This window comes from Pseudonocardia sp. MH-G8, from assembly GCF_002262885.1.
Taxonomy (GTDB): domain Bacteria; phylum Actinomycetota; class Actinomycetes; order Mycobacteriales; family Pseudonocardiaceae; genus Pseudonocardia.
Genome location: NZ_NKYF01000004.1, coordinates 710 through 56,566, shown reverse-complemented (window position 1 = coordinate 56,566; position 55,857 = coordinate 710). Strand labels below are relative to the sequence as shown.

The window sequence follows — 55,857 nt, the reverse complement described above, 5'->3', positions numbered from 1 at the left end:
CTCGCGGATGCGCAGCATCTCCCCGCGCGCGACCCGGTTGAACGAGGGCACGACGAGCAGGCTGAGCGCGATCACCGTGTTGCGGATGCTCGGGCCGAGCAGCGCCGCCACGAACAGCAGCAGCACGATCCCGGGGATCGCCATGAGGGTGTCCATGATCCGCTGCAGCAGGGTGTCGATCCAGCCGCCGGCGAAGTAGCCCGACACCACGCCGAGCGCGACGCCGAGCGCCCCGCCGACGGCGAGCGTGCACACCGCCACCAGCAGCGACGTGCGGGCGCCGTAGAGCACCCGGCTGAAGATGTCGCGGCCCAGGTCGTCGGTGCCCATGAGGAACTGCCCGCCGGGCAGCTGCAGGAAGTCCTCGCGCTGCTGGGCGGTGGGGTCGAAGGGTGCGATGACGGGCGCGAGCACCGCCGCCACCACGAGCAGGACCACGACGGCGCCGGCGACGACGCCGAGCGGCTGGCGGCGCAGCAGGCGCAGCGCGCGGCGGGTGCCGCCGGCCGGTGCGTGGGTGGTGACAGCGCTCATCGAAGGCTCCTCACGCGTACCGGATCCGGGGGTCGATCACGCCGTACAGCACGTCGACCGCGAGGTTGACCAGCACGAACACCGCGCCGTACACGACGACGCAGCCGAGCACCACGGGGTAGTCGCGCACCTGCACCGACTCGAAGATCAGCATGCCCATGCCGGGGATCGCGAAGATCGATTCCAGGATCACGGTGCCGCCCAGGATGTGGCCGATCTGCAGGCCCAGCAGGCTGAAGACGGGCACCAGCGAGTTGCGCATCGCGTGGGTGAACAGCACCGTGCGCTCCGGCGCGCCCTTGGCCCGCACCGTGCGCACGAACGGTGAGCGCAGTACCTCCAGCAGCGACGAGCGCAGCATCCGGGCGATGGCCGCCATGCCCGCCACGCCCAGCGCGATCGCGGGCAGCGCCATGTGCACGAGGTTGGAGCCCAGGTCCTCCGCCGGCGTGCGGTACACCAGCGGCGGCGACCAGCTGAACCACAGCGCCAGGTAGGTGACCAGCAGCAGGCCGAGCCAGAAGTTGGGGATCGACAGCCCCGCCACGGACACGGCGCGCAGGCTCTGGTCGAGCCAGCTGTTCTGGCGCACGGCCGACAGCAGGCCCAGCGGCACCCCCAGCACGACGGTCACCAGCACCGCCATCACCCCGAGCTGCAGGGTGGTGGGCAGCCGCTCGGCGATCAGCGCGGTGACCGGCTCGCCGCTCTGGAACGAGGTGCCGAAGTCGCCGCGCACGGCGTCGGTGACGAAGACCCAGAGCTGGGTGAGCAGCGGCTGGTCCAGGCCGAGCTGCGCGGCGCGCTCCGCGAGCTGCTCGGGGGTGACGTTCGGGGCGTCGGCGAGCTGCAGGCGCACGACGTCGCCGGGGATCAGGCGCAGCGTGAGGAACACGAAGACGGTGACGAGCGCGACGACCAGGACGCCGTAGAGCCCGCGGCGGACGACGTACTCAAGCACGGTCGGCCTCCCCGAGCAGGTGGCACGACGCGGTGCGGCCCGGGCCCGCGGCCACGGCCTGCGGCGCGACGCTGCGGCAGGGGTCGAACGCGTGCGGGCAGCGGGGGTGGAAGTGGCAGCCGCTGGGCGGGTCGCTCGGGCTGGGCGTCTCCCCGCGGACGACGCCGCGGCGGCGGCGCACCGGGTTGCGCGGGTCGGCCGCGATCGCGGCCGCCAGGCTCTGCGTGTACGGGTGGCGCGGGTCGGCCAGCAGCGCCTCGGCAGGCCCCTGCTCGACGATCCGGCCCAGGTACATGACGCAGACGCGGTCGGACACGTAGCGCACGACGTTGAGGTCGTGGGCGATGAACAGGTAGGACAGCCCGAGCTCGGCCTGCAGCCTGCGCAGCAGGTTGAGCACCTGGGCCTGCACCGAGACGTCCAGCGCGCTGACGGCCTCGTCGCACACCAGCAGCCGCGGGTCGGTGGCCAGCGCGCGGGCGATGCCGATGCGCTGGGCCTGCCCGCCGGAGAACTGGTGCGGGTAGCGGTCGAGGTCGCTCGCGGAGAGCCCGACGAGCTCGAGCAGTTCGCCCGCGCGCTGCCGGGCCGCGCGCCCGGAGGAGATGCCCTGTGCCTCGAGCGGCTCGGTGATCACCGAACACACCGTCATGCGCGGGTCGAACGAGCTCACCGGGTCCTGGAAGACGATCTGCATCTGCCGGCGCAGCGGGGCCAGCTCGCGGGCGGACATCCCGGCGATCTCGCGGCCGCCGAAGCGGATGCTGCCGCTCGTGGGGTCGAGCAGACGCAGCACCAGCCGGGCCACCGTCGACTTCCCGGAGCCGGACTCGCCGACCAGTCCCACGGTCTCGCCCGGACCGATCCGGAACGACACCCCGTCGACGGCCTTGACCTGCCCGACCGTGCGGCGCAGCAGGCCGCGGGTGATGGGGAAGTGCTTGACGAGGTCGGTGACCTCCAGCAGGTCACCGGCTGCGGAGGCGTCGGCGGGCACCGGGCGTACCGCGGGCGAGGACGACATCAGGCCCCCTTCGTGGTGACCGCGGCCCGCAGCGGGCGCTCCTGGCCGGGCCGGTGCAGCAGGCATCGGGCCCCGCGGTCACCGGGCAGCTCGTGCAGGACGGGCTCCTCGCGCCCGCACTCGTCCCAGGCCAGGGTGCAGCGGGTGTGGAAGCGACATCCCGACGGCATCGCGCGCAGCGGCGGCACGGAGCCCGGGATCGCGGCGAGCGGCTGCGCGCGGTCGGTGCCCGGCGTGGGCATCGCGTCCAGCAGCGCCGCCGTGTACGGGTGCTGCGGGTCGCGCAGGACGTCGGCGGTGGCGCCCTGCTCGACGACCTGGCCCGCGTAGAACACGACCACCCGGTCCGCGGTCTCGGCGACCACGCCCATGTCGTGGGTGACCAGCAGCATCGCGCTGCGGTACTCGCGTTGCAGATCACCGAGCAGCTCGAGGATCTGGGCCTCGATCGTGACGTCGAGCGCGGTGGTGGGCTCGTCGGCGATCAGCAGCCGGGGCGAGCACGCCAGCGCGATCGCGATCATCACGCGCTGCCGCTGCCCTCCGGAGAGTTGGTGGGGGAAGCTCGCGAGCCGCCGGCGCGGGTCCGGCATGCCGACCTGCTCCAGCAGCTCGGCCGCGCGCTCGCGGGCCTCGCGCTTGGAGATGCGGCGGTGCAGCCGCAACGCCTCGACGATCTGGTGCCCGACGCTGTAGAGCGGGTCCAGCGACGACATCGGGTCCTGGAAGATCATCGCGATCTCGTTGCCGCGCACCCGGCGCAGCGCGCGGCGGTCGAGCGCGGCGAGGTCCTCGCCGTCCCAGAGCACCCGGCCCCCGCTGATCCGGCCGCCGTCGAGCAGCTGCAGCACGGCGAGCGCGGTGACGGTCTTGCCGGAGCCGGACTCGCCGACCACCGCGACGGTCTCCTGGGCGCCGACCGAGAAGCTCACCCCCGACACCGCCTCGACCGTGCCGTCAGGGGTGTCGAACGCGACGCGGAGGTCCTCGACCTGCAACAGGGGCGGGGTGGGCACGGTGGTGGGCACGCAGCCTCCTCGTTGGGGCGCGGGTGCGCTCGCAGCGCTGCGAGCGGCCAGAACCGTTAGAATCCAGCTCTAGAACGCGTCTCGATCGTGCGGCACGTCACGTCCGCTGTCAAGGCTCGGGTAGCGCAGCGCATGGGGTCGCAGCTCCCCGGCCACGCGGCCGCGGCCCAGCGCGTCGAGGAAGTCCGCAGGTCCGTCGAAGTCGGGCATCTCGACGTACGCGGCGCCGATCCCGGGCCCGTCGTGCGCGTCCGAGCCCGCCGACGCCGGCAGGCTGTGCCGGGCGGCCAACCCGGCGGCCGCGACGTTGTGCGCGGCGTCCCCGACCTTGGCGTTGAACGCCTCCACGAAGTCGACGGCGCCGGCCGCGCACAGCCCGTCGGCCACCGCGCCGGTGCCCGAGCGCACCGGGTCGTAGGGGTGCGGGAGCCCGACGAGCCCGCCCTGCGCGCGGATCCGCGCCACCACTTCCGGCAGCGGCAGCACGTACGGGATCCGCTCGCTGAGGAACAGGCCGAGCACCTCGCCGTCGGGCGTGCGGATCTCCTCGCCGACCTCGATCCGCACGCCGAGGTCCCGCTTCCGCGCCGCCACGGCCGCAGCGACCTCGTGGTGGTCGGTCACGAAGACGACGTCGATGCCCGCGGCGACGGCGCGTTCGGCCAGTTCCTCGATCCCGAGCACGGAGTCCCCGGAGGCGACGGTGTGGACGTGGCAGTCCACGCGCACCCGTCCCGCGGGCAGGGGGTGGCGGCCGGGCCGGCTCACGGCGCCGCGGCTCTGCGTGCGGCGGCGTTCTTGGCTCGCCGGCGCTCGACGAACGCGCGCTGCTTGGCCGCGGCGCCGCACGCGCTCATCGAGCACCACACGCCCGAGTTGTTGCGCGAGGTGTCGTAGAACGCCGCTCGGCACCGCGGCTCGCGGCACACCTTCAGCCGCTGCCAGGTGCGGTCGCGGTCGGCGAGGACCGCGGTGCCCAGGAGCGTCGCCATCAGGCGTCGCACCGGTGTGGAATCGTGTGGCTCCAGTCGGGGCCCGCTCCCGCCGCCGTCGAAGGCGGTGTGCAGCTGCAGGCCTGCAGCGACCTGGTCGAGCCGGTCCAGGGCGGCGACGTCGGCCGGCTGCTCGGCGTCGTTGTGGCGGGCCAGGGCGGCGCGGATCCCTTCACGGACGGCCCGTGCGACCTCGAGGTCCGGGCCTGCGACCTCGCGGTCGGCGATGTCGGTGCCGCGCTCGCGGCACCACCGGGCGAGGTCGGCGGGCGACTGCAGGCCCTCGTCCCCCTCGCCGGTGGTGACCCGGCCGAACCAGGTGTTGACCAGGCTCTGCAGGGCGTCGAGCGGGGGTGGGGCGGGTGCGCGGGCGTCGGACGGGGGTGCAGCCATGTCCAAGATGTTACCAATAAAACCCATTGACTGGTCACCTGTTGCCTTCTAACTTGAAACGGCGGTCACAGCGTGGCCGTCCGGCATCCGACCCCAGGGAGAACCGATGTTCCGCGGATTCGCGACCATGAACCTCTACGCCGACGACCTCGCCGCCGCCCGTGACTGGTACGCGGAGCTGTTCGGTGTCGAGGCCTACTACGCCTACCCGGACGCCCCGGCGAGCCCGGCCTACGTCGAGTTCCGCATCGGCGACGACGGTGACGAGATCGGGCTCATCGATCGCCGCTACGCCCCGCCCGGGGCCGCGAACGCACCCGGCGGAGCGGTGATGTACTGGCACGTCGACGACCTCGGGAGCGCCGTCGACCGGTTGCTCGCGCTGGGGGCGCGGGAGTACCAGCCGATCACCGAACACGGCGACGGCTCCGGTTTCGTGACCGCGTCCGTGGTCGACCCCTTCGGCAACCTGTTCGGCGTCATGAACAATCCGCACTACATCGAGGTCGTGGCCGGGAGGGCACAGACGTCGGCGACGCCGGTCTGAGCGGTGCCGTCCCGGGGCCCGCGCGGCAGCGGGCCTCACCGGGGCGGCCCGGGCGCGGCGCCCAGCTCGGCGAGCAGGTCCTGGGAGTAGGCCACCCGGCCGGTGAGCAGTGGCCCACCGGGGCGGCACAGCGCCAGCGCGGCCTCGGCCATCACCTCCGGCGACTCGGCGTCGGGGTCGTCCTCGCTGGTGAGGTGGTGGTGCAGGGTGCCGGGAGTGGGCACGACGCGGTTGGGCGAGAGCGCGTTGACCGCGACGCCGTCGGCGTACACCTCGGCGGCCAGGCCGGTGCTGAACCGCTCGATCGCGGCCTTGCACATCCCGTAGACGGTGCCGCCGCGCCCGGCCCGCTCGAGCGGCGGGTGGATCGCGGCCCGCGAGGAGATGTTGAGGATCGCGCCGCGGCCCCGCTCCCGCATGCCCGGCAGGACGCGCCGGGCCAGGTCGAACGGGGCGGTCACCTGCACCTCGAACATCAGCGCGAAGCGCTTGTCGGAGAACTCGGTGACCGGGGTGAACCAGGTGACGGCCGCGTTGTTCACCAGCACGTCGATCGGGCCGAGCCCGGCTTCCACCTGCTGCACGAGCGCCACGCGGTCGGTGGGCCGGGAGAGGTCGGCCCGCACCGCGAGCCCCTTCCCGCCGGCCGCCTCGATCGCCGCGACGGTCTCCACGAGCGTCCCCGCGAACCGCGACTCGCCTTCCGCCGCGGTGCGCGCCGCCACCGCCACCGCGGCGCCCTCGGCCGCGAGCCTGCGCGCGATCGCCGCGCCGATGCCCCGGCTGGCGCCGGTGACGAGCGCGACCCGTCCGTCGAGCTGTCCCATGACTCATCCCTCCACATCGGTCACCGCGGCACGCGAGCCGGGGACGTCCCGACCCACCTGCCGTCCCACCAGCGACGCCAGCACGCACAGCACCGACATCACCGCCATCAGTCCGAACGTCCACCGGAAGCCCGCGATCAGGCCGTCGAGGGCATCGGGGGAGACCCGCGAGAGCGAGCCCTCGAGCACGTGCGCGCGCAGGTCGGGCGGCAGCGGCAGGCCGATCAGCATCAGGGAGACGGCGGTGCTGATCGTCACGCCGCAGCTCTGCGCCATCAGCCGGACCGCGTTGGTGATGCCCAGCCGGTCGGGGCGCACGTCCTGCAGCATCGCGGTGCTGTTGGCAGGCACGAACGCTCCGGATCCCAGCCCGATCACCACGACGGCGGTGATGAGCAGCGGGTAGGGCGTGTCGACGTCGATCACGACCAGCAGCAGCACCAGCCCGGCGAGCGAGACGGTGGACGCCACCGCCGCGACCGTGCGCGCCCGAACCCACCGCAGCACCAGCCCCGCGCCGGGCGCGGAGATGATCGAGGCGACCGCGATGGGCAGCACCTTCAGCCCGGCCTCGCCCGGGGTGTCGCCCTGCACGGCCTGGAAGTACAGGCCCATCAGCAGCACCACGGCGAAGCGCGACATCGTGCCGAGGAACCCGGCGAGCACCCCGATCCCGACGACCGGTTCCCGGAACAGCGCCAGGTCCACGACGGGCGCCGACACCCGCTTCTCCACCAGCAGGAACACCGGAACCGCCACGAGGAACGCCACGGCGCCGCCGACGACCAGCGGGTGCAACCAGTCGCCCGAGCCGCCCTGGGACAGCGCGACGAGCAGCCCGCCGAGGCCGAGCACCACCAGCAGGTTGCCCGCCGGGTCCAGCCGCAGCGGCGCGCCCGAGCGCGGCACCCGCTCCATCACCCGCAGGCCCCACAGCAGGCAGACGATGCCGACGGGCACGTTGAGCAGCAGGGTCGCGCGCCAGCCCCACTCCGTGGTGACGACGCCGCCGACCGTCGGCCCGAGCATCTGGGCCAGCGAGAACGACGCCATGTAGATGCCCAGGCCCTGCCCGAGCATCCGGCGCGGGAACGCGGCCGTCACCAGCGCGGCGCTGTTGGTCATCAGCATGGCCGCGCCTGCGGCCTGCAGCACCCGGCACGCGATGAGCGTCCCGGCGTCGGGGGCCGCCCCGGCCAGCAGGCTGGCCGCGGTGAACAGCCCGACGCCGGTGAGGTACATCGTGCGCCGGCCGAACACGTCCGCCAGCCGGCCGAAGAAGATCAGCAGCGTGACGTGGGTGAGCTGGAACGACAGCAGGATCCAGCTCGCGGCCACCGGCCCGGCGTCGAGCCCGGAGACGATCGCCGGCAGCGCGATGTTGAGCGAGCTGTTGTTGATCCCGCTCATCAAGGAGGCGAGGCAGACCACGGACAGCAACCGCCAGGCATACCGGGTTGAATTGCCTCCGCTCCGCTCCGGCGGGCTTGCGGGCCCTTGATGACGCCGGCCCGCTCCTCCGGTGCTCGGTCGCTCGTTCCTCGCTCCCTGCGCTCCTCCCCCGCGGGCCGGCGTCGGCCCGCAAGCTGTTGCCTGCGTGCCTTCCGGGCAACTCTTCGTCGGCCGCCTTGCGTTCCCGGCTGCCCCGGTCACACCCCGATCGCGTCGGCCAGCCTTGCGCGGTGCCAGGACGGGTCGCCCAACCACAGCCGCGTGGCCTCGGCGCGCTTGAGGTGCAGGTGCGCGTCGTGCTCCCAGGTGAAGCCGATGCCGCCGTGGATCTGGATGTTCTCGGCGGCGGCGTGGAAGTACGCGTCGGAGCAGTAGGCCTTGGCCAGGCTCGCGACGGCCGGCACCTCGTCGGAGTCGGCGGCCACCGCCCAGGCGCCGTAGTACGCGGCCGCGCGGGCCGATTCGACCTTGGCCATCATGTCCGCGGCCTTGTGCTTGATCGCCTGGAACGAGCCGATCACCCGCCCGAACTGGACGCGCTGCTTCGCGTACGCCACGGCCATGTCCAGCGCCGCCTGCGCGCCGCCGACCTGCTCCAGCGCGAGCGCCACCGCGGCCTTGTGCAGCGTGTGCTGCACGGTCCGGCCGGCCGCGCCGTCGGCGCCGACGAGCCGGGCCGCCGCGCCGTCGAGCTCGAGGTGGGCGAGCGGGCGGGTCTGGTCCAGCGTGGGGACGGCCGTGCGGGTGAGGCCCGCCGCTCCGGCGTCCACGGCGAAGAGCGAGAGCCCGGCGTCGGTGCGCGCCACCACCAGCAGGAGGTCGGCGAGCGCCCCGTCGGGCACGTAGCTCTTGGCCCCGTGCAGGGTCCAGGTCGGGCCGGACGCCCGCGCGGTGGCGGCCGTCGCCTCCAGCTCCCACGCCCCGCCGGCCTCGGTGACGGCGAGCGTGGCGATCGTGGTGCCGTCGGCGATGCCGGGCAGCAGGTCCTTGGCCGCCTCGTCGTCGGCGGCGTCGAGGATGGCGGACACGGCGAGCACGGCCGTCGCGAAGAACGGGCCCGGCAGCACCGCGCGGCCCATCTCCTCGGCCACCACCGCGAGCTCGACGAAGCCCGCGCCGCTGCCGCCGTGCTCCTCGGGCACCATCAGCCCCTGCAGACCCAGCTCCTCGGCCATCCGGCGCCACAGCGCCGGGTCGTGCGCGTCGGGCGTGTCCATCAGCGTGCGGACCGTCGCGAGCGGCACCTCGTTCTCCAGGAACCGGCGCACGGAGCGGCGCAGGTCCTCCTGCTCGGTGTCGAACACCAGCTGCATGGCTGCCTCCTGCTAACTGACGGCGGGCTTGAAGACGCGTTCGACCAGGTCGGCGAGCCGATCGGGCTCCCACGGGCCGTTCGAGACGACGTGCCGGATCGGCTCGGGCTTGTTCATCAGGTGCACCTCGTAGCCGCGGGCGCCGATGACCTGGCCGGTGAGCCAGTCCGACGCCGTGCTCGCCAGGTACGCGACGATCGGGGCGATGTTGTCGGGCGAGCGCTCGTCGTCGGACGGGAGCGTGCCGCGCTGCCGTTCGGTGGGGATGGACGCGATCATCCGGGTGGCGGCGCCGGGGGAGATCGCGTTGGCGGTGACGCCGTACTTGGCCAGCGCGTTCGCGCACGAATACGTGAGCCCGACGATGCCCATCTTCGCCGCGGCGTAGTTGGGCTGGCCGGGCGCGCCGTACAGCCCCGACACCGACGTGAAGTTGATCAGCCGGTAGTGCCCCTCGGCGTTGCGCTGCTCGCGCCAGTACGCCGATGCCGGCTTCGTGGTGGAGAAGTGCCCCTTGAGGTGGACGCGGATGACGTCGTCCCACTCCTGCTCGGCCAGGTTGAAGATCATCCGGTCGCGCAGGATGCCGGCCACGTTGACCAGGACGTCGAGCGCGCCGAACTTGTCGACGGCCGTGCGGACGAGCCGCTCGCCGACCTCCGGGTCGGACACGTCGCCGCCGTCGGACACCGCGGTACCGCCCGCATCGGTGATCTCCTGCGCGACGATCGCCGCGGGCCCGGTGTCGGCGCCACTGCCGTCCACCTCGGCGCCGAGGTCGTTGACGACGACCGCGGCCCCCTCGGCCGCGAGCAGCCGAGCGATCCCGGCCCCGATCCCCCGCCCGGCCCCGGTGACGACGGCAACCCGCCCGTCAAGCCGCCCACTCATCGCACACCCTCCCCGCCGCTTCGAAGTTCAGGAAAGCCACTTTGCTGCCCTGGCGGTTCATGAATGTGGCTTTCCTGAACCGTCCCTGAGGTCCGCTCGCTCACTTGACCCCTCCTGCCACCGGCTCGCGGGGCAGGCCCAGCGCCCGCTCCGCGATGATGTTGCGCTGGATCTCGCTGGTGCCGGAGAAGATCGTTCCGGCTCGGCTGGCCAGGAACACGCCCTGCCAGTGGCTCGTGCGGTAGCCCTCGCCCTCGGGGCGCACGAGCGCCTCCGCGCCGAGCAGCTCCGCGGCGATCTCGCCGACGCGCCGCTCGTACTCGCTCCAGAACAGCTTCGCGATCGACGCCTCCGGCCCCGGCTCGCGGCCCTCGGCCAGCTGCGCCATCAGCCGCATGCCCTGGTAGCGCATGATCTCGACGTGCGTGTGGCACCACGCGAGCTCGTCGCGGATCGCGGGGTCGCGGTCGCGGCCCTGCTTGCGGGCCAGGTCGACCAACGCCTCGAACTGGCGGCGGTAGCGCAGGTGGGCGGTGGTGGCGCTGCCCCCGCGCTCGTGCCCGAGGGTGGTCATCGCGACGCGCCAGCCGTTGTTCAGCCCGCCGATGACGTTGAACAGCGGCGCGCGGGCGCCGTCGATGAACTCCTCGCCGAACTCGGCGGAGCCGGTGAGCTGCTTGAGCGGGCGCGCGTCGATGTTGTTGTCCCGCATCGGCAGCAGCACGTAGGACAGGCCCTTGTGCTTGGGCGCCTCGGGGTCCGTCCGGCACAGGACGAAGATCATGTTGGCCCGGTAGAACCCGGACGTCCACACCTTCTGCCCGGTGACCACGACCTCGTCGCCGACGATCTGCCCGCGCGTCTGCACGCCGCCCAGGTCGGAGCCCTGCTCGGGCTCGGAGAAGCCCTGGCAGTACACGTCCTCGGCGCTGATGATCCGCGGCAGGAAGTGCTTCTGCTGCTCCTCGGTGCCGTGCACCATGATCGACGGTCCGACCATGTTCTCGCCGAACCCGCGCCGGATCCGCGGGAGGCCTGCGCGCACCAGCTCCTCGCTGTAGATCGCGTTCTGGACGGGCCCGAGACCGCGGCCGCCGAAGCGCTCGGGCCACTGCGCGCAGATCCACCCGTCGTCGAGCAGGGCCTGCGTCCACTCCGCGTAGCGCGGGTCGTCCTCCGCGCGCTCGAACGCCGCGCGGTCCCCGCCGGTCATCGGCGGCGAGTTCCAGTCCACCAGCTCCGCGAGGCCCTTCGGCGCGTTCCGGGCGATCCACTCCCGGATCTCGCGCCGGAAGGCCTCCGCCTCCGGTCCGAGGTCGAGTTCCATTCAGTTCCCTCCCGATTCCCGCGGGCCAGTCACCACGAGCACGTCGAGCGCCTCGACGTCGCCGCCGTCGACGCGCAAGGGGTTGATCTCCAGCGTCTGCAGTGCGGGCCCGAGCCCGGCCGCCGCGGTGGCGACGCCCGCGACCACCTCGGCCACGCGGTCCAGGTCGGCGGGCCGGGTGCCGCGGGCCCCGCCGAGCACGGCCGCGCCACGCAGCTCGCCGAGCATGCGGCGCACCTGCGCGGGATCCACCGGCAGCAGCCGCAGCGCGACGTCGTGCAGGACCTCGATGAACACGCCGCCGAGCCCGACCGCGAGCACCGGACCGAACGACGGGTCCACCGTGACGCCCACGAAGAGCTCCGTCGCGGGCGCGCGCATGGGGCTGACGAGCACGCCGTCGATCGCGGACGTCGCTGCCCGCCCTGCCGCCAGCACCCGCCCGAAGGCCTCGCGCACCTCGTCGGCGCCGGACACCCCGAGCGCGACGCCGCCGATGTCGCTCTTGTGCGTGATCTCGGCCGAGCAGATCTTGAGCGCGACCGGCCCGCCGAACGCCAGCGCGGCGGCGACGGCCGAGTCGGCGTCGGTGACCAGCTCGGCGGGCACGAGAGGCACCCCGGCAGACGCGAGGAACTCGCGCCCAAGCGCCTCGGCCCAAGGCCCGTCCCGCATGTCAGCAAAGCCACTTTCCTGACGTGTGGTGGCAGGAAAGTGGCTTTGCTGACATCCCTGGGCCTTCGTCTCGTGCCAGGTCAGCGCGTGGCCTATCGCCGTCAAGCCGAACTCGATCCCTCCCAGCGCGTGCAGCCCGTGGCGGTCCAGCAACGACTGCGCGTAGGGCGAGAGGTCGGTGCAGGCGGCGGTGAAGTTGACGACCGGCACGCGGGAGCGCTCGCTCGTGGCGGCGATCGCGGCCACCCGCTGATCCACGATCGACGGGTCCGGAGGCTCGGCCTGGGGCAGGGCGAGCATGTTGAACACGAAGTCGACGCCCGGGTCGTCCACCACGGCGTTGAGCGCGACGTCGCCGAGGGTCGACTGCGCGGACCCGCGGTCGGCGAGGATGACACCGGTGACGTCGAGCGGGTTCTGCGCCGCCGCGAACGGCGGGAGCACCTCGCGCAGTGCGGCCGTCGTGGCCGGTGCGAACTCGACGATCTCCACACCCTCGTCGGTGCTGCGGTCGGCGATGATGTCGCAGGCCCCGCCGGACGCGGTGACCACGCCGACCCGGCGCCCGCGCGGTACCTGCCCCGAGCCCATGAGCCCGCACGTGACCAGTAGTTCCTCGAGGCTGCGGACCCGGATCACCCCGTACTGGCGGAACGCGGCGTCGACCACGGCGTCGTCGCCGGCCAGCGCACCGGTGTGGGCCAGCGCGGTGCGCTGCCCGGCCTCGGTGCGCCCGACCTTGAGCGCGACGATCGGCTTGCCCGCGGCCATCGCGGCCGCCGCCAGCTCGATGAAGCGCGGCGCGTCGCGCACCGACTCCAGGAACAGGCCGATGACCTGGCAGTCGTCGTCGGCGATGAGGTGCTCGACGACGTCGGCGGTGGTGATCACGGCCTCGTTGCCCATCGAGGTGAGCAGGCTGATGCCCACCTGGTGGACGCGCGCGAACGCGAGCACGTTGCTGGTGAGCGCGCCGCTCTGCAGCACGATGCCGACCGGCCCGCGGCGCAGCGGCGGCACGATGCCCAGGCCGAACGGCGCCACCGAGCCCGCCGCGTTCACGAAGCCGAGGCAGTTGGGGCCCAGCAACGTGATGTCCAGGGCCACGGCCTGCTCGACGAGCCGGCGTTCGAGCTCGCGGCCCTGCGCGTCGCCGCCGTCGCCGTAGCCGGAGGCGAGCACCACCGCGTTGCGGACGCCGGCGGCCGCCGCGTCCTCGAGCACGCTCTCCACCGCGTGCGTGGGGGCGAAGACGTAGGCGAGGTCGACGGGCTCGTCGAGCGCGCGCAGGCTCGGCACGGTGGGCAGGTCGAAGGCCGTGGGGCGCTTCGGGTGGACGGGGCGCAGGGCCCCGGTGAAGCCCGCGGTGCGCAGGCTGTCGACCACGAAGCGGCCCCAGCCCGAGCTGTCCGACGCCCCGACGAGCGCGATGCTGCGGGGCGCGTAGAACTCCCGGAGCCGCTCGGGGGTGGCCAGTCGCCTGCGTGCCGTGGCGAGGTCGAGCGGGTCTGGCGGGGCTTGCGGCCCCGCGGCGTCGAGCGTCACTGATCGAGTCGGCTGCGCCATCGGATCCTCCCCGGGCGTCGACTGAATCGACGTCCTAGAACCGGATTCGACTATGAGCGCAAGGGTCGCGCCGTGTCAACGGCTTGACATGGCCGTGCTGCGGGGCCAACTCTGTCCTAGAACCGCATTCCAAATCACGGGATGGGAGAGCAGCGATGGCGCTGGACCACGACCTCGTGGGAGTGGCCTCCGAACCCGTCGAGCGCAGCTGGCGCGCCGACGACGTGATCCTCTACGCGCTCGGCGTCGGGGCCGGGTCGCAGGACCCCACCGATGAGCTCGCCTTCACCACCGAGAACACGGCCGGTGTCGAGCTGCGGGTGCTGCCGACGTTCGCGGTGCTGGCGGCGCAGGCCCGCACCGGGCGCAAGCTCGGCGACTTCGACCCGGCCAAGCTCGTGCACGCCGAGCAGGCGTTCGAGCTGCACGCGCCGCTGCCCGTCGACGGTCGGGTGCAGGTGGTCTCCACCGTCACCGGCATCGCCGACAAGGGCAGCGGTGCGCTCGTCACCACCGAGAACACCGCGGCCGACGCCGAGACCGGAAAACCGCTGGTCACCGCGCGCAGCGGGGCGTTCATCCGCGGCGAGGGCGGGTTCGGGCGCTCCGGTTCGGGCAGCGATCCCTGGACGCTGCCCGAGCGCGAGCCCGACGCGCAGGTGCGCTACCCGACGCGCCCGGAGCAGGCGCTGGTCTACCGCCTGTCCGGCGACCGCAACCCGCTGCACGCCGATCCCGCGTTCGCCGCCCGCGGCGGGTTCGACCGGCCGATCCTGCACGGGCTGTGCACCTACGGCTTCACCGGCCGCGCCCTGCTGCACGCGCTGTGCGGCTCGGACCCGGACCGCTTCGACGCGATGTCGGGGCGGTTCAGCCGGCCCGTCCTGCCCGGGGACGAGCTCGTCGTCTCGATCTGGCGCGACGAGCCGGGCACCGCGCTCTTCCGCACCGCCACCGCCGACGGCCGGGTCGTGATCGACCGCGGTCGCGTCCGGTTCCACTAGAAGCAGGAGGCAGGAGATGGCAGCGCGCGCCGCCGCGATCGTCGGGATCCACGAGCTCGCCTCGCGGCGGGTCGACGGCATGAGCAAGTGGCAGATCAAAGCCGAGTGCGCCGCCCGCGCGCTCGCGGACGCCGGGCTGACGTTCGCCGACGTCGACGCCGTCTACGACGCGGGGGAGACCGGCCCGATGGCCGGCATCGCGGTGCCGGAGTACCTCGGGATCTCCCCGCGGCTGGTCGACACCACCGGTGTGGGCGGCAGCTCCTACGAGTTCCACGCCGCGCACGCCGCCCGCGACATCGCCGCCGGGCGGGCGCGCGTGGCGCTGCTGACCTACGGGTCCACGGCGAAGAGCGAGTCGCGCGCCATCGGCACCGGCGCGCGCCCACCGGGTGACCCGGCACCGGCGAGCAACATGGAGACGCCCTACGGGCTGCCGCTGATCGGCAACTACGCCCTGGTGGCGCAGCGGCACATGCACGAGTACGGCACCACGCCCGAGCAGCTCGCCGAGGTCGCGGTCACCACGCGCGCGCACGCCGTGCGCAACCCCGAGGCCGTCGCCGGGCTCGCCGCCCTGGGCATCAGGAACAGCGGCGAGATCACCGTGGAGGACGTGCTCGGCTCGCGGATGGTGGCCGACCCGCTGCACCTGCTGGACTGCTGCCTCGTCTCCGACGGCGGCGGCGCGGTCGTGATCGCTGCGGCCGACGTGGCGGCGGACTGCCGCACGTCGCCGGTGTGGATCCTCGGCTCCGGCGAGGCCGTCGGCTACCCGGGCAACACCCGCGACATCACCACGAGCGCGGCCGCCCGGTCCGGACCGCCCGCATTCGCCGAGGCCGGCATTCGGCCCGAGGACGTCGACATCGCGATGATCTACGACTCGTTCACGATCACCGTGCTCACGCTGCTGGAGGACCTCGGGTTCGCGAAGAAGGGCGAGGGCGGCCCGTACGTCGAGGGCGGGCGGCTGCGGTTCGACCGGCCGGGCGCGCCCGCGCTCAACACCGACGGCGGCGGGCTCTCGTCCAACCACCCCGGCATGCGCGGCATCTTCCTGCTGACCGAGGCGGCGCGGCAGCTGCGCGGGGAGTCGACCTCGCAGGTGGACGGGGCCCGCACCGCCGTCGCCCACGGCAACGGCGGCCTGCTCGGCACCCGCCACGCCGCCGCGACCGTCGTACTGGGGAGGGACTGACATGACCGACACCCGACCGCTGCCGGTGCTCACCGAGCCCGACACCGCGGAGTTCTGGACGGCGTGCGGCGAGCACCGCCTCACCTACGGCACAGGTCCGGACGGGGAGGTCGTCTTCTTCCCGCGCCGGGTGGAGGGCGGGCAGACGCGCGAGTCGGCGGGCCGCGGCGTCGTCTACACGTTCACCGTGGTGCGCCGGCACGGGCACCCGTTCTTCCGCGCGCACGCTCCTTACGTGGTGGCCTACGTGGACCTCGACGAGGGGTTCCGGATGCTCGCCGAGGTCGACGCCGACCCGGACGCCGTGCGCGTCGGGATGCGGGTCGAGATCGGCTGGGAGGACCACGGGGAGACCGCCGTCCCGGTCTTCCGACCCGCCGATACCGTGGCTACGTAGGCTTGCGCGACCGGCGTCCGAGATGGGGTCCGGATGTCGAGTGATCGAGGAGGCGCCGTGACAGCGCGCAGCGGCGGCCGCAGCGCCGGCCGGCAGTGGAGCACCACCGAGCAGACCCGCATCCAGTTCCTGGACGCGGCCCGGGCCGTGTTCGCGCGGCGCGGCTTCGCGGAGGCGAGCGTCTCCGAGGTGGTCGAGCGCGCCGGGTCGAGCGTCGGGAGCCTCTACCACCACTTCGGCGGCAAGGCCGAGCTGTTCACCGCGCTGTGGGAGCGCTACCGCGACGAGCAGCACGCCGTGGCCGCCGCCGCGGTGGCCACGGCGCGGGCCGACGGCGTCACCGACCCGTTCGCGCTGTTCGAGGCCGGGGCCCGCGCCTACCTGCAGGCCACGTGGAGCAACCGCGACCTGGTCAAGCTCGTCTACGACGGCGACACCCCGCCCGGGTTCCAGAAGCTGCTGCGCCAGAGCGGCAAGGAGTGGGTGAAGGACAACTTCCGGCTGCTCCGGGCGAGCAACAGCCCGGTGAACCGGGTGCTCGTCGCGCTGCTCACGAGCTTCATGGGCGACGCCCGCCGCGAGATCGCCTCGGCCCGCTCGGCCAAGGACGCCCAGCAGCTGGTGGACACGATGATGGACGTGCTCGTCCGCATGCGCGCCGTGATCGAGAGCGAGCTGCTCGCCGACCTGCCCGGCTGACGCGCGGAGCGCGGCACCGGTGTGTCGCCCCCTTATCACACGTGCGTAACCCGCTGCCGCTATGGTCGAATCAGCGCAGGGAGGTGGTCGCGTGAAGCATCGACAACCAGGCCCCAACGGTGCCCACCCCGATCCAGGGGAGGTGCCGGGGATCGCGCCGCACCCGAGCGTGGTCCCGACGGGGTCCCGGGTCCTGCTTCTCAACGCCACTTTCGAACCGCTCGCGGTCGTCACCGCGAAGCGCGCCGTGGTCCTGATGCTCACCGGTAAGGCCGAGTGCGTCGAGGCCGGTCTCGACGGCGCCGCCTTCCACTCGGAGAGCCTCACCCTCCCCGCGCCGTCGGTGATGCGCCTGTCCCGCTACGTGCGCGTGCCCTACCGCCGCAGCGTTCCGATGACACGCGCAGGTGTGCTCCGGCGCGACGGGCGCCGCTGCGCCTACTGCAGCAAGCGCGCCGACACCATCGACCACGTGGTGCCCCGCAGCCGCGGCGGCGCGCACACCTGGGACAACTGCGTGGCCGCCTGCCGCACCTGCAACTCCCGCAAGGCCGATCGCATGATCGAGGAGATCGGCTGGACGCTCTCCGTCGTCCCCCGCGCCCCGGACCGTGCCGCGGGCGGCATCCTCGTGCTGGCGGTGGAGCCCCTGCCGTCGTGGGAGCCGTGGCTGGGGGCCACCAGCGCGGCCTGACCGCGGCCGCGTGAATTGGCCCGCATTCCCGCGCTGTCGAGCAGCGGAACCGGCGTGCGGCGTGGTTAGTTGTCCGGGTGAGTTCCGAGGAGTTGCTGAGACGGTACGAGGCCGGGGGCGGGAAGCTCGCGGCGGCGAGCGCCGAAGGCCTCGCGGTGCCGCCCTCGCTGCGTACGGCCGTGGTGACCTGCATGGATTCGCGGATCGATACCTTCGCCCTGTTCGGCATGAACATCGGCGAGACGCACGTGCTGCGCAACGCAGGGGGCGTCGTCACCGACGACATCATCCGTTCGCTGACGATCAGCCAGCGGAAGCTGGGCACGCGCGACGTGATCCTGGTCCAGCACGCCGGCTGCGGTCTCACCATGTTCACCGACGAGGAGTTCTCCGAGGAGCTCGCCACGGAGACCGGCATGCGGCCGTCCTGGCGCACCCACGCGTTCCGGGAGCCGGCCGAGAGCGTCCGCCGTGACATCGTCCAGCTGCGTCACGACCCCTTCCTGCACCCGGACACCCGCGTGCGCGGGTTCGTGCTCGACATCGAGACGTTCGCGCTCGACGAGGTGCTCGTCGACGACGATCCGCGGACGCTGCGCTGAGCCTGCGGTTCAGAGGTCGTTGCCTGCGTAGGAGAGGTTGAAGCTCTTGTTGACCAACGGGAAGTCGGGGACGATCGCGTCGGTGAGGGCCACCGGTAGCGCCGGCCAGTTGTAGAAGCTCGGATCCACGATCTTGAGCCGGCTCACGGTGCCGTCGGGGGCGAGCTCGACGCGCTGCACGATCGTGCCGCGCCAGCCCTCGACGATGCCGACCCCCGACGCCGGTGTGCCCGTGGCCGGGGCGGCCGGCTCCGGCCGTCCGGTCGGCGGCACGTCGCCGAGGTGGTCGCCGAGGTGGTCGACGAGTGCCGTGATGATGCCGACGGACTCGCTGATCTCCTCGGCGCGCACGCGGAAGCGGGCCAGGACGTCCCCACCGGTGTGACGGGGGGCGGGCCGGGGGACGACGGCCGCGAGCGTGGGGTGGTCGTGGCGGGCGTCGACGGTCAGGCCGCTGGCACGGGCGACGTACCCGAGGGTGCCGAGATCGGTCGCCTGCTCCGCGGTGAGGACGGCCGTGCCGGTGAAGCGGTCCCGGACCACGCTGTGCCCGAGGGCGAGATCGACGACGTCGTCGACGTCGGCCGCGATCGCGGCCAGTTCGGCCGGGTCGGGCAGCCGGATCACGGAGGCACCGCCGAGGTGGACCGCCCCGCGGAGCAGCCGGTGCCCGGTGACGTGCTCGTTGAGCCGGAGCAGGCGCTCCCGGATGCGCTGGGCGTGGGCGTTGAGGATCGAGTGCCCGACGTCGTTGCACAGGGCGCCGATGTCGGTGACGTGGTTGTAGAGCCGCTCGAGCTCGAGGACGATCGCGCGCAGCCGCCGGGCGTCCTCGGGGACGGCGATCGTGAGCGCGTCCTCCACCGCCTGGCAGAACGCCAGCGTGTGGCCCGCGGTGGTGTCACCGCTGACGCGTTCGGCCACGGGGAGCGCGTCGACCGGCAGGCGCCCCTGGACGAGCTTCTCGATCCCCCGGTGGACGAACCAGAGACGCGCTTTGAGTTGGAGGATCGTCTCGCCCACCACCGAGAAACGGAAGTGTCCGGGCTCGATCATGCCGGCGTGCACCGGTCCGACCGGGATCTCGTAGACGCCGGCGCCGTCGACCGTGCGGAACGGGTAGGGGCCTTCGACGTCGCCGAAGGCCGGAGGAGGGCCGGCGTCGGCGAGCATCGGGTACCAGCCTCGCGGCCAGTGGAAGTGCCGCACCAGCCGGCGGGGCAACGGGTGCCCGTCGGGGACGATGCCGAACAGGTCGCGCATCTCGCGCTCGAACCGGCCGGCCGGGAACGACAGCGCGGCCAGGCTCGGCAGGTGTGGCAGCGCGGGGTCGAGACGCACGTGCAGCTCGGTACGACCGCCGGTCGCCGCCTCCGTGAACAGGTAGACGGCGCGCAGCCCGGCGCCGACGGGACGGTCGTCGTGACCGGCGACCAGGGCGAGCCGCGCGCCGCGGCCGAGGAGCTCGGCCGCCCGGTCGGGGAGGTCGTCGGGGGCGATGGCCGTGCTGACCTGCCCGCCCCGGGCGCCGGGGGGTGTCGAGGCGGTGGTCATGGCGCTCCGGTCAGGGTCTCGGCGGCGAGTTCGAGCAGGGTGTCGAGCGGTCCGGCGGTCGTGCCCAGTGCCGCGCACCCGAGCAGGCCGGCGATCAGCGCGGCGGCGGTCGTGCGCGGGACGCGTCGGGGCGCTGCAGCGGCTCCGGGGCCTTCCGGTGCGCTGCCGAGGAGCATGCGGCCGGTGTGGGTGACGAGGGCGGCGCCGATCACCACGACGAGTGCCAGCGCGGCGGCCGTGGCCCAGCCGATCCCGGCGGCGAAGCCCGCGCGGACGATGCCGAGCTCGCTGGCGAACAGGCTGAACGGCGGGAGGCCGAGCAGGGCGAGGATCCCGGCTCCGAAGGCCCCGGCCAGCACCGGCTGGCGCGCGGCCAGAGCTCGGATCCCGCTGATGCTGCTGGTGCCGGTGATCTGCAGGAGGCGTCCGGCGCCGAGGAACAGCACGCTCTTGGCCATGCCGTGCCCGAGGACGTGCAGCAGGACCGCCGCGGTGGCGAGCGGCCCGCCCGCGGCGGCGCCGAGGGCGAGCAGGCCCATGTGCTCGATGCTGGAGTAGGCGAGCATGCGCTTGTAGTCGCGTTGGGCGATGAGCAGCGAGGCAGCCACGAGCAGCGACGCGAGCGCCGCTGCGAGCAGCAGCGCGCGGGCGAACCCGACCCCCAGCGCGCCGTCGGAGATCACCTTCACGCGCAGGATCGCGGAGAACGCGACCGAGAGCAGCACGCCCGACATCAGGGCCGAGACCGGTGCCGGGGCCTGGCTGTGGGCGTCGGGCAGCCAGGCGTGCAACGGTGCGAGCCCGGCCTTGGCGCCGAAGCCGACGACCAGCAGCACGACGGCGACGCGGGTGACGTCGGGGTCGAGGCGCGGTGCGGCCTCCGCGAGAGCGGCCCAGTCCAGTCCGGCTCCCGTGCCCGAGTGCGCGGACGCGTGGTTGAGCAGGACGATGCCCAGCAGCGCCAGCGCGATACCGGCCGAGCAGATCACGACGTACTTCCACGCGGCCTCGACGGCCGACCGCGTGCGGCGCTGCCCGACCAGGAACGCGGTGACGATGGTGGTCGCCTCCACCGCGACCCACAGCACCCCGAGGTCGGCGGCGGTCACCGCGAGCGCCATGGCGGCGAGGAAGGCCTGCACGAGCACCGCCTGCCAGGTCGCGGTGCGGGGCCCGATCCGGCCGGCGTCGAGCTCGGCCGCCACGTGGGCGGGGGTGGCGACGGCGACGATCAGCGCGACGACGCTGATCACCAGCAGCATGAACGCGCTGACCGCGTCGATCCGCAGCACGCCCAGGGCCCGGAGCGGCCCGTCCGCGACGACGCGACCGGCCAGCAGGACCGCGGCCAGCAGGGAGAAGGCGGCCGACACCGTCGCCACCGGAGCCGTACCCGGCCGCCACCCGGCGACGGCGTGGACCACGGCCCCGAGCGCGGGGATCACGACAGGGGCGATCGCGAGCAGGGGATCCATCAGTCGCGCAACTCCCGGAGCTCGTCGAGGTCGGTGTCGCCGAACGCGTCCCGCATCCGCCCGGTGAGGAGCACCAGCACCAGCACCACCAGCAGCACGTCCAGCGCCACCCCGACCTCCACGACCAGCCCGATGCCCGACGTGGTCAGGAAGCCGGCTGCGGTGATGCCGTTGTCCATCAGCAGGAACCCGACCAGCTGGGACACCGCGTGCCGGCGGGTGACGAGGACGAGGAACCCGATCAGCACCACGGCGATCGCGATCGGCACCGCCCGGGTCGAGGGCGAGGGCGCGAGCGCCACCAGCGGTGCCGACACCGCGAGCGCCAGCAGGGTCAGTGCGGCCGCGGCCAGCAGCGACGCGGCGACGTTCAGCACCGGGCGGGTCTCCCGCCGGCCCGGTCCCGCCTCCGACAGCGCCCGGAGCAGGAGCCACGGCAGCACCGCACCACGCAGCACCAGCAGTCCGGCGGCCACCGCGGCGAGCTCGGCCGATCCTTCGTCCCACGCCAGCACGGCGACCAGCCCGGCCAGCGCCACACCCTGCAACGCGAACACGCGGACGATCACTTTGAGCTCGCGCCGCCACAGCACCAGCACCGCGGTGAGCAGCAGCGTGCCCGCCGTGATGTTCAGCAGCTCGACCGTCTGCGTGGGCATCTCGGGTCCCCTCAGACCAGGACGTACGCGGCGGTGACCGCGAGCAGGGCGAGCAGGAACGATCCGGCGAGCAGTTCGGGGACGCGGAACAGCCGGAGCTTGGCGAGGAACACCTCGGCGGCCGCCAGCGCGGCCCCGAGCAGCGCGACCTTCACGGCGAACGCCACGACCCCCACGGCCAGTGCCACCGGACCGGGCTCGGTCGCGATCCCCCAGGGCACGAACAGGGTGGCCAGCAGCCCCAGGTAGACCGACAGCCGCATGGCGGAGCCGAGCTCGATCAGCGCGAGCCGTGGACCGGCGTACTCGAGGACCATCGCCTCGTGCACCATCGTCAGCTCGAGGTGGGTCGCCGGGTTGTCCACCGGCAGCCGCCCGGTCTCGGCGACGATCACCAGCGCGAGCGCGACCGCGGCGAGCACGCCGGCCGGGGACACCAACCGGGCCGGGTCGGCCAGGGCGGAGCCGACGATGGCGGGCAGGCCGGTCGAGCCGGCCCGCACCGACAACGCGAAGATCGCCACCAGCGCGGTCGGCTCGACCAGCGCCAGGATGGTCACCTCCCGGCTCGCGCCCATCCCGCCGAACGCGGTGCCGGTATCGAGCCCGGCCAGCGCGATGACGACGGTGCCGTGGGCCAGCAACGCCACGACGACGAACAGGTCCGCGACCGCGGGCAGCGGCGACGCGACGGTGACGAACGGTGCGACGATCGCGACCACCAGCGTCATCGCCACCATCAGCACCGGGGCGACCCGGAACATCTCGCTCGTGCCCCGTGGCGTGATCGATTCCTTGCGCAGCTGTTTGCGCAGGTCCCGCCACGGCTGCCCGATGCCCGCCCCGGCCCGGCCCTCGAGCCGGGCGCGGACCTGCCGCATCAGCCCGAGCAGCAGCGGTGCGCCACCGACGATCACCACTGCCTGCAGCACCCCGCCGGCCGCACCGAGGCCGGTCACCGGGTCACCACCAGCAGGACCAGGAGCGCGCACAGCGTGGCGAAGCCGTAGCCGAGGTAGCGGTGCACGCTGCCGGTGGCCAGGCGGCGCCCGGCCCGTCCCCACGCGGCCGTCGCGGCGATCACCGGTGTGTAGAGGCGGCGCTCGATCCGGTCCGGGACGCTGCGCCGGTACGTCACCGCCGCCACCAGGTAGCGCGACTCCTGGTGATGGGTCACGTCGACGTCCTGCGTCGGGTCCAGCACGTCGTCGAACACCCGCTGCAGCGGCTCGGCGAACGACGTCGCGGTGTACTCCGTGCGCGGGGACATCGGTCCGGCGCCGCAGTCCCACAGCCGGGCCTCGCGCCGCGCCCGCCGGCCCGCCACCACCTGGAAGGCGCCGAGGACGGCTGCGATCGCCACGGCCAGTGCCACGGCCAGCAGCAGCGGCGACATCGATCCGGTCACCCCGGCGAGCTCGATCGTCATGGCGCCACGCACTGCCGGGGCCGTGTCCAGCACGGCCGCGGCCACGCCGGCCACGGCAGGTAGCGCGACGGTGGGGGCCAGTGCGAGACCGATGCAGGCCACTCCGGCCACCGCCATCCCGGCCAGCATCGAGGGGGAGCTCTCGCGCGCCGCGGCCGCCGCCCCGGTGCGGGGACGGGCCAGGAACCCCACACCGAACGCCTTGACGAACGTCGCCACCGCGAGGCCGGCCGTCAACGCCACCGCGGCGACCGCCACCGGAAGCACGATCGAGGCGGCCACGTCGAGCCCGGACGTCGGGCCGTGGACCAGCGCCTGCAACAGCACCCACTCGCTCACGAACGCGGTGCCCGGTGGCAGCGCGGACGCGGCCAACGCGCCGAGGCCGAACGCCGCCGTCGTCGCCGGCATCGCCACCCGAAGGCCGCCGAGAGCGTCGAGATCACGGGTGCCGGTCGCGTGCACCACCGACCCCGCCGCGAGGAACAGCAGCGTCTTGAACGCCGCGTGCGCCAGCACGTGCAGCAACGCCGCGGTCAACGCCAGCGCCGCGAGCACCGAAGCCCCGGCCGAGGCGTAGAGCCCGCTCGCGCCGACGCCGACCAGCACCAAGCCCATGTTCTCGGTGGTCGAGTACCCCAGCAGCCGCTTGAGGTCGGTGCGGACCGCGGCCTGCAGGATCCCGTACACCGCGGAGACGGCCCCCAGCACCAGCACCAGCTGCCACCACCACCGCGCACCGCCGCCGAGCAGGTCGACACCCACCCGCACGATCCCGTAGACGCCCAGGTTGACCATCGCCGCGGACATCAGGGCCGACACGTGGCTCGGCGCTTCCGGGTGCGCCCGTGGCAGCCAGGCGTGCAGCGGCAGGATCCCCGCCTTGGACCCGAACCCGACCAGGCACAGCACGAAACCCAGCCCGGCGACCGCCGGTGGCGGTTCCGCGTCCCGAAGGGCGCCGAACGAGTCGCCGGCCGCGGACGTGACCAGCACGAGCAGTCCGACCAGGATCGCGACGAAACCGATGTGGGTCATCACGGCGTACCAGCGGCCCGCCGAAGCCGCCTCCGCGCGGCGCCCGTGCTCGGCCAGCACGAGCACCAGCGATGTCAGCGCCATGAGTTCCCAGCACACCAGCAACGTGCCGACGCTCCCGGCGGCCGGCACCAGCAGCATCGACAGCACGAACAGCGGCAGAGTGGCCTGGACGGCCCTGCCGCTCAGGGCGTGCCGGGAGTACCCGATCCCGTACACCCCGGCGGCCACGGCGACGGCTCCGGCGACGGCGAGGAACACCCCGCTCAGGCCGTCGACCGCGAGCTCCACGCCGGCGAGCGGCAGCAGCCCGGGCAGTGCCACCGACCACGCCCGGCCGCCCATCGCGGCCACTCCGGCGACGGCCCCGAGCACCCCGACCGCCACCACGCCCGCGCCGGTGACGGTGGACCGGACCGCGCGCGGTACGGCGACCGCCGCCGCCGCGGCGCCGAGCCCGACGACGACCGCGGCGACGAGCCCCGCCTGCACCGGGTTCATCGGCCGGTCAACGTCCGCAGCGCCTCGACGACCGCTTCCGGGCGCGGCGGGCAGCCGGCCACCTCGAGATCGACCGGGACGACGTCGCGCACCGCCCCCGCCACGCCGTACGCCCCGGCGAACACCCCGCAGTTGCGGGCGCAGTCACCCACGGCCACGACCACACGCGGTTGCGGCACCGCCTCGAAGGTCCGCCGCAACGGCTCGGCCATGTTGCGCGTCACCGGGCCGGTGACCAGCAGCGCGTCCGCGTGCCGCGGTGATGCCACCAGCCGCGCCCCGTACCGCTCCGCGTCGTACACCGGCCCGAAAGCCGACCCGATCTCCACCTCGCAGCCGTTGCACGACCCCGCGTCCACGTGCCGCACCTGCACCGAGCCCGACAACGCCGCCGCAGCGGGCGGCGGGGGCGCCGCCGGAGCCGGTGGCGCGGGTTCGGCCACCCGCCCGACAGCGCGAATCTTGCGCCACAACCCCACCACAAGCACTCCAGTCCGTGGAATCCGCAGATCGGCGCCCGATCAGGACGAGCGCAGGTCCTCGAGCAGCTCGACCTGCCCGGACAGAACGCCGGTCAGGATCGAGCGGGCCACCGCCAACAGTTCCGAGACCCGTGGGCCGGTCAGCGAGTAGTAGACGGCGGAGCCCTCACGCCGCGTCGTCACCAGTCCCGCCCGGCGCAGCACCGCCAGCTGCTGCGACAGGTTCGCCGGCTCGATCTCGATCTCGCCCAGCAGCTCCGACACCGCGTGTTCGCGGATGCTGAGCAGCTCCAGCACCCGGATCCGCACCGGGTGCCCCAGCGTCTTGAAGAACTCGGCCTTCAGCTGGTAGAGGGGCGTGCTCACCGGGGATCACCCGCCACCGCATCGACCACGTCGCTGCTCACCCTGCTCGCCTCCAGCTGTTGCTACATCTGCAATTGCAGACTTTAGCAACTAGATGAGCTGCCGATCGATGAGGGTGTCGGGACGGGGCAGGACGAGCGGTCAGCCCCGCCCGGGCGGGCGGCCGCGGCCGGGGCGGGTGCGGCGGTGGGCGCCGGTGCCGCGCGCCCACTGCCGGTGGCCGCCCGCGACGTGCCCGATCCCGGTGGCGGGGTCGTGGGGCTGGCCGGCCTGCGGCGGGCGCGCGGTGAGGATCCGGATGCCGTCCGTGACGGGCCCGATGGTGAGGCCGCTGAGCGCGTTGGACGCGGCCGGGTCGCGACGCTGCTCCGGGAGGTCGTCGGCGCCGGTGCGCGGTGCGGGGGTCCGGACGGCACGCGCCGCGGGCGCCGCCGTGGCGCGCAGCCCGCGCAGGACGGCGACGAAGAACGCCACGGCCGCCACCAGCAGCATGGCGACGGCGGCCAGTTCGAGCGCGGCACCGACGGCGTCGCGGTCGGCGCCGGGGGCTCCTCCGGAGACGATGCGCACGGCGTGGGCGGCCGAGAGGGTGGTGAACGCGATCCCGGTGCGGCGTACGAGCGCCCGCCGGGAGCGGGTGCCGCCGACCAGCGCGACGATCCCCGCCGCTCCGGCCCCCGACCAGGCGATGACGTCGAGCCCGCCGACGGCCCACGCGGGCGGCATCCAGCCGGGCACGGCGACGGCGACGGCGCCGATCGCGGCGACGGCGAGCACGGTGAGGGCGCCGACGGTGAGGGCGGCCCACCGGCCTGCGCGGCCGGTGACCGGGCCCCGTACCGCGAGCGCCAGCATTCCGATCGCGCCGAGGACGGCGGTGCAGCCGGCCAGCACCCAGACGTTCATCGGGTCCTCGAGCCCGGATGCCCGTACCAGGAGCGTGACGCCCGCGTAGAGGGCGACGGCGGCGGCGATGCGTCCGGTGCGCGCGCTGCCGGAGAGCCCGGCGACGGCGGCGAGGAGAATCGCGGCGGCGACCCCGGCCGCGAACGCGAGCACGGCGACCGCCTCGTGGGCCACGTCGTGCCGCCCGTGGATCAGGACGCCGAGCAGCCAGGCGCCGGTGGCCAGGGCCGCGAGCGCGGCCAGGTCGGCTGCCAGCGCTCGGCCCGCCAGGTCCTGCCGGCAGCGGATGCTGATCGTGCTGCGCAACGTGCTCTCAACCCCTCGGCGTCGGGGGACGGCCGCGATCACGCAAGCCGGGTGCTGGGGAGCTCCATCTGGGCATTCGGTGTGCGTTCGGGTGACGTTACCCCGGGGTCTGCGGGGCGGTCGGCGCCCTGACGGGTCGTCCCGTGCCCGCGGACCACCGTGCCGACCTGGGGATCTCTGGTGTCGAACACGCTGAGCGGTGGCTCGCTGACCCCCCGCCACGGCCCCCGAACGTGATCGAAGCCACGTATTTGATCAGCGTGCGCGGGTGTTCCGGAGCGTGATCACGAGCACGACGGCGTAGACGACGGCGAAGGCGACCAGGTCGCCGAGGTGCACGCCGTGGTTGCGGGAGAGGACGAACAGGACGGGCCCGATGCGGGTGGTGGCGGCCAGCGCGAGCCCGAGGAGCGTGGCGCCGACCCATGCCGCGACCAGGAACGTGCGGCGGTTGCGCCCGGACAGCACCTCTCCGGGTTCCTCCGCCATCCCCTCACGGTAGCTGCCGTAACGCCGCAGGCAGGACGACCGAGCACGTAGCCGTCACCGCAGTCTTCGAACGGTTCCGGAGGCGCCAGGTCGATGCCGACAGATGTCGTTGCCGTGCTCGTCGTCGGTCCGAACGATCTCGTGACCACCTCCGTAGGCATCGCTGCTCACCGACCGCGAGTTCGAGGTGCTCCAGCGCATGAAGCGCGGTCAGAGGGCGGCCGAGATCAGCGCCGAGGCGAGCGTGGCGATGAGCACCGTCCGCAGCCACATCCGGTCGGTCCTCACCGAGCTCGAGGTCAAATCGCAGCAGCGTGCCGTGGAGCTCTACCGCGACACCCGCCGCCACGCCCGCAGGTGAGGATCAGGAACCGAGGACGCAGTCGACGGCCGTGCAGAGGGTGTCGGCCTCGGTCTGCAGGATCGGGTCCTCGGCCGGCAACGCCCGCTCCAGGGTGAGCCCGTTGATCACGGTGAGCAGGAACCTCGCCCGCCGGGTGTTGTCGCGCTCGGGGAGAGCGCCTTCGTTCGTGAGGACCGTCAGCCAGTACTCGACACGGCGGCGTGTTTCTCGTTCGATGGCGAGGTATGCCGCGCGGATCTCCTCGGTCGGCTCGGGAGCGATGAAATCCTCCACGACCTTGCGCATGGCTTCTCGTGCTCGTGTCCCCACCCCGACGCCGACGAGCAACTGCCGGAGGCAGTCGACCAACCGGTCCCGGGCTGGCACCGAACTGTCGTGGATCGCCCCGTCGGAGATCGCGAGGTCGTAGACGCGGGTCAGCACCTCGTCCTGGAGCGCGCGCTGGGTCGGGAAGTGGTACCTGAGCGAGCCCGTGCTCACCCCGGCCCGCGCCGCGACCGCCCGCACGCTCAGCGTCGTACCCGGGTCCTCGCCGAACATCGTCATGGCGGCCAGGAGGACCTTGTCCCGGCTGCTGAGCTCTCTCGTGCCTTCCACCGCGCCACCTTACTAATACGCCGTGTTAGTGTCGTGCCAAGCGTCTAACACACTGTATTAGACGGGGCGGTCGAGCGTCGGGGGAAGCATGTCGGAGCAGTGGCGGCCACATCGGTCTGCCGAGCACGTGAGGCATCGCCGCGATCGTCGCCCCGCGCCACCGCGCGGGAGCCTGGCGCACCCGACCCCTCTCTCGGAGCGCTCCCTCGCGCCTGACCTGGCGCGGGGCATGATGCTGCTGCTGATCGCGCTGGCGCACGTGCCCTACTTCCTCTACACCGCCCGCACGGGGGTGATCGGGCTCCACCCCGTCGTGGGGAACGCGCCCGACAGGATCGCCCAGGCGTTCACCCTGATCGTGGTCGACGCCCGGGTGTACACCATGTTCGGATTCTTGTTCGCCTACGGAATCGGGCAGATGTATGCCCGCCAGACGGCCAAGGGCACCAGTCCGACCGTCGTGCGGCGGATGCTGCGCCGGCGCCATCTGTGGATGGTCGTCTTCGGCGCGGTGCACGCGGTGCTGCTGTGGCAGGGCGACATCATCGGCGTCTACGGCCTGATCGGGCTGATCATGGTGCCGCTGTTCTTCGGCCGCACCGATCGCACGCTGAAAGTCTGGATCGGCGTCCTGCTCGGCGTGGCGGCCGCGTTCGCCCTGCTCAGCGCGGTGGGCTCGGCCCTCGCCTCGACGCAGGCGGAGGTGATCCTCTCCGAGCAGCAGCGGCTGAGCATCGCCGAGCCGAACTACCTGATCTCGGCCGTCGAGCGCCTGCCCGTCTGGATCTCCACGATGATCGGCGGCATCATCACGATGGCGCTTCCCGCGGCGTTCCTGATGGGAGTGCTGGCGGCGCGGCACCGGATCCTGGATGAACCCGGCCGTCATCTGGTGCTGCTGCGTCGGCTGACGCTGTGGGGCATCGCCGCCGGATGGACGACCGGCGCGGTGCTGGCGCTGCAGCACATCGGCGTCGTCGAGATCGCTGCGGACACCACGCTGTCGAACCTGCACTTCTTCGCCGGGACCTTCACGGGAGTCGGCTATGCGGCGCTGTTCGGGCTGATCGCCCACCGCCTGTCCGGGCACGCGGCGGCCTCCAGCCGTCCGGTGCGCTGGGTCGGCGCGCTGGGCCGACGCTCGATGAGCGGCTACCTGGCCCAGTCCTTGGCGTGGGGGCCGGTGCTGGCAGCCTGGGGAGTGGGCTGGGGCGCTCATCTGTCGAGCTGGTCGGTATCGCTGTTCGCCGTCGCGGTGTGGGCCACCACGGTGGCCGCCGCCGCGGCGATGGAACGCCGCGGTCTGCGCGGGCCCGCCGAAGTGGCGTTGCGCAAGCTGACCTATCGCGCAGGCCGCGAACCGAGCGCAGGCGTCAGTAGGCACCCCGCCCGCGCGTGACGGCGTTGACGGTCTTCCAGAGGATCATGCAGTCCAGCGTGATCGACCAGTTCTCGACGTAGCGCAGGTCGAGCCGCACCGTCTCCTTCCAGGACAGCTCGCTGCGGCCGCTGACCTGCCAGAGCCCGGTCATGCGCGCGGCGAGGGCGAGAGCTTTGCGCACCTTCGGCAATCGTGGTCTTCCCGATCCCTTTGTCGATGCTCCGCCGGTGACCTCGCGGCCTCTACCTCCGGCGTGGGGCATGCTCACCCGCCGTCGAGCCTGGTGCCGAACCAGGTGCCTGAACCACTACAGATGTGAGGCTGCGCGGAGCTGGTCGTCAGCCCGCCTGACGGGCTCACGCGCGAGTCCGCGAGGCCGCCGTCCGCGCGCTGTCGGTCAGCGACTTCCCGGTGGTCTCCGGGGCCATGACCTGGGACACGATGGCGCCGAGCACGCACACCAGGCCGCCGATGACCATGCAGGGCCCGACACCGATGGTGTCCAGACCGACCGGGAGCAGCCACGTCCCGATGGCGGCACCGATGCGGCTGGCTGCCGTCGCGACGCCGACACCGGTGGTCCGCACCGAGGTGGGGAACAGCTCCGCGGGGTAGACGGCCTCCAGGTTGCTGGAGAGCGCGTTGAAGAAGGCGTAGAACACGAAGGCCGCGATGATCACCCAGGTGGGAGCCCCGGCCCAGAACCCCACGACGAACAGGGCAGCGGCCTGGATCCAGAACGGGATCACCAGCATGCGTCGGCGGCCGATCCGCTCGATGACGAGCATGCCGACGACGGCGCCCAGCGCTGCGAGCCCGTTCGTTGCGATCGTTCCTGCCGTCTCGTTGGTCAGGTCCAACGACGAGAGCACCTGCGGGGCGAAGGTGAAGATCGCGAAGTATGGCGCGACCTGGCAGGCCCAGAAGACGCACACGAAGATGGTTCGACCGCGCAGCTCGCGCGAGAAAAGGGCACGGATGCCGGTGCCGGAGCGTTGCGACTCGTCGGCGAACTGTTCGGCGGCGAAGTAGGCCTCCCCACCCATGTAGCGATCGACGATGGCGCGGGCTTCGTCAGTGCGGCCCTTCGCGATCAGCCAGCGGGGCGACTCGGGCATGCCGTGGCGCAGTACCAGCGTGACGAGCGCCGGAACGGCGCTGGTCACGAGGATCAGGCGCCAGCCCACCCCGAGTTCGAGCAGCGCGTAGCCCACGAGGACCGAGGCGAGGAACCCGCTGAACCAGCAGACCTCGAGCATGGACAGCCGCCGGCCCCGTCCGCGGGCGGGCGAGAACTCGGCGAGCATCGGCGCGCCGATCGAGTACTCCGCACCGATCGCCATCCCCAGCACCAGTCGAACGATGACGAGCTGCCAGCCCTCTCCGACGAGTCCCTGGGCGATGCCGGCGACCAGGAACAGCAGGATGTCGATGTTGAACAGCTTGCGCCTGCCGAACCGGTCGGTCAGGTAGCCGAAGACCGGGCCGCCGATGAAGATGCCGACCAGTGCAGCCGCGCCGATCAACCCCATTGCCATGGGGGAGATGTCCAGCTCGGCGCTGAGCGGGATCAGGACGACACTGATGATGCCCAGGTCGTAGCCGTCGAGACCCTGGCCCCACGCGGTGGTGAATGTGATCCTGCGGAGGAAGCGCCGGTCCTCTCGAGGTTGAGCCGGCACCGTCTCGCTCGCGACCATCGCGTCTCCCTCGCCCGGATGTCGACCATGTGGCGAGGACTATGTACAGCCTGCCGGATCCCTGCATCCGGCATGGTGCCGCAATCCAGATGCGCGATTGCGACACCGTGCCGCTCGGTGGCCCGACCGCCCGGTTCGAGACTGGGCAGGGCGACGGGAGGGGAGATCACGATGACCGGGTACGCAGACCCGCACCGGCGCGCCTCCTATGACGAGCTGTCACCGGAGACGCGCGCCGTCCACGCCGGGCAGTACCCGGAGGAGCACGCCGGGGCGTTGTCGGTGCCCGTGCACATGAGCTCGACCTTCGAACGGGCGGTCGTGCTGGACGGTGGCTGGGACTATTCCCGCATCGCCAACCCGACGCGCGCGGCGCTCGAGCACTGCCTGGCCGCGCTGGAGGGTGGATCCGGGGCCACCGCCACGGCGTCGGGTATGGCCGCGATCACCACCACCGTGCTGGCGACGTGCCACGCCGGATCGCACGTCGTGGTGCCCGACAGCATCTATGGGGGCACCTGGGATCTGTTCTCGTCGGTGTTGTCCCGCTGGGGAGTCCGAACCGCCGTCGTGGACATGTCCGATCTCGGTGCCGTTGCGGCGGCGATCATGCCGGACACATCCCTCGTGTGGGTCGAGACGCCGTCCAACCCACGCTTGCGGATCACTGATGTGGCCGCGGTCGCCGACCTGGCCCACGAGGCCGGTGCGGTCCTCGCGGTGGACAGCACCTTCGCCTCTCCCTACCTGCAGCAGCCCCTTGCGCTCGGCGCCGACCTGGTGATCCACTCGACGACGAAGTACCTCGGCGGGCACTCCGACGTGACGGGCGGGGTGATCGTCTCCGGCTCGGAGGCGATGGCCGAGCTGATCGACCGCACCAGCGGTGTGATCGGTGGCGTTGCGGGGCCGATGGACGCGTGGCTGGTCCTGCGCGGTACGAAGTCGCTGCCAGTGCGGATGCGCCACGTCAGTGCGGCCGCGATGCGGATCGCGGAGATGCTGACCGCGCACCCCGCGGTGGCTCGGGTCCACTACCCGGGCCTGCACTCGCACCCCCAGCACGACCTCGCGAAGCGGCAGATGACCGACTTCGGCGGCGTCGTCTCGTTCGAGGTCCGGGGATCCCGCGAGGACGCCGCCGCGGTGTGTGCCCGCACACGGCTGTTCACGCTCGCGGTCTCGCTGGGCAGCGTGGAGTCGCTGATCCAGCACCCCGCCAACATGACGCACTGCACGACGGGCGGGACGCAGGCCGCGGTGCCCGAGACATTGGTCCGACTGTCTATCGGCCTCGAGGACGTCGACGACCTTGTCGCCGATCTTGACGCTGCACTGGACCAGGGGGCGACACTGGCCGGGTGACGGTGGAGCGGGTGCAGCAGATTGCCGAGGCGCTGGCCGCGCGGCTGCGACGCTCGGTCGCCGTCGACGATCACTCGCTCCAGCTCGTCGCGGCGAGCCCCGACCGCGGGGACTCCGACCCCGCCAGGGTGTGGTCGGTGCTGCATCGGCGCACGCGCCCCGAGGACGTCGACCTCGCGGAGTTGCGTCTCATCAGCGCGCCGACACGGGTGCCGCCCAACCCGAACCTCGGCCTGCACGCCCGGCTGGTCGTCCCGGTCCGATACCGCGACACGCTGCTCGGCTTCGTCTGGTTGATCGACGAGGACGACACCCTCACCGTCGAGGAGCGGGTCGATGCGGTTGCCGCGGCGAACGCGATCGCGGTACTGCTGCACGAGCGCCTGATCGTCCGTGACCATGACCGGGCGCTCGCGGGGCATCTGCTCGACCGGCTGTTCGACGCGTCGGCCGGCGAACGGGCGGAGGCGGTGACCGAGTTGTTGCAGCAGGGCCTGATCGACGACGACACCCACGTCGGCGTCCTCGTCGCCCGCCATGCCGACACCGACGTCCGGGTCGCGGTCCACCTCGCCTGCCGGGGCCTTCCGCCGGCGAGCTGGCTGAGCTCCTCGGGCCGCCGTCAGGTCACGGTGCTGCTCGCCGGCCGGCGCAGCGTCGAGCAGGCCCTGCGCGACACGGCCGACACCCTGCGCGCGTCCCTCCCGGGGATCCGCGTCGGACTCGGGGCACCGACGCAGGGCCTGGGTGCGGCAACGGTGGCCCATCGGCAGGCCATGATCGCCCTGTCGGTTGTCGAGTCGCTCGGCGAGGAGGCTGCCGTGGCCGATTTCGGCAGGCTCGGCGCCTACACGTTGCTCGGCCAGATCCCGGCCGATGTCGTGGACCCCGACGTGTTGCCGATCGGTGTCGTGAACCTGCTGCGCCTCGGCCCCGGCCACGAGCTGCTCCACAGCCTGGAGGTTTTCCTCGACTGCGCCGGCAACAAGCAGTGGACGGCGCAGTTGCTCGCCGTCCACCGCAGCACGCTGTACCACCGCCTGGACCGCATCGAGGAGATCAGTGGCCTCGACCTCGCCGACGGCGGGGACCGGCTCCTGGCGCACCTTGCGGTCAAGCTGCTCCGGCTCGGACGCCCCGGGTAGCCACACGGTGTCGCGTCCGAGCTCGGAAATGCGGGCACGGTGTGCGATGTCGCGACCCGCTCGCAGCGGCACGGTGGACCGAGCAACCAGGGAGGTTCGATGCCCAAGAGGGTGCAGCGCCGGTTCGCCCACATCGTGCTCGGAGTCGGCGCCATCGGTGCCGCCGCGGCCTACTGGGTGGGCCGCCGGCGCGGCGGTGACGTGCTCGCGATCGAGCAGTACGACCTGGGTCACGGTCTCGGTGCATCCGAGGACCATTCCCGGATCATCCGGCACGCCTATCACTCCGCCGACTACACCGCGCTCACCGGTCCTTCGTACGCCATGTTCGAGGCGGTGCAGGAACGGACCGGTTTGGCACTGATCACGCGTACCGGTGGCATCGACATCGGGATCGGCGCCGACGGCGAGGTCATGGTCGCGAGCTACCAGGCGGCGCTCGCCGCGGCCGGGCACGACTGCACCGTCCTGGACTCGGCGGAACTGCGCCGCCGCCAGCCGCAGTGGCATCTGCCCGAGGACGCGATCGCTGTGTACCAAGCCGACTCGGGCATCCTCGACATCCGCAAGGTCAACGCAGCGCACATCGCGCTGGCCCGCCAGGACGGGGTCGAGTTCCTGGACCGGACGGCGGTGCAGAGGATCGAGTCGGAGGCCGACCGGGTACTCGTCGTCACCGATCGCGGCACATTCTCCGCGGACACGCTCTCGGTGTGCGCGGGGTCGTGGACGCCGACCGCGTTGAACGGCCTCGACGTCCGGGTCCCGATCACGCTCACCCACGAGCAGGTGACCTATTGGTCGACGCCACACCTTCGCGAGTTCGCCCCGGACCGGTTCGGGGTGTGGATCTACCACGGCCCGCAGGCGACCTACTACGGGTTCCCCGTCTACGGGGAGGCCGCGACCAAAGCAGGCCGCGACGTCTCGGGCCGGGTAGTGACGCAGGAGACCCGGTCGTGGGAGCCCGACGAGGGGAACCGGGACGACCTGACCGCGTTCATGGCCCGGCATCTGCCCGACGCCCTCGGCCCGGAGCTGATGACGAAGGCCTGCGTCTACGACCTGACCCCGGACCGCAACTTCATCCTGGACACGGTGCCGGGGCATCCCCGCATTGCGCTGTTCGTCGGCGCCGGGCACGCAGCGAAGTTCGCCGGCCTGGTCGGTGACATCCTCGCCGACCTGGCGTGTGACGGGGGAACGGAGCGGGAGATCGCCGCATTCAGGATGGACCGGCCGGCCATCACCGACCCTGGCTATCCGACGGACTTCGGGTTCAGCGCGGCGATGTCGACATCTGGACCGTGACGATGCCCAGCGGGAGCGTAGTGATCAGGTCGCTGGACGGGATCGAGCTCGCGGACGGTGGGCAGGACCCGTCTCACACGATGGCGAGGTACATCGCGTCGATCTCGGTAGATGCGGTGTGGAAGTGCGAATCGCTCATCTCGACGGCGTGATGGTTCGGCTGACGAAGCCGGCAGCACGGAGGCGGTGATACGCCGCCTCGATGTCTCCCGGGACGTCCTGCGCGATCGTGAACCCACGAGCGGGGTACTCGAGGATGCGCTCCAGGTCACCGACCATCATGTCGATGACCCGCCGCTCGTCGCCGATCGTCTTGACATACGCCTCGAACCCGATCGGTGCGGCGGCGCAGATGACATCGACCTCGGGCCAGAGCTTTCGGGCGGTGGCGTAGCTGCGCCGCTCCGCGTAGGGCTTCGAGATCAGCAGGATGCTCGCGGGTCGGAGGCCGGCGTCGTCGAGGAGCGCCCGGGAGTTGACGATGTTCGCGCCGGTGTTCGTGGCGTGGGGGTCGACGAGGATCGCGGTGTCCGGTACGCCGAGCTCAAGGGCATGCTCGCGGTAGCGGGCGGCCTCGCCTCGTGGGAAGCGGTCGCGAGTCGTGGGGGAGGAGGCGCCGGTGAAGACGAGAACGGGGAACAGCCCGCGGTCGTACAGCTCGGCGGCGTACGTGGCCACACCGAGGTCGTGGCTGCCGAGCCCGATCGCGGCATCGCAGCTCCGCAGCTCGTGGCCGAGTAGGCGGTAGTGCCACAGGGAGGAGCGCGTCCTCTCGCTGCTGGGGTGTGACGGCTGCTTCAGGCCGGAGCAACTGCTGCCTCTCGTGTCGGTCGTCGTGCCCTCATCCTGACCGCGCGCTTGCGAGGTCGGCGCGGATGGTGTTGATGCGCGCGAGCTGATGGCCCTGTCCGAACCTCGAGGCCAGCTGGTGAGCTGTGTTGAACGCGCGCTCGCTTTCAGCTCCGGGGTGCTCGTCGCCGGCGAGGACGCTGGTCAGCGACAGGAGGGTGGCGAGGTTTTGGACGCAGGCGTTCCGATCGTGATGACTCCCTCCGGGACGGCGACAGCGGCGCCTGCGACGTTTGCTCCGGTGAGGTCTGCTCCCGCCAGATCTGCGTCGATCAGACAAGCGCCGCGCAAGTCCGCTCCGCGGAGGTCTGCACCCCGAAGTGAGGCAGCGGTGAGGTCGGTATCGCGGAACGTCGCTCCCGGGGCTGCCACGCCGGCCAGGTCCGCGCTGCGCATTTCGAGCCCAGCGAGGTCCGCACCTGCGAGCGATGCTCCTCGTAGCTCTGTCACCTGGTCAGGCTCGATACGCTGACCTCGTAGATCGTCACCGCCTACTGCGGATGCAGTGGCTCGCGACCACGGCCAAGCTCCCTGCCATGCGAAGACCGTCATGGCTGCAAGTAGGAGGACGAGCGCAGCGACGGCGAACGCGCGGCGACGATGACCGTCCGCGAGCGCCTCCCCGGCTGAGAACGAGATTGCGGCGGCCGAGCAGCCCACACCTATGACCGCTCCCAGCACACCGAAGACCTGACCGGCGACAGCCACCAGAACGATCGCGACTGCCGGCCCAGCCCAGACAGCGGCGAGCGCGGTGGGCCTGGCCGGAGTGGACATCGGGGCAGATCATCGCACGTCGGACGCGGGACAGAAGGGGCCAGCACCTCCTATCATCGCCGGTGCGGCGCCGGACGTGAGGGCAGGTGGGCCATGTGACACACGGTTCCCCCCGTCGTCCCCCAGGTCGCCGAAGGGGTAGCGACGAAGAGCCCGCGGAATGCCCAGAATGCGGCGGACCGGACGCAGAGTCGGAAGGACGAATGTACGTCTGTCCTGATTGCGGCCACGTGTTCGAGGTGCGCCGTGGCTGACTTATCGCAGATTGCGGCGACGACACGTGAGTCAATAGGCCGCTACTTCAGTCTCGTCAGCGCCGTGCCATCGGCAATTCTCGTGGCGTGGACCGTGCTCCTCGTCGGGAGTGGAGCCTGGTTTAGGACACCGGACCCGGCGGCCGCGCTCGCGAGCTTCAGTGAGATCGGACTCGGTGGCGCCGCGGGCCTCGTCCTCGCTGCACTCGGGCTTGGCGTGGTGCTGCACCCACTGCAGTTCGCATTTGTCCAATTTCTTGAGGGATATTGGGGGGTATCGCCGCTAGCGCGAGCAGTGCGCCTTGCCCGCATCAACGCGCACTGGCATCGAGTGCGGGCACTGCGCAGGGAACGAGCGGCGGTGGCCCGGCAGAAGGGCAGTCGAAGAGCACAGTTAGATGCGCCAGGGGTCCCTCCTGGGCAGGGTCCTGCACTGCGAGCCGAAATGGCCGAACTGGCAGCCGTGCACTCTGAGCTGGACCGGATCGCGGATGCCTTCCCGGTCAATCGAGACGAGTTCATGCCGACTCGTCTGGGCAACATCCTGCGTCGATACGAGTGGACGGTGGGCTCCGCTTACAATATTGATCCGATCGTATCGGTCCCGTATCTGATTAGCGTATCGGATCCCGCAGACGTCGAGTACATGGAGGATCAACGGTCGCAGCTCGATCTCGCAGTTCGGATGACGGTTGTGTCGCTGCTGGCGACAGCCTTGACTGTCGTCTTCCTTGCCCGGCACGGGTCGTGGCTCCTCGTCGCGCTAGTCCCTTACGCGGCGGCGTACCTCGCGTACCGTGGATCAGTGGTCGCAGCTGCTGAGTACGGCCGGGCGCTGAGCGTTCTGATCACGTTAAATCGCTTCGCACTCTACGAGCGTTTACGACTTCAGATGCCGGCAACGACCGATGCTGAGCGGGCGCAGAACGCGGATCTCATGCACTTTCTTCGCGACGGCCGCACCGACGGGCTCTCGCTAACCTATCAGCCTCCGTCGGCTTGACCGTGGCGTCCGGTATTCGCGACCTCGTCAAGGAGGGCATCGCCGCGATTCCGGTCGTTGATCGCTGACAGGCATAAGTTCTCGTCCTTCGAACCTGAAGCGCCCGTGACGGTAATCGCACCTTCAGAACGCGGTCCACGTCCAGGGTTTCGGGACCGTGCCGCGGATGCAGGCCACGCGGTGGCGGATTTCGGGGAGCGCCGGTGGGTCGTCGGCCTTGCTGAGTGCGAAGGCGACCCATCGCAGCTCTTGGATGGCGGTGGCGAGCGGGTAGGCGGGCCAGGTGAGGACGTCGTCCCCGTAGGCGTCGACGAAGTTGGTGTACTCGTCGCGGCTGATCCGGGCGAAGTCGGTGTGGTCGACGGCGATCTGTACGAGGTCCCAGGCGGCGTCGCCGAGGGAGACGTTCTCGAAGTCGAGCAGGATGGGTGGGCTGTCGTCGATGACGGCGAGGTTGCCTTGCCACGCGTCGCCGTGCATGAGGCGGGGTGGGCGGAACGGTGCCTGCTGTGCGAACTCCTGGCGGAGTTGCGCGAGGTGGCGGGAGAGCCAGCTGCGATCGTCGTCAGGCAGCGCTCTGGTCTCGTGGATGCGGGTCGAGATCCCGCGGAACGGGTCGTGGCGGGGGAGTGCGAACGGGGGTGGGGGGAGGGCGTGGACGTCGCGCAACACTGAACCGAGCTCGCCCGTGGTGCCCGGCCTGTGCGGGGGAAGTGCTACCCACCAGGTGATGGGGCGCTGCCCTAAGAGAGTCGGCTGGGGTACGTCGTGCAGGGGGGTAGTGACGGCGAGGCCCTGGGCAGCGAGCCACCGCGCGACGCGGACCTCTCGTTCGGCGACGACCGCACGACCGGCCGGCGCCACACGTGCGATCACGCCTCCGGGTAGCCGGAACATCGCGTTGCTTCCGTTCCTGAGCAGGCGCGGATTGCTGCCGTCGACCCCGGCGAGGCCTGCTGCGTCGGTCACCACCTGTTCGAGGGTCTCGGCGTCGATCGGCACCGTCCGATCCTGTCAGGAGCGGCGAGGCAACGCTTCGATCATCTGTCGCAACTCGACGGTCGAGCCGGTTGGCCGCACTCGCGACGCTGCGGCGAGCCCGGACAACTCCTGGTGCATCCGCTGTGACCGGAATTGTGCTGCCTCCCTGAGGGCGATTCGACCGATGGCCGATGCCTCGTCAGGGTCACCGAGCTTCATGAGCAGTGTCGCCAGTCGAGTTCGCGAGAAGGTGCGTGAACGCGGGTACGCGTCTCCCGCGGACTCGATAGCTTCGGCCAGGCGTGCGGCCGCGGGCCGGGGGTCACGTCGGGCCTCAGCGAGTACCGCGAGGACGCGGCCTGTGCTCCCCTGGTGCTCCGCCTGGTCGTAGTAGCACAGCCATGGCGGATCGACTGCCGCGTCGGAGCGGGTCATCCAGTCGTCAGCGCGGGTGATCTCGGCCGCTGCCTCCGCTTGGCGGTCCAGGTGCGCGAGCGCTCGGGCGCGCAGCATGCCCGTCATCGCCTGCGCGGTCGCCGTGAGCCGATCCGAGCGGACCTGCGCCAGCTCGACCAGCGAAAGCGCGTCGTCGAACCGCCCCCCGTGAGCCGCGGTGCGCGCCATCTCCGCGAGGACGTTGGAGCGGAGCTGCCACGACCCGGCGTCGTTCGCGCATCGCAAGGCGAACTGGAAGCACGTCTTCGCCGCCTTGTGATCGCCGATGTCGAAGGCGGTGAACGCGACCACGCCGGCCATGTTCCCGACAGCCTCCGCCATGGCGCTGCTCACTGCGTTGGACGCGGGAACGGAGAGCAGCTCGGCCGTCGCCCGCAGCTGTGAGACCGCCGCGTGGCACGTGACGCCGCCGCCGAAGAGGTTCTCCGATCTCGCGAGCACAGTCGTCGCGTTCCGAATCTGCTCGACTTCCGGCCATCCGGCGTGTGCAGGGACGGGGAGGCGTACCTCCAACATGCCGAGCTCGTCATTTCCCGCCGCCGGGCCGCGGGGAGTGGGACGGAACCCGAGCCCGGCGTCGGTCGCTCCGAGCACTTTCCGCAGAGCCGAGCGGTACGCGGCGTTCGGCCACCGCACTGCGCCGCGCTCGTACCGGGCGATGGTGTGGGCGTCGAGGGCGTAGCGGCGGCCCGTGCTCTGCCAGAGTTCGGCGTTGACCGCTTCGGCGAGTTCTGCCCGGCTCATGACCTCGCCCGGGATCGAGGGCGATGGCCGGGACTCGCGCAGCACACGCAGCCTGGCGTTCGGCTCCACGGCACCCCCCACGAGCGCGAGCGTAGCGGCCACGCTCGGCGATGCGACGACTACAGAATGCCCCAGGTTGCCCGCCGGTGTGCCCTCCTTCCACAGGCCGGAGAGCCAGATTCTCGTAGCGGTGGGACGAGCGGGCGGGACTTCTCTGAGACATCGGTCGGCGGTGTGTGGTTCGCGGTCCCCAACACGAGATGGCCTCCGGGCACGAACGATCTGGCTGCTGCGAACGACAGGATGGGACCGTGATGATGCCCAGCGGGAGCGTAGTGATCAGGTCGTTGGACGGGATCGAGCTGTCCGCGACGGTGCTGACCCCGGATCGACCGGTGGCCGGGGTGGTCCTCGTGCACGGTGGCGGTGTCACCCGCGAGGAAGGCGGCTTCTTCACACGGCTGGCGGAGGCGCTGGAGGCGTCGGGAGTGGCGTCGCTGCGCCTCGACCTCAGAGGGCACGGCACGAGCGGCGGTCGGCAAGAGGACTTGACGCTGGCCGGGGTGGCGAACGACGTGCGAGCCGCGGGGGAGTATCTGGCCTCCGACGTCCGCCTGAGGACGGTCGGTGTCGTCGGCGCGAGCTTTTCGGGGGGTGCCTGCGCGATGCTCGCAGCGCGCCGTCCACAGCTGGTCGATCGGCTGGTGCTGTTCAACCCGTTGCTCGACTACAAGAAGCGGTTCATCGACGACAAGGACTACTGGTCGGACGACCGCATCGACGGCAGTGGAGCTGAGCGGCTCGTGACCGATGGCTACGTCGCGCACTCGCCGTCGTTCCGGCTCGGCCGGGCGCTGCTGAACGAGGTGTTCTGGGTCGATGCCCGTGCCGAACTGGCTCGGGTCGAGGCGCCGACCCTGCTCGTGCACGGAACGCGGGATACGTTCATCCCGATCGAGTCGTCGCGGGCAGCGTCCGGTGTGCACGAGCTGATGGAGATCGAGGGTGCGCAGCACGGCATCGCCGTGCACGACGACCCTGGCTACCGCGATCCTCAGACGCAGGAGTGGCAGCGAGCGGTGATTGACCGGACGGCGCGCTGGTTCACTGGCTGAGCAGCTTCGCAAGCGCTTGATCCAGCTCCCGGACCGCAGGTCTGTTGCTCCATGGCTGGAGCGCGATCGCGGTGGTGCGTGCTTCGCGGACGGTGCGCCGGGAACCGGTCTGAACGGCGATCGGGAGTGCGGCGGTGGTAGTGCGCGCTGCCTCGTCAGGCTCTCCGCTGAGTGCCATGGCGGTGGCCATGAGCGTCGAGAAGTAGGCGCGGTCGTGCACCGACGATGAGTCGCGGTCGAGGAAGTCGCGGTAGGCGGCCACGGCGTCGCGAGGGCGTCCGGCTCCCGTGAGACACACCGCTTCTTGCAGGTTGAGGAGCGTTGAGCTGTAGGTGCCGCCAGGCCTGTCGTCGCCGGCCGGCCGCTGGTCTGCGATGAGGTTCCTCGCCACGTCGAGCTTGCGGCGGATGCCGTGCTCCGGAAGGCCGAGCATCGCCTCACCACGAGCTTCCTGCTGGCGTACCTCGGCGCGCAGACCGGCGGATACCTCGGAGTCGAACCGGCGAGCCGCCCGGGCAAGGCCGAGCATTCGCTCGGCGTCGCGCTGGTCGTAGGCGGCTTGTGCCTTCCGCAGCAGGACGTATGCCTGCATGGGGTGGTCCTGGTTCTCCTGCGCCCAGTCCATCGCTCGGTTGTGCCAGAACAGGCTTCGGTTCGGCCTACCAAGATCGCGGTACAGGAATCCGGCGAACTCTGCTGCTCGGGCACCGGTGTGGAGTAGGGCGGCACGGTCCGTTCCCCGTGCGGTGCCCAGAGCTGTCGTCAGGTCGCGCAGGAGTCGGGTGACGCCGGGGATCGGCCGCTCCGGACCTTGGGCGGTGTCGAGGGCCTGCAACTGACCGAGGGCCGCGTTGTAGACATCCGGATCGGGGAGGCCGGTGGCGCCGGCCGCGATGGCTGCGACTCCAACTCGCAGGAAGTCTCGACGATCCACACCAGCAGTGTCGCTGTTCTTTGCCACCTTCCGTGACACCGCTGGTCGGGTCGCCAGAGAGGGGGATGTCGCGCCGCGTGGGGTCGGCCGGAAGCCGAGCTCAGCGTCGGTGTTAACCCCGAGGACGGCCCGCATGGCCGAGCGGTACGCGGCATTGGGCCACCGCACAGTGCCGCGTTCGTAGCGAGCGACGGTGTGTGCGTCGAGAGCGAAGCGTCGACTCGTCGTGCGCCACAGCTGCTCGTTGACGGCTTCGGCGAGTTCTGCGCGGGTCATCACCTCACCGAAGAAGGTGGGAGAAGCGAGTGACTCGCGCAGCGTGCGCAGCTTGGTGTTCGGCTCCATGGCACCCCCAGGCGCGAGCGTAGCGGCAACGCTCGGCGATGCAGCGATTACAGAATGCCCCAAGATGCCCGTCGGCGTGCCCTCCTTCCACAGGCCCGAGAGCCCGATGCTCGGGGCACTGGGACGAGCGGGCGTGTTGCCTCGCAGCCGCCTGCTGGTCCCAAGTCCTGACCGGCACGATCACTGGAGACGACATGCATAGCGGCCCCGATCCGGCGCCAGGCGTGGCCGGCTGTATCGACGCCGCGGCGCGCTTCCTCGCCGCGCAGCCCGGAGCCGTCGAGCGGATGTTGAACATCCACCGCCCCCGTGGGGATGGGCGCTGCTCTGGGTGCCTACCGCTGGTGCACTGGCCGTGCACGATGGCGAACATCGCGCGCGCCGCTGCGGCGCGGAGACACCCGGTCCATGGCGAGCGCTGACAGCGCGGCCGTCGACACCGTGTGGGACACCTGCGTGATCTACGTCGAGCGGCGGCGACGGTGGTGGTGGAACGCGTGGCGCCCGTGCACGTCCACCGAACTGTCAGGGTTCGCCGAGTCCGAGGAGCAGGCGCGGCGGGAGATGGCGCTGGCGGTGGTGGAGGCCGGGTCGTCACCCTCCGCGGAGGTCGTGCGCTCCGCGTACCCGTGAGGTGTCCGCCCCGGACCGCTCCTCCCCGCTGGGCGGCCGGCGCGGCCGTCCCTCGCCTCCGCCGACAGCCCGTTGGGGCGCGTCGTAGCCGTGATCGAGCCGCAGCGGCAGACGGTCGGGATCATCTAATCGGCGCCCGATTCGTCCGCGCGAGCAGGCCGATGCCGAGCCAGAAGCCTCCACCGGAGCTGAGGGACAATGCATCCGTGATCACCAGGCCCGCGCGCCGAGAGGATCTGTCGGGATACCTGCAGTTGGCTGCGCAGGTCGAGCACTGGTTCGGGCCGATGGTGGAGGACGAGGGCTTCCGGGCCGCAGTGGTGCGGAACATCCGGAGGGGCAGCGCACTCGTCGTCGATGGCGAGCAGGAGGCCGGCCTCAGGGGTGGGCTGCTCTTCGGCGGGAGGTTCCCGACCTTTCACGTGCACTGGCTCGTCGTGGCCGAGCACGGGCGCCGACAGGGCGTGGGCCGGGCTCTAATCGCCGACGCGATCTCCAGGTTCGTGCACGAACCACGCGCCGCCGTCGAGGTGATCACTTTCGCCGAGGAGCATCCCGCGGCGTGGATCAGCGGTGCCCGGGCCTTCTACGAACGACTCGGGTTCGTCGCTGCCGAACCCGCGGATGCAGGCCCGGAAGGTGGGCCTCGACAGGTCTACCGCCTGAACCTCGACGGCGGCCGTACGGATTAGCTCGAGGATGGCGGTAGCCGACCGGGAGTGCGCGGTCGAAGTCGCCGGTGCGCGTACGCCGCGGATGTTGGGCATCCACCCCCTGGTAGACGGGCGCTGTTCCGGGTGCCTGCCGCTCGTGCACTGGCCGTGCACGATGGCGAACATCGCCCGCGCCGCGGCCAGCCGGATCCGCGCGACGGGCGGCGAGCGCTGACCGGAACGTACTGCAGGGGCGAGCGGACCAGTTCGAAGAATTCCGGTTCGCCGATGCACACCACGGAGGGCTGGGGGCTCTAGGAGACGAGGAGTCCGACGCCCACCGAGAGGATCGCCCTGATGCCCCCCATGCACGACACCGGAGTGCCTGATGTCGAGTGAGCCCGAAGAGGGTGCTCCGGTGCAGCCGGCTCATGAGCAGGCGCTGCCGAGCAGCCGGGCCGTCCACGATCCGGTGGAGCTCGCGGCGTTCGCGAAGTTCTACCGCGAAGCCGTTCCCGGGCTGATCGGGTTCCTCCGGTTGCTGGGCGCCTCCTACCCCGTCGCCGCCGACTGCGTGCAGGACACGATGCTCAAGGCGCTCCCTCCGGTCTGGGGGACGCTCACCCACCCCCGGGCCTGGTGCCGCACCACCTGCATGCACGCGTACCGCCGCCAGGCTGCCCGTAACCGGGAGGAGCCGGTCGCCGACATCGTGCTGACCGACCATCCCCTGCTCTCGTCGGACACCGACTTCGACGAGCTCGAGCAGCGTTTCGAGGTCGTCCAGCTCCTCGAGCGCCTTCCGCTCCGTCGCCGTCAGGTGATGGTCTGCATCCTCGACGGGGCCACCTACGACGAGATCGCGGAGGCGCTCGGGATGACGCCGGCGACCGTCCGGTCTACGCACCGCTACGCGAAGCTGGACGTCGCCCGGTTCCTCGGGGAGAACGGCGGTGCGTCCCGGTGAACTCCTCGCATCCGACCGCGCGCGACGCTGCCGACGAGTCCGCTGCCCCTCAGAACCACGGCGTGCGCGACGAGCTCCTGAACCGCGCCGTTGCCGGCGACCATGCCGCTGTCGAGGCCGTGATCGCTTTCATCCGGCCCCTGGTCGAAAGGTACTGCCGGGCGCGCCTGGGGAGGGACCGATCGGGCCTCTTGGTCGACGACGTCGTGCAGGAGGTGTGTCTGGCGGTGTTCACGGCCTTGCCCACATATCGCACCCGCGGCCGTCCGTTCCTCGCGTTCGTCTACGGCGTCACGGCGCACAAGGTGACCGACGCGCTCCGCGGAGCGATCCACGACCGGTCGGTATCGGTCGCGGATGTGCCGGACCGAGTCGACATCGGCGACGAGCCGCACATGCGCGACGAACTGACTCGCATGCTCGGCACCCTCCCGAAGGCGCAGCGGGAGGTCCTGGTGCTGCGAATCGTCGTCGGCCTCTCCGCGGAGGAGACGGCGGAGGTCGTCGGTTCCACTCCCGGCGCCGTGCGCGTCGCGCAGTACCGGGCGCTGGCTCGGCTGCGCGCGGAGAGGACGCGGGAGGGGTCCACGGCACCCGATTTCGTCGATCTCCTCACCGAACCCGGGGAAGCGCATCTCCGTCGTGACTACCAGGTCTACGTGACGGCTCTGGCGTCTGCGCTCGACCTCGACGCCGGACTCGCTCACCTCGAGGACCGTCACGGCCACCGCGACTTCGTCGCCGGGCTCGCCGGTCAGCTGAACCTCGACGCCGGCCTCGACGCGCTCCTGCGGAGCACGGAGGCCGAGCGGCCGTGACGTCGACCCGCTCGCGGCGATTCGGTGCCAGGATTCCGAAGTGGAGTCCTACGTCGAGCACCCGCCCCTGCCGGGGTTGGCCGGCGTGGTGCGGACGGTCTGGATCCAGCGCACCGGTGAGGCCGGCTACGTGCAGCGGCACCTGCCCACCGGCGGCGTCGAGATCCACTTCCCGATCGGGGGCCGTCCGCAGCTGGTCGGTCCGCTGACCGGCCCGCGGATCGAGGTCATCCCGCCGCACACCACCATCGTGGGTGTGCGGTTCCGGCCCGGGTCGGCGCCGCTCCTGCCGACGGTGCTCGACGACCTGGTGGATCAGAGCCTGGGCCTGGCGCAGCTGTGGGGGAGCCCGGTGGAGCGCCTTGCGGAGTCGATGGCCCTGGCCGGGACGCCCGAGCGGGCGCTCATGGTCCTGCAGGCCCACCTCCTGCAGGAGTTCCGGAGGGTGGTCCGCGTGGACCCGCTGGTGGGCGAGGCCGTGAACGCGCTGATGCCCTGGCACCCGGTCGACATCGCCGGTCTGGCCGGCCACCTGGCGCTCTCGGCGAGCCAGCTGCGCCGCCGCTGCCTGCACGCGGTGGGGGTGGGGCCCAAGACCCTCCAGCGGACCTTGCGCTTCCAGGGCTTCCTCGCGCTCGTCCAGGCCGGCGCCACCGCCTCGGGTCGACGTGGCGCCGACGGCGTGGCGGGCCTGGCTGTCGATGTCGGCTACGCCGACCAGGCGCACCTGAGCCGGGAGTGCCTCCGCCTGACCGGCCTCACCCCGCGCCGGCTCCTCGGTGGCGACATCGACCGCTGCGCCTGCGGCCACGAGCATTCCGCGTCCTACGCGCCCTTCCTCGCCACCCGGAGCAGGCCGCCGCTGCGCGTCTGACCCTGGGCGTCTGACCCTGGGCGTCTGACCTTGCGCGATTCGTTCAAGAACCGGCCGCGTGCCACGCATAGTTTCGGCTCGTGCCCGACGTGGCCGGGAGCACCACCGAAAGAGGTGTCCAGATGATCCTCGTGACCGGCGGGCTCGGCATGATCGGCGCCCACACCGCCCGCGCGCTCGTCGACCTCGGGCATGAGGTCGTCGTCACCGCGCACCACCGCACCGAGGTCCCGCCGTTCCTCGACGGCAGGGTCACCGTGGAGCCCCTCGACGTCACCGACCGGGACGCCTTCCTCGCGCTCGGCGGGCGCCACCGGATCAGCGACGTCGTCCACCTCGCCGGCACCGTCCCCGACGCGGACCCGGTCCGGTTCTTCCGCACGGACACGGCCGGGCTGCTCAACGCGCTGGACGCCGCCCGCGCCTGGGGCGTGCGCCGGTTCGCCGTGGCCAGCAGCCTCGGCGTCTACATCGGACGCAGCGAGATCCCGTGGACGGAGGACCTCGCGCTGCCCACCGCGACGCTGCCGCACCTGATCATCGCGTTCAAGAAGGCCGTCGAACCGCTCACCACGCACAGCCTCGCGGGCAGCGGGGTCCAGCCGGTCGTGCTGCGCATCGGCAGCATCTGGGGTCCGCTGATGGACCCGGCATCACCGTTCAACCCCATCCCGCCCTACATCAGCGCGGTGCTCCGCGGCGAGCAACCGCCGCCACTGCACGCCGACGACGGCGGCGACAGCTGCTACGCCCCCGACGCCGGGCGCGCGATCGCCCTCCTGGCGACCGCGCCGACGCTGCGCCACGACACCTACAACGTCTCCAGCGGCCGGCCGTTCACGCACCGCCGGCTCGCGGACGCACTCCAGGCGATCACCCCCGGCCTGCGGCTCGACCTCCTGCCCGGGCGGCAGGCAGGCCCCGGCGACGACCCCTACCTCGACATCACCCGGCTCGCCCATGACACCGGCTTCGCGCCGGCCTTCGACGTCGCCGCGGCGGTCGCCGACTACGTCGCCTGGCGAGCCGGCAACCCCCGATGAAGGAGCACACCATGCTCGACCCCGACGTGCGCCGCGTCCTCGAGGGCACCTCGATCGCGCACCTCGCCACCGTCCTCCCGGACGGCACGCCCCATTGCGTCCCCCTCTACGTCGGCGTCCACGACGATCGGATCGTCCTCTTCACCGGTCCGGGCACGCGCAAAGCGCGCAACCTGCGCCGCGACCCGCGGCTGGCACTGTCCATCGCGCCCGCCGACAACCCGTTCGAGCCCGTCGTCGTGCGGGGGCGGGTCGTCGAGTGGATCGAGGGCGACGCGGGGTGGGAGATCATCGATCAGCTGGCCGGGAAGTACACGGGCACGCCCTATCCCCGAGATGAGGAGCGCGTCGTGGCCGTGATCGAGCCGGAGCGGCAGACGGTCGGGATCGGGTGAGCGGCGCCGGCAACCCTGGCTGTGGGACCAGGTGCGCGCTGCCGAGTCACTCCGGCAGCGCGTACGCCCCCGCGGCGATGTCCTCGAACAGCGTCGGGCCCGTCGGTGTCCAGCCGAGCACCTCCTGGGTGCGGGCGTGCGTCGTGGCGGCGTCCATGCCGAAGAAGCCGCTGATCCAGCCGAAGTGGGCCGCGGCGTCCTCCGGCGCGACCGACGCCGTCGGCAGGCCCAGGTAGGAGCCGATGGCGGCGGCGATGTCGCGGGTCGGCAGGGCGTCCTCGCCCGCCGCGTGCATCCGCGAACCCGCCGGTGCCTTGTCCAGCGCGAGGCGGACCATCCGCGCGGCGTCGGAACGGTGCACGGCCGGCCAGCAGTTCGTGCCGTCGCCGATGTAGCCGGCCACGCCGTGCTCCGCCGCGATCCTCGTCAACACCGCGGTGAAGCCGGGGTCGCCCATGCCGTGGACGGTGGCCGCGAAGCGCAGCGCGACCGGGCGGACCCCGAGTTCGGCGTAGGACAGGGCGAGGTTCTCGCTGCCGCCGCGCATCGAGTCGGGACCGTGGTGGGGCACCGTGTCGTCCTCGGTGAGCGGCCGTCCGGGCACGCCTCCTGCCAGGCCGGACGCGAGCAGGAACGGCCGGTCGCTGCCCTTCAGCGTGTCGAGCATCCGCTGGACGGCGGCGTGCTCGGTGCGGCCGGCGCCGGCGTAGTCGGAGAAGTCGTGCTTGAAGGCGAGGTGGATGACGGCGTCGGCGGCCTCGGTCGCGGAGGCGAGGCTGTCGAGGTCGTCGAGGCTGCCTCGGTGCGCACCGGCGCCCTTCGCCTCGAGTGCGGCGGCGGAGGTGTCGGAGCGGGCGAGGCCGACGACCTCGTGTCCGTGGGTGAGGAGTTCGTCGGTGACGGCCGAGCCGATCCAGCCGGAGGCACCGGTGACGAAGACGCGCATGGTGGGCTTCTCCCTAGTGATGACAGTGACCGACATCGACGTTAGCACTGCATGTCGGTCACTGTCATCACTACACTTCTCGGCATGGGTCGTTGGGAGCCGGACGCGCGGGGGCGGATGATCCGCGCCGCGGTGGAGCTCTACGCGGAGCGCGGCTTCGAGCAGACCACCGCAGGCGACATCGCCGAAGCCGCCGGCGTCACCGAGCGCACCTTCTTCCGGCACTTCGCCGACAAGCGGGAGGTGCTCTTCGACGGCTCGGAGGACATGCAGCACGCCGTGCGCGAGGCGATCCTGGCCGCCGCGCCGGAGGCCCCGCCGCTCGACGCGGCGATCGCGGGGATGGTCGCGGCCACCGTCATGCTGGACGCCCGGCGCGACCACGCCGTCCGCCGCGCCCGGATCGTCGAGGCCAACCCGGCCGTGCGGGAGCGCGAGCTGCTCAAACTCGCGGCGATGGTCGGCGTGACCACCGACGCGCTGCACATCCGCGGCGTCACCGAGCCCGCCGCGAGCCTCGCCGCCCACAGCGCGGTGTCGGTCTTCCAGGTCGGGTTCACACGCTGGGTCACCGAGGACGATGCGCCGGGCTTCGTCGCCTGCATCGCGGATGCCGCGGTGGCGCTGCGTGCCCTGAGGTGACGACCCCGAGCCGGCCCCTTCAGCGCCTGGCCGCGTCCGCAGCGTCGGTGGGGAACTCCTCGGTGCCGAGCACCTGCAGCAGCGCCAGCCGCTCGCGGGCCTCGGCGTCGGCGGGGGTGAGCACCAGCAGTTGCTGACCCTGGTCGGGCGTGACGAGCGTTTCGCAGTCCATCAACAGGGGGCCCACCCGCGGGTGCACCAGGGTCTTGAGGTCGGCGCGTCGCACCGACACCTCGTGCTCGGCCCAGAGCCGGCGGAAATCGGCGCTCACGGCCTGCAGCCGCTCGACGAGCCCGGTGACTTCCGGGTCGCGGGACCGGCGTCCGGCGGTCGCACGCAGGTCGGCCACGAACTGGCGGGAGTGGCGGTCCTGTTCCTCGGGCGGGTGGACGGCGCGGGCGGCCGGCTCGGTGAACCAGCGGTAGACGATGTAGCGCCGGTCGCCGGTGTAGGCCGTGTGGTCGCCCATCAGCAGGAGGGACGCCCGGTTCTGGGCGAGGATCTCGCCCAGGTCGGACATCACCAGGGCTGGGGTGTCGCCGAGCAGGTCGAGCATGCGCAGCAGCCCGGCGCGAGCCATGCGGGCCACCCCGTCGGCCGGCGGGGGCCGGTGGCCGGCCAGGTGGAACAGGTGCGCGCGCTCGTCGTCGGAGAGGCGCAACGCCCGGGCCAGCGCGCCGAGCAGCTGGGTGGAGGGCTGGCTGCTGCGGCCCTGCTCGAGGCGCACGACGTAGTCGACCGACATCCTGGCGAGCATCGCCACCTCCTCCCGGCGCAGGCCGGAGGTGCGCCGGCGGGGCCCGTCGGCGACGCCGACCTCGGCCGGGCGGATCGCCTGCCGGCGGCGGCGCAGGAAGTCGGCGAGCTCGTCGCGCTGCATGACCCCATGCTCCTCCGCGGGCGTGCGCCGATCCAGGGAGCGGCTCTCCCACGATGAACGCTCCGTTCCCGGGCGGGCCGATCGGGCACAAGGTGGGCCCATGCAGACACGAACTCTGGGACGCACCGGGCCCGCCGTCTCCGCGCTGGGCCTGGGCGCGATGGGCATGTCGGGTGAGGCCTACGGCGCCACCGACCGCGCGGAGAGCATCGCCACGGTGCACGCCGCACTGGAGGCCGGCGTCACGCTGATCGACACCGGCGACTTCTACGCCATGGGCCACAACGAGTTGCTGCTCGCCGAGGCGCTGCGCGGCCGGGACCGGGACAGCTACCAGCTGAGCGTCAAGTTCGGCCAGCTGCGGGGGCCGGGCATGGTGCTGGGCGGGCAGGACAACCGGCCCGCGGCGATCAAGAACTTCCTGGCCTACTCGCTGACGCGGCTGGGCACCGACCACATCGACGTCTACCGCCCGGCCCGGCTGGACCCGGCGGTGCCGATCGAGGAGACGGTCGGCGCGATCAAGGAGATGATCGACGCAGGGTACGTCCGGCACATCGGCCTCTCGGAGGTCGACGCCGCGACGATCCGCCGCGCACACGCCGTGCACCCGATCGCCGACCTGCAGATCGAGTACTCGCTCCTGTCCCGCGCGGTCGAGGCGGACGTCCTGCCGACGTTGCAGGAGCTGGGCATCGGCATGACCGCGTACGGGGTGCTCGGCCGCGGCTTGATCTCCGGCCACTGGTCGCCCGGCCTCGTCTCCGGCCCCGGTGACATGCGTGCCCACAGCCCCCGGTTCTCGAGCGGGAACGTGGAGCACAACCTCGCCCTGGTGGAGGCGCTGCGCCGCGTCGCTGCGGCGAAGGGCTGCACCGTGGCGCAGCTGGCCATCGCGTGGGTGGCCGCGCAGGGCACCGGCATCGTGCCGCTCGTCGGCGCCCGCACGCGCGGGCGGCTGGCCGAGGCGCTGCCCGCGATCGAGCTGGACCTCACCGCGGACGACCTCGCCCAGATCGAGGAGGCGGTGCCGGCAGGCTCGGCGCGCGGCGACCGCTACCCGGCCGCGCACATGTCGAGCCTCGGCGTGGGGAACTGAACCCCACCCGCCGCCTACGGTCGGGTCCGTGGCGCAACTCGACGGCATCAGGCGAGCCGCGGCGGAACAGGCCCGGCGGCCCACCAGCGGTATCGACGACATCGCCGCCTACTGCGAGGCGCAGAACCTCGACGCCGACCACCGGGACGTCCTCGGGCCGCAGCTGGCCGGCGGTGGTGCCGGCGGCGTCGTCGTGCTCGACGGCTCGATCGTCGCGGAATGGGGAGATCCCCGTCGCCCGGAGATGGCCTTCAGCGCCACCAAGTCCATCGTCTCCCTGGTCGCGGGCACGGCGTTCGACGACGGCCTGTTCGCGCTCGACGCGCCCGTCGTCGACACCGTCGAGCTCTCGCAGTTCGGCGAGCCGCCTGCCGACCGGATCACCTGGCGCCACCTGCTCGAGCAGACCAGCGGCTGGGACGGGCAACTGTGGGGCAAACCCGCCGTGGCGGACGCCCAGGCCCGCTTGCCCGGCAGCGCCCCGCCCGGAGCCGGCCCGGGCGAGGGCTGGGCCTACAACGACGTCCGCGTCAACCTGGCATGCCTGGCCCTGACCGTGCTGCTGCGACGGCCCCTCCCCGAGGTCCTCGCCGAACGCATCATGGCGCCGGTCGGAGCGTCAGCCGGCTGGGCCTGGCACGGCTACCGCAACTCCGTCGTGCGGGTCGACGGGCGAGACCTGCCGGTGGTCAGCGGCGGCGCGCACTGGGGCGGCGGGCTCTGGATCAGCGCCCTCGACCTGGCGCTGATCGGCGAGCTCTACCGGCGACACGGCCGCGGTCTGGTCAGCAGTACCTGGATCGACCTGAGCTGGACGCCCAGCGCAGCCAGATCCGACTACGGCCTGCTGTGGTGGCTCAACGACCACCGGACCGTCTTCCCGACCGCCCCCGCCACCGGTCGCGCCGCGCGCGGCAACCTCGGGCGTCACCTGCTGTGGATCGACCCCGCTCGCGACCTGGTCATCGCATCGCACTGGAGCGAGAACATCGAAGAGCTGCTGCGCGAGGTGTCGGCGTGCGTGCCGGCGACGCCGCTCAGCCGAACGGCCGGGAATCCGTGAACGGCGAGCGGAGCGCCCGTATGGCGGTGTGCTCGAGCATCGTCGCGATCGTGAGGTCCCACAGCGGAGGCGGCGGGATCTCGTGACCGGCGCCCTCCAGCGGTACCAGACGTGCCCCCGGGATCTCCCTGGCGAGGGCCTCGCCGTGGCCGAGCGGGAAGAGCGGGTCGGTGGTGCCGTGCAGCACCAGCGTCGGCGTCGTGATCTCGCCCAACCGGAGATGATCCGACCCGTCGTCGGCGATCACGAAGTGGTTAGTCAGGCTCGCGGCCATGTCGGTGGTGCGATCCACCTCGAGCGCGGCGAGCCTGCGTACCCGCGGCTCGTCGAAGCCCAGACCGCCCGCATAAGGGCGTTCTACCGCCACCCGGTAGTCGACCACGGCGTCCCGGTCGGACCAGTCCGGCTCGGGGTCGGGATCGGTGAACGACGCGGCCACGGCGGGCGCCATCGGCGGCAGGCCGTTCTCGACGCTGCCCGGTCCCGCCGCGCTGGACTCGACGAGGACCAGCGACCGGACCCGGTCGCCGTGCTCGGCCGCGAGGTACATGGCGATTCCGCCGCCCATCGACATGCCCACCACGTGGGCCTGGTCCACGCCCAGGCCGTCGAGCACTCGCAGTGGGTCGGTGGCCAGGTCCGTCGACGTGTAGTCCGGGGACCCCGCCGGGGACGCGATCGACCGCCCGGTGTCGCGGTGGTCGTACCGCACCACGTACCGGCCGCCGCCGGCCAGCCGGGCGCAGAACTCGTCCTCCCACCACACCATCGACTGGGCCCCGCCGGCCACCAGCAGCACGGCCGGGTGTGACGGGCTCCCGAACGTCTCGATGCACAGTCGCACGCCGTCGATCGTCATCGTCGTCTCCGCCATGGGGGTATGACCGTGCGCCCCTGCAGAACTCATCGGCCACAGGCGGTGATCCACACGAGAGACGTTCTCGTCACCGTGACGTGCTGCTCGTGGAGATCGAGGCGGGGTGGCCGCCGGCACGATGGTGTGCGGCTGGGAGGGATCATGGCGCTGGGAGCGTCGTGCTGATCTGGCATCAACCCGCGAACGTCGCGGTGCTCGAGGACGGGCGAGGGCCGTGCGCTTCGCGACCGTCGACGCGTGTGTCGCGTGCCCAGGTCTCCCGTTCGTACTGCGTTGCCTCCGCTCAGGGGTGGCGCCCCGCGAGGACGCAGAACTCGTTGCCCTCCGGGTCGATGAGCACCACCCAGCTCTCGTCACCCTGGCCGACGTCGGCGTGACGAGCACCGAGGTCGAGCAGGCGGCGGACCTCGTCGTCCTGCTCCCGGTCGGTCGGGTTGACGTCGATGTGGAGCCTGTTCTTGACCGTCTTGCCCTCGGGAACGCGCGCGAACGTCAACGTCGGTGGCACGGGACCAGGGCGGTTCTTGCCTTCAGGCGCCAGGGGGGAGCCGATCGTGACGATGCCGTCCTCGGCGTCCTGGACCTCGTAGCCCAGGACCGAGCACCAGAACCGGGCGAGGCTGCTGGGGTCGGCGCAGTCGATCGCGAGCTCGGTGAATTTGCTGGTCATGTCAGGACCGCTCCGGTCGCGTCGCAGGTAGGCCAGGGTCACATGCTGATCGCTCCTCTGCCCGACGGTGAGGGCGCCGCGGTGGCGAGATCGCTCCTGCAGTGGTGGGTCCTGCTGGGCGATGCGTGATCGATGCGAGTCGCACTTCGGTGTCCGCGGGGCCGCGCTCATGTACGGCTCGGTCTGGTGCCGCGCGCCCCCGGGGGCCGATGTGGCCATCGAACCCGCGCCGGGTCGGCGCGCCGTTCCCGGCTCGCCACCGCTGCCTCGCGCCCCGGACCCGGAGTCTTCTGCGCAGTCGGCGGGTTCCCCTGACCCCGCCCGTCGGCGGGGGACCGGGAGCAGTGGCTGCAACTCGACCCTGATCGGTCGGAGACGACCGCCGAGGACGCGTCTGGTGCCGTTCGCGTTCCTGGCATGACGAAGGCCCCATGACGGTGCGGTCAGCCGACGGGACGGAATGGGACGCACCCGGAGTTCGACACCGTCGCAGCGTTCTCCGGGATGGTGATCAGTACCTGCTCGCCCTCGTTGCCGGTCGAGAAGTCCATCACCGAGCCACTCTCGTCGTTGACGAACACCGAGCACAGCTCGAAGATCCCCGTCTCCGCGCCGGCCGAGCGGTAGCGGCCGGGCGCGACCTCGTCGCCGACGATCCACTCACCCTGCGGGATGGTGCCCGCCTCGGGTCCCTCGGGTTCCGGCGCCGCCTCGACGGTCTGAGCGGTCGCCGGGGCATCCTCACCCGCCGCTGGGGCCAGCGTGGGGGCCGAGGGCGCCGACGAGTTGCTTGACGAGGTCGACGGCGACCCACTCATCGCCCCACAGCCGACGCCAAAGAGGAAGCACAGGGCCCCGACGAGGATCAGCGCGCCCCAGCCGAACTTCTTTGGCTGATTCGTCGGCGGCGCGGGCGGCGGCGGGTAGCCGGGTTGAGGGGCGTAATAGGGCTGCTGAGGGCCGTGGTTGACCACTACGGGTCTCCTGTCTGGATGATGTCGCCGGGCAAGTGTTCGCACCCGGGCGATCAGGTGTTACGGGTGATGAGCAGGACGCACGCCGGTGCCCGTCACGACGGACGCTCGCGGTCGACGGCTGTGGGAGGCGATACCGCCCGTGCTGGTGGAAGCCCCCGGCCAGGGAGACCCGCCGCTCGACGGACGCGGCGGGAAAGGTCGCCTTCATACGGTCACCAGATGCAGTCGGCAGAGATCGCCGCCGGCGTGAGTCCGATTGCCGCCACCCGCTCCGCCGACAACACAGCCAGAGCCCTGCGAGACGCGAACGATCGCGCGATCGAGCAACTCGTCCGGTGCGGATCGTCGATCTGCGCAGTACCTCGATCCGGACGTCAAGTGCGGCCGTTGCGGGAGGGGTTCGAGAACGGCGCCACCGCCAGTTGCGTGGGCACCCGACAGCGACGGGCTCGTCGAAAACGGGCCTGGGCCCGGGCCGGGGACGGCCACCCGGCCGAGCACGATATTCGGTTGTTGCGCCAACCGGGCCGCCCACGGCGGGGAGGTCGAGCCCGGCGCCGGGCCCACTGCGAGTGAGACCGCAGGTGCGGGTGGGGCCGTTCGCCTCGAGCCGGGAACGGCGCGCCCACTGCAAGCCGCTCCCACCCAGCCGAAGCCCCGGAATAGA

56 protein-coding genes and 2 pseudogenes (1 of these 58 running past the window's edge) are annotated in these 55,857 nt (G+C 72.0%); 24 read left to right on the top strand and 34 right to left on the bottom strand.

What is annotated here, in order from left to right:
* The 6 genes from CFP66_RS12405 to CFP66_RS12380 form a co-directional block, all read right to left on the bottom strand.
* Positions 1 to 534 carry the 5' portion of an ABC transporter permease gene (locus CFP66_RS12405; RefSeq protein WP_094923236.1) on the bottom strand. It extends 336 nt beyond the left edge of the window, so only the first 534 of its 870 coding nucleotides appear in the window; it begins with the start codon at positions 532 to 534; its stop codon lies beyond the left edge, outside the window.
* A 10-nt stretch (positions 535 to 544) separates the two neighbouring features.
* On the bottom strand, positions 545 to 1,495 hold the full coding sequence (locus tag CFP66_RS12400) for an ABC transporter permease (protein WP_094923235.1): 951 nt from the start codon (positions 1,493 to 1,495) through the stop codon (positions 545 to 547).
* Positions 1,488 to 2,519, bottom strand: coding sequence for an ABC transporter ATP-binding protein (locus CFP66_RS12395; protein WP_094923233.1), 1,032 nt, complete (start codon positions 2,517 to 2,519; stop codon positions 1,488 to 1,490). The genes CFP66_RS12400 and CFP66_RS12395 overlap by 8 nt, the downstream gene beginning before the upstream one ends.
* On the bottom strand, positions 2,519 to 3,547 hold the full coding sequence (locus CFP66_RS12390; RefSeq protein ID WP_233159372.1) for an ABC transporter ATP-binding protein: 1,029 nt from the start codon (positions 3,545 to 3,547) through the stop codon (positions 2,519 to 2,521). The genes CFP66_RS12395 and CFP66_RS12390 overlap by 1 nt, the downstream gene beginning before the upstream one ends.
* Positions 3,548 to 3,616: 69 nt before the next feature.
* Entirely contained in the window at positions 3,617 to 4,315 is a 699-nt protein-coding gene (locus tag CFP66_RS12385) for a PHP domain-containing protein (protein ID WP_158228075.1), read from the bottom strand.
* Positions 4,312 to 4,932 (bottom strand): CGNR zinc finger domain-containing protein, encoded by a 621-nt coding sequence (locus tag CFP66_RS12380; protein ID WP_158228074.1) that lies wholly within the window; start codon positions 4,930 to 4,932, stop codon positions 4,312 to 4,314. The genes CFP66_RS12385 and CFP66_RS12380 overlap by 4 nt, the downstream gene beginning before the upstream one ends.
* 106 nt (positions 4,933 to 5,038) lie before the next feature.
* On the opposite strand from CFP66_RS12380, the gene CFP66_RS12375 reads away from it, so the two are divergent.
* A complete protein-coding gene (locus CFP66_RS12375; protein WP_094923229.1) occupies positions 5,039 to 5,479 on the top strand; it encodes a VOC family protein in 441 nt (146 codons plus the stop codon).
* A 35-nt stretch (positions 5,480 to 5,514) separates the two neighbouring features.
* Here CFP66_RS12375 and CFP66_RS12370 read toward each other — a convergent pair whose 3' ends face one another.
* From CFP66_RS12370 to CFP66_RS12345, 6 genes are all read right to left on the bottom strand, one after another.
* Positions 5,515 to 6,306 carry an SDR family NAD(P)-dependent oxidoreductase gene (locus CFP66_RS12370; RefSeq protein ID WP_094923227.1) on the bottom strand — a complete coding sequence of 264 codons (792 nt, stop codon included), beginning with the start codon at positions 6,304 to 6,306 and terminating at the stop codon, positions 5,515 to 5,517.
* Positions 6,307 to 6,309: 3 nt separating this feature from the next.
* Positions 6,310 to 7,737 (bottom strand): MFS transporter, encoded by a 1,428-nt coding sequence (locus tag CFP66_RS12365; protein ID WP_233159408.1) that lies wholly within the window; start codon positions 7,735 to 7,737, stop codon positions 6,310 to 6,312.
* Between the two features lie 218 nt (positions 7,738 to 7,955).
* Positions 7,956 to 9,071, bottom strand: a complete 1,116-nt coding sequence (locus tag CFP66_RS12360) for an acyl-CoA dehydrogenase family protein (protein ID WP_094923226.1) — start codon at positions 9,069 to 9,071, stop codon at positions 7,956 to 7,958.
* A gap of 12 nt (positions 9,072 to 9,083) precedes the next feature.
* Complete coding sequence (locus CFP66_RS12355) at positions 9,084 to 9,962, bottom strand: SDR family NAD(P)-dependent oxidoreductase (RefSeq protein WP_094923224.1); 879 nt, start codon at positions 9,960 to 9,962, stop codon at positions 9,084 to 9,086.
* A gap of 100 nt (positions 9,963 to 10,062) precedes the next feature.
* A complete protein-coding gene (locus CFP66_RS12350; protein WP_094923223.1) occupies positions 10,063 to 11,289 on the bottom strand; it encodes an acyl-CoA dehydrogenase family protein in 1,227 nt (408 codons plus the stop codon).
* Positions 11,290 to 13,530: an acetate--CoA ligase family protein gene (locus CFP66_RS12345; protein WP_094923221.1), complete on the bottom strand. Its 2,241-nt coding sequence runs from the start codon at positions 13,528 to 13,530 to the stop codon at positions 11,290 to 11,292.
* Between the two features lie 155 nt (positions 13,531 to 13,685).
* Between CFP66_RS12345 and CFP66_RS12340 the strand changes: the two genes are divergently transcribed.
* The 6 genes from CFP66_RS12340 to CFP66_RS12315 all read left to right on the top strand — a co-directional run bounded on the left by CFP66_RS12340 (position 13,686) and on the right by CFP66_RS12315 (position 18,127).
* A complete protein-coding gene (locus CFP66_RS12340) occupies positions 13,686 to 14,534 on the top strand; it encodes a MaoC/PaaZ C-terminal domain-containing protein (RefSeq protein WP_094923220.1) in 849 nt (282 codons plus the stop codon).
* Between the two features lie 16 nt (positions 14,535 to 14,550).
* Positions 14,551 to 15,735, top strand: a complete 1,185-nt coding sequence (locus CFP66_RS12335; protein ID WP_094923218.1) for a hypothetical protein — start codon at positions 14,551 to 14,553, stop codon at positions 15,733 to 15,735.
* 1 nt (position 15,736) lies between these two features.
* A complete protein-coding gene (locus CFP66_RS12330) occupies positions 15,737 to 16,132 on the top strand; it encodes a Zn-ribbon domain-containing OB-fold protein (protein ID WP_094923217.1) in 396 nt (131 codons plus the stop codon).
* 57 nt (positions 16,133 to 16,189) lie between these two features.
* Positions 16,190 to 16,831, top strand: a complete 642-nt coding sequence (locus CFP66_RS12325; RefSeq protein WP_198961405.1) for a TetR/AcrR family transcriptional regulator — start codon at positions 16,190 to 16,192, stop codon at positions 16,829 to 16,831.
* Between the two features lie 91 nt (positions 16,832 to 16,922).
* Positions 16,923 to 17,525, top strand: a complete 603-nt coding sequence (locus CFP66_RS12320; RefSeq protein WP_233159371.1) for an HNH endonuclease — start codon at positions 16,923 to 16,925, stop codon at positions 17,523 to 17,525.
* Between the two features lie 77 nt (positions 17,526 to 17,602).
* Positions 17,603 to 18,127, top strand: coding sequence for a carbonic anhydrase (locus CFP66_RS12315; protein WP_094923212.1), 525 nt, complete (start codon positions 17,603 to 17,605; stop codon positions 18,125 to 18,127).
* A gap of 9 nt (positions 18,128 to 18,136) precedes the next feature.
* Here CFP66_RS12315 and CFP66_RS12310 read toward each other — a convergent pair whose 3' ends face one another.
* The 9 genes from CFP66_RS12310 to CFP66_RS12270 form a co-directional block, all read right to left on the bottom strand.
* Entirely contained in the window at positions 18,137 to 19,681 is a 1,545-nt protein-coding gene (locus CFP66_RS12310) for an NADH-quinone oxidoreductase subunit C (protein ID WP_094923210.1), read from the bottom strand.
* Complete coding sequence (locus CFP66_RS12305; RefSeq protein ID WP_094923209.1) at positions 19,678 to 21,156, bottom strand: proton-conducting transporter membrane subunit; 1,479 nt, start codon at positions 21,154 to 21,156, stop codon at positions 19,678 to 19,680. The genes CFP66_RS12310 and CFP66_RS12305 overlap by 4 nt, the downstream gene beginning before the upstream one ends.
* On the bottom strand, positions 21,156 to 21,815 hold the full coding sequence (locus CFP66_RS12300; RefSeq protein ID WP_094923207.1) for a hypothetical protein: 660 nt from the start codon (positions 21,813 to 21,815) through the stop codon (positions 21,156 to 21,158). Before CFP66_RS12300 ends, CFP66_RS12305 begins: the two co-directional genes overlap by 1 nt.
* Positions 21,816 to 21,826: 11 nt before the next feature.
* Entirely contained in the window at positions 21,827 to 22,774 is a 948-nt protein-coding gene (locus CFP66_RS12295; protein WP_094923206.1) for a respiratory chain complex I subunit 1 family protein, read from the bottom strand.
* Complete coding sequence (locus tag CFP66_RS12290; protein WP_094923204.1) at positions 22,771 to 24,783, bottom strand: proton-conducting transporter membrane subunit; 2,013 nt, start codon at positions 24,781 to 24,783, stop codon at positions 22,771 to 22,773. The genes CFP66_RS12295 and CFP66_RS12290 overlap by 4 nt, the downstream gene beginning before the upstream one ends.
* Positions 24,780 to 25,226: an NADH-quinone oxidoreductase subunit B family protein gene (locus CFP66_RS12285; RefSeq protein ID WP_233159370.1), complete on the bottom strand. Its 447-nt coding sequence runs from the start codon at positions 25,224 to 25,226 to the stop codon at positions 24,780 to 24,782. Before CFP66_RS12285 ends, CFP66_RS12290 begins: the two co-directional genes overlap by 4 nt.
* A gap of 78 nt (positions 25,227 to 25,304) precedes the next feature.
* Complete coding sequence (locus CFP66_RS12280) at positions 25,305 to 25,631, bottom strand: helix-turn-helix transcriptional regulator (protein ID WP_094923203.1); 327 nt, start codon at positions 25,629 to 25,631, stop codon at positions 25,305 to 25,307.
* Positions 25,632 to 25,772: 141 nt separating this feature from the next.
* Positions 25,773 to 26,843 carry a hypothetical protein gene (locus CFP66_RS12275; RefSeq protein WP_094923201.1) on the bottom strand — a complete coding sequence of 357 codons (1,071 nt, stop codon included), beginning with the start codon at positions 26,841 to 26,843 and terminating at the stop codon, positions 25,773 to 25,775.
* A 255-nt stretch (positions 26,844 to 27,098) separates the two neighbouring features.
* Positions 27,099 to 27,332 (bottom strand): hypothetical protein, encoded by a 234-nt coding sequence (locus CFP66_RS12270; RefSeq protein ID WP_094923200.1) that lies wholly within the window; start codon positions 27,330 to 27,332, stop codon positions 27,099 to 27,101.
* Between the two features lie 163 nt (positions 27,333 to 27,495).
* Here CFP66_RS12270 and CFP66_RS12265 point away from each other — a divergent pair, with 163 nt between their 5' ends.
* Positions 27,496 to 27,693, top strand: a complete 198-nt coding sequence (locus tag CFP66_RS12265; protein WP_255413860.1) for a LuxR C-terminal-related transcriptional regulator — start codon at positions 27,496 to 27,498, stop codon at positions 27,691 to 27,693.
* A 3-nt stretch (positions 27,694 to 27,696) separates the two neighbouring features.
* Here the strand turns inward: CFP66_RS12265 and CFP66_RS12260 are convergent, their stop codons facing one another.
* Positions 27,697 to 28,293, bottom strand: a complete 597-nt coding sequence (locus CFP66_RS12260; RefSeq protein WP_233159369.1) for a TetR/AcrR family transcriptional regulator — start codon at positions 28,291 to 28,293, stop codon at positions 27,697 to 27,699.
* A 229-nt stretch (positions 28,294 to 28,522) separates the two neighbouring features.
* Between CFP66_RS12260 and CFP66_RS12255 the strand changes: the two genes are divergently transcribed.
* Positions 28,523 to 29,692, top strand: coding sequence for a DUF418 domain-containing protein (locus CFP66_RS12255; RefSeq protein WP_094923197.1), 1,170 nt, complete (start codon positions 28,523 to 28,525; stop codon positions 29,690 to 29,692).
* Here CFP66_RS12255 and CFP66_RS12250 read toward each other — a convergent pair.
* Both CFP66_RS12250 and CFP66_RS12245 read right to left on the bottom strand, forming a co-directional pair.
* Positions 29,667 to 29,825 (bottom strand): annotated as a pseudogene (locus CFP66_RS12250) (sugar transferase); the annotation flags it as partial. The gene CFP66_RS12255 and the pseudogene CFP66_RS12250 overlap by 26 nt on opposite strands.
* A 205-nt stretch (positions 29,826 to 30,030) precedes the next feature.
* Positions 30,031 to 31,374, bottom strand: coding sequence for an MFS transporter (locus CFP66_RS12245; protein ID WP_094923195.1), 1,344 nt, complete (start codon positions 31,372 to 31,374; stop codon positions 30,031 to 30,033).
* 171 nt (positions 31,375 to 31,545) lie between these two features.
* Between CFP66_RS12245 and CFP66_RS12240 the strand changes: the two genes are divergently transcribed.
* The 3 genes from CFP66_RS12240 to solA all read left to right on the top strand — a co-directional run bounded on the left by CFP66_RS12240 (position 31,546) and on the right by solA (position 35,195).
* The gene (locus CFP66_RS12240; RefSeq protein ID WP_094923194.1) at positions 31,546 to 32,739 is read left to right on the top strand and encodes a PLP-dependent aspartate aminotransferase family protein; all 1,194 of its coding nucleotides are present in this window, start codon (positions 31,546 to 31,548) and stop codon (positions 32,737 to 32,739) included.
* The gene (locus CFP66_RS12235) at positions 32,736 to 33,884 is read left to right on the top strand and encodes a CdaR family transcriptional regulator (protein WP_094923192.1); all 1,149 of its coding nucleotides are present in this window, start codon (positions 32,736 to 32,738) and stop codon (positions 33,882 to 33,884) included. Before CFP66_RS12240 ends, CFP66_RS12235 begins: the two co-directional genes overlap by 4 nt.
* A 99-nt stretch (positions 33,885 to 33,983) precedes the next feature.
* On the top strand, positions 33,984 to 35,195 hold the full coding sequence (gene solA / locus CFP66_RS12230; RefSeq protein WP_094923191.1) for an N-methyl-L-tryptophan oxidase: 1,212 nt from the start codon (positions 33,984 to 33,986) through the stop codon (positions 35,193 to 35,195).
* Positions 35,196 to 35,330: 135 nt separating this feature from the next.
* Here the strand turns inward: solA and CFP66_RS12225 are convergent, their stop codons facing one another.
* Both CFP66_RS12225 and CFP66_RS49915 read right to left on the bottom strand, forming a co-directional pair.
* Positions 35,331 to 35,951, bottom strand: a complete 621-nt coding sequence (locus CFP66_RS12225) for a YdcF family protein (protein ID WP_094923189.1) — start codon at positions 35,949 to 35,951, stop codon at positions 35,331 to 35,333.
* A gap of 237 nt (positions 35,952 to 36,188) precedes the next feature.
* Entirely contained in the window at positions 36,189 to 36,596 is a 408-nt protein-coding gene (locus tag CFP66_RS49915) for a pentapeptide repeat-containing protein (RefSeq protein WP_255413859.1), read from the bottom strand.
* Positions 36,597 to 37,520: 924 nt separating this feature from the next.
* Between CFP66_RS49915 and CFP66_RS49155 the strand changes: the two genes are divergently transcribed.
* A complete protein-coding gene (locus CFP66_RS49155; RefSeq protein WP_094923186.1) occupies positions 37,521 to 38,078 on the top strand; it encodes a hypothetical protein in 558 nt (185 codons plus the stop codon).
* A gap of 123 nt (positions 38,079 to 38,201) precedes the next feature.
* Here CFP66_RS49155 and CFP66_RS12210 read toward each other — a convergent pair whose 3' ends face one another.
* Positions 38,202 to 39,080 (bottom strand): aminoglycoside phosphotransferase family protein, encoded by an 879-nt coding sequence (locus CFP66_RS12210; RefSeq protein WP_233159368.1) that lies wholly within the window; start codon positions 39,078 to 39,080, stop codon positions 38,202 to 38,204.
* Positions 39,081 to 39,092: 12 nt separating this feature from the next.
* Entirely contained in the window at positions 39,093 to 40,361 is a 1,269-nt protein-coding gene (locus CFP66_RS12205) for a hypothetical protein (RefSeq protein ID WP_094923184.1), read from the bottom strand.
* A gap of 158 nt (positions 40,362 to 40,519) precedes the next feature.
* Between CFP66_RS12205 and CFP66_RS12200 the strand changes: the two genes are divergently transcribed.
* Entirely contained in the window at positions 40,520 to 41,374 is an 855-nt protein-coding gene (locus CFP66_RS12200; RefSeq protein ID WP_369805028.1) for an alpha/beta hydrolase, read from the top strand.
* Here the strand turns inward: CFP66_RS12200 and CFP66_RS12195 are convergent.
* A complete protein-coding gene (locus CFP66_RS12195) occupies positions 41,364 to 42,653 on the bottom strand; it encodes a hypothetical protein (protein WP_094923183.1) in 1,290 nt (429 codons plus the stop codon). The genes CFP66_RS12200 and CFP66_RS12195 overlap by 11 nt on opposite strands.
* 408 nt (positions 42,654 to 43,061) lie before the next feature.
* Between CFP66_RS12195 and CFP66_RS12190 the strand changes: the two genes are divergently transcribed.
* From CFP66_RS12190 to CFP66_RS12155, 7 genes and pseudogenes are all read left to right on the top strand, one after another.
* Positions 43,062 to 43,286 (top strand): hypothetical protein, encoded by a 225-nt coding sequence (locus CFP66_RS12190; RefSeq protein ID WP_094923181.1) that lies wholly within the window; start codon positions 43,062 to 43,064, stop codon positions 43,284 to 43,286.
* Positions 43,287 to 43,492: 206 nt separating this feature from the next.
* The gene (locus CFP66_RS12185; RefSeq protein WP_094923180.1) at positions 43,493 to 43,978 is read left to right on the top strand and encodes a GNAT family N-acetyltransferase; all 486 of its coding nucleotides are present in this window, start codon (positions 43,493 to 43,495) and stop codon (positions 43,976 to 43,978) included.
* Positions 43,979 to 44,327: 349 nt separating this feature from the next.
* Positions 44,328 to 44,906 (top strand): RNA polymerase sigma factor, encoded by a 579-nt coding sequence (locus tag CFP66_RS12175; RefSeq protein WP_094923177.1) that lies wholly within the window; start codon positions 44,328 to 44,330, stop codon positions 44,904 to 44,906.
* A 62-nt stretch (positions 44,907 to 44,968) separates the two neighbouring features.
* Positions 44,969 to 45,487, top strand: a pseudogene (shbA, locus tag CFP66_RS49150) (RNA polymerase sigma factor ShbA); the annotation flags it as partial.
* A gap of 277 nt (positions 45,488 to 45,764) precedes the next feature.
* The gene (locus CFP66_RS12165) at positions 45,765 to 46,598 is read left to right on the top strand and encodes a DUF6597 domain-containing transcriptional factor (protein WP_094923174.1); all 834 of its coding nucleotides are present in this window, start codon (positions 45,765 to 45,767) and stop codon (positions 46,596 to 46,598) included.
* A gap of 122 nt (positions 46,599 to 46,720) precedes the next feature.
* On the top strand, positions 46,721 to 47,641 hold the full coding sequence (locus CFP66_RS12160; RefSeq protein WP_094923172.1) for an NAD(P)-dependent oxidoreductase: 921 nt from the start codon (positions 46,721 to 46,723) through the stop codon (positions 47,639 to 47,641).
* A gap of 11 nt (positions 47,642 to 47,652) precedes the next feature.
* Positions 47,653 to 48,036 (top strand): PPOX class F420-dependent oxidoreductase, encoded by a 384-nt coding sequence (locus CFP66_RS12155; RefSeq protein ID WP_094923171.1) that lies wholly within the window; start codon positions 47,653 to 47,655, stop codon positions 48,034 to 48,036.
* A gap of 46 nt (positions 48,037 to 48,082) precedes the next feature.
* Here the strand turns inward: CFP66_RS12155 and CFP66_RS12150 are convergent, their stop codons facing one another.
* A complete protein-coding gene (locus CFP66_RS12150; RefSeq protein ID WP_094923169.1) occupies positions 48,083 to 48,982 on the bottom strand; it encodes an SDR family oxidoreductase in 900 nt (299 codons plus the stop codon).
* An 84-nt stretch (positions 48,983 to 49,066) separates the two neighbouring features.
* Between CFP66_RS12150 and CFP66_RS12145 the strand changes: the two genes are divergently transcribed.
* Complete coding sequence (locus tag CFP66_RS12145; protein WP_094923168.1) at positions 49,067 to 49,624, top strand: TetR family transcriptional regulator; 558 nt, start codon at positions 49,067 to 49,069, stop codon at positions 49,622 to 49,624.
* A 19-nt stretch (positions 49,625 to 49,643) separates the two neighbouring features.
* Here the strand turns inward: CFP66_RS12145 and CFP66_RS12140 are convergent, their stop codons facing one another.
* Positions 49,644 to 50,504 carry a helix-turn-helix transcriptional regulator gene (locus CFP66_RS12140; RefSeq protein WP_094923166.1) on the bottom strand — a complete coding sequence of 287 codons (861 nt, stop codon included), beginning with the start codon at positions 50,502 to 50,504 and terminating at the stop codon, positions 49,644 to 49,646.
* Between the two features lie 100 nt (positions 50,505 to 50,604).
* Here CFP66_RS12140 and CFP66_RS12135 point away from each other — a divergent pair, with 100 nt between their 5' ends.
* Positions 50,605 to 51,603, top strand: a complete 999-nt coding sequence (locus CFP66_RS12135; protein ID WP_094923165.1) for an aldo/keto reductase — start codon at positions 50,605 to 50,607, stop codon at positions 51,601 to 51,603.
* Between the two features lie 28 nt (positions 51,604 to 51,631).
* Complete coding sequence (locus CFP66_RS12130; protein WP_233159367.1) at positions 51,632 to 52,666, top strand: serine hydrolase; 1,035 nt, start codon at positions 51,632 to 51,634, stop codon at positions 52,664 to 52,666.
* Here the strand turns inward: CFP66_RS12130 and CFP66_RS12125 are convergent.
* The 3 genes from CFP66_RS12125 to CFP66_RS12115 all read right to left on the bottom strand — a co-directional run bounded on the left by CFP66_RS12125 (position 52,641) and on the right by CFP66_RS12115 (position 55,187).
* On the bottom strand, positions 52,641 to 53,525 hold the full coding sequence (locus tag CFP66_RS12125) for an alpha/beta fold hydrolase (protein ID WP_233159366.1): 885 nt from the start codon (positions 53,523 to 53,525) through the stop codon (positions 52,641 to 52,643). The genes CFP66_RS12130 and CFP66_RS12125 overlap by 26 nt on opposite strands.
* Positions 53,526 to 53,826: 301 nt before the next feature.
* Entirely contained in the window at positions 53,827 to 54,213 is a 387-nt protein-coding gene (locus tag CFP66_RS12120) for a VOC family protein (protein WP_094923827.1), read from the bottom strand.
* Positions 54,214 to 54,656: 443 nt separating this feature from the next.
* On the bottom strand, positions 54,657 to 55,187 hold the full coding sequence (locus CFP66_RS12115; protein WP_143517232.1) for a hypothetical protein: 531 nt from the start codon (positions 55,185 to 55,187) through the stop codon (positions 54,657 to 54,659).
* Between the last annotated feature and the right edge of the window lie 670 nt (positions 55,188 to 55,857).

Bases quoted from the DNA above. Each gene is read 5' to 3' on its own strand.
- CFP66_RS12240 (WP_094923194.1), top strand. From the start codon at position 31,546: ATGACCGGGTACGCAGACCCGCACCGGCGCGCCTCCTATGACGAGCTG.
- CFP66_RS49915 (WP_255413859.1), bottom strand. From the start codon at position 36,596: ATGACGGTCTTCGCATGGCAGGGAGCTTGGCCGTGGTCGCGAGCCACT.
- CFP66_RS12175 (WP_094923177.1), top strand. From the start codon at position 44,328: ATGTCGAGTGAGCCCGAAGAGGGTGCTCCGGTGCAGCCGGCTCATGAG.
- CFP66_RS12155 (WP_094923171.1), top strand. From the start codon at position 47,653: ATGCTCGACCCCGACGTGCGCCGCGTCCTCGAGGGCACCTCGATCGCG.
- CFP66_RS12370 (WP_094923227.1), bottom strand. From the start codon at position 6,306: ATGGGACAGCTCGACGGACGGGTCGCGCTCGTCACCGGCGCCAGCCGG.
- CFP66_RS12140 (WP_094923166.1), bottom strand. From the start codon at position 50,504: ATGCAGCGCGACGAGCTCGCCGACTTCCTGCGCCGCCGCCGGCAGGCG.
- CFP66_RS12340 (WP_094923220.1), top strand. From the start codon at position 13,686: ATGGCGCTGGACCACGACCTCGTGGGAGTGGCCTCCGAACCCGTCGAG.
- CFP66_RS12245 (WP_094923195.1), bottom strand. From the start codon at position 31,374: ATGGTCGCGAGCGAGACGGTGCCGGCTCAACCTCGAGAGGACCGGCGC.
- CFP66_RS12125 (WP_233159366.1), bottom strand. From the start codon at position 53,525: ATGACGATCGACGGCGTGCGACTGTGCATCGAGACGTTCGGGAGCCCG.
- CFP66_RS12355 (WP_094923224.1), bottom strand. From the start codon at position 9,962: ATGAGTGGGCGGCTTGACGGGCGGGTTGCCGTCGTCACCGGGGCCGGG.
- CFP66_RS12345 (WP_094923221.1), bottom strand. From the start codon at position 13,530: ATGGCGCAGCCGACTCGATCAGTGACGCTCGACGCCGCGGGGCCGCAA.
- CFP66_RS12305 (WP_094923209.1), bottom strand. From the start codon at position 21,156: ATGGATCCCCTGCTCGCGATCGCCCCTGTCGTGATCCCCGCGCTCGGG.
- CFP66_RS12190 (WP_094923181.1), top strand. From the start codon at position 43,062: ATGGCGAGCGCTGACAGCGCGGCCGTCGACACCGTGTGGGACACCTGC.
- CFP66_RS12120 (WP_094923827.1), bottom strand. From the start codon at position 54,213: ATGACCAGCAAATTCACCGAGCTCGCGATCGACTGCGCCGACCCCAGC.
- CFP66_RS12375 (WP_094923229.1), top strand. From the start codon at position 5,039: ATGTTCCGCGGATTCGCGACCATGAACCTCTACGCCGACGACCTCGCC.
- CFP66_RS12310 (WP_094923210.1), bottom strand. From the start codon at position 19,681: ATGACCACCGCCTCGACACCCCCCGGCGCCCGGGGCGGGCAGGTCAGC.
- CFP66_RS12335 (WP_094923218.1), top strand. From the start codon at position 14,551: ATGGCAGCGCGCGCCGCCGCGATCGTCGGGATCCACGAGCTCGCCTCG.
- CFP66_RS49155 (WP_094923186.1), top strand. From the start codon at position 37,521: ATGGCCGAACTGGCAGCCGTGCACTCTGAGCTGGACCGGATCGCGGAT.
- CFP66_RS12255 (WP_094923197.1), top strand. From the start codon at position 28,523: ATGATGCTGCTGCTGATCGCGCTGGCGCACGTGCCCTACTTCCTCTAC.
- CFP66_RS12145 (WP_094923168.1), top strand. From the start codon at position 49,067: ATGGGTCGTTGGGAGCCGGACGCGCGGGGGCGGATGATCCGCGCCGCG.
- CFP66_RS12150 (WP_094923169.1), bottom strand. From the start codon at position 48,982: ATGCGCGTCTTCGTCACCGGTGCCTCCGGCTGGATCGGCTCGGCCGTC.
- CFP66_RS12300 (WP_094923207.1), bottom strand. From the start codon at position 21,815: ATGCCCACGCAGACGGTCGAGCTGCTGAACATCACGGCGGGCACGCTG.
- CFP66_RS12135 (WP_094923165.1), top strand. From the start codon at position 50,605: ATGCAGACACGAACTCTGGGACGCACCGGGCCCGCCGTCTCCGCGCTG.
- CFP66_RS12200 (WP_369805028.1), top strand. From the start codon at position 40,520: ATGGCCTCCGGGCACGAACGATCTGGCTGCTGCGAACGACAGGATGGG.
- CFP66_RS12330 (WP_094923217.1), top strand. From the start codon at position 15,737: ATGACCGACACCCGACCGCTGCCGGTGCTCACCGAGCCCGACACCGCG.
- CFP66_RS12160 (WP_094923172.1), top strand. From the start codon at position 46,721: ATGATCCTCGTGACCGGCGGGCTCGGCATGATCGGCGCCCACACCGCC.
- CFP66_RS12270 (WP_094923200.1), bottom strand. From the start codon at position 27,332: ATGGCGGAGGAACCCGGAGAGGTGCTGTCCGGGCGCAACCGCCGCACG.
- CFP66_RS12350 (WP_094923223.1), bottom strand. From the start codon at position 11,289: ATGGAACTCGACCTCGGACCGGAGGCGGAGGCCTTCCGGCGCGAGATC.
- CFP66_RS12290 (WP_094923204.1), bottom strand. From the start codon at position 24,783: ATGAACCCGGTGCAGGCGGGGCTCGTCGCCGCGGTCGTCGTCGGGCTC.
- CFP66_RS12195 (WP_094923183.1), bottom strand. From the start codon at position 42,653: ATGGAGCCGAACACCAAGCTGCGCACGCTGCGCGAGTCACTCGCTTCT.
- CFP66_RS12360 (WP_094923226.1), bottom strand. From the start codon at position 9,071: ATGCAGCTGGTGTTCGACACCGAGCAGGAGGACCTGCGCCGCTCCGTG.
- CFP66_RS12380 (WP_158228074.1), bottom strand. From the start codon at position 4,932: ATGGCTGCACCCCCGTCCGACGCCCGCGCACCCGCCCCACCCCCGCTC.
- solA (WP_094923191.1), top strand. From the start codon at position 33,984: ATGCCCAAGAGGGTGCAGCGCCGGTTCGCCCACATCGTGCTCGGAGTC.
- CFP66_RS12395 (WP_094923233.1), bottom strand. From the start codon at position 2,519: ATGTCGTCCTCGCCCGCGGTACGCCCGGTGCCCGCCGACGCCTCCGCA.